We start from the raw sequence: 54,965 nt of genomic DNA, 5'->3' as shown, positions 1-54,965 counted from the left end.
GCCGAATGGGGACTACTCCAGCAGTCGACTGAACATGCACAATTGAGCGGTCGTTCGTGCGGCCACCGACGGATTCCAGCGAACTTGGTTCATCCGCTTGCAAAGCTCGTCGCTTAACCGTTCAATCGGCTGGTGCAGTCGAACGAACCCGAGTCGCTGTGCTGCTTCGGATAGCGTTTGCCAATCCCCCGAGGCCGCTTGGTTAAGTCCCGTCAACAGAATTTCGCTGAGGTGGATGTTGAGTGTCGTGAGAAATTCTTTGATTGGCGACTGCGGCGACGCCAACTCGCTGTCCTCTGAACTCGCTTCGGTCTGGAGTTCCCCGCTGCCGCCTAACCAAGTCGACACGGCTTGACGCGATTGGTCGCTCGATTCAAACACGATCGAGATCGGTTCGATTTCGAGTTGCTGGTGCACCCAGCGGACATGGCCACTGACAAAACGTGCGTCACTGCCACGCGTTGCCAGCATGTTGCTCAATTCGGTGAACCCTGCATCACCGCGATGGTGATAAGGGAAAATAATCCGGGCGGTCGCGGAATTTGCATCATGCATCGTCGCGGTCAGCTGTTGATGGACGACGTCAAAATCGGAATCGCTGATCCGAGTGACTTTCAAAACGTGTAGGTTTTCAGTGTGCCGCAGCGGTCTCAACCAATCCGGTGGCAATCGTTCGAATCGTTCCCGCGCTTGTTGGAAATGGTCGATCGCCAGCGGAGGTTGTAGTTGTTCCCACTGAAACGTTTGCGGATTGATCGTCAATTTTCCGCTGCCCCGCGGCAGAATTAATTCGTCGGTCGCGGTCCGTTTTCCCGAGCCGAGCATCATTTGCGACATCGCCGCCCCGCCCAACGACACGCCGCGGCTGAGTGAATGGGCCGCCAATTCTTCAAAGGATTTTGCCGTTGGTTGTGATTTCGGATCGGGGTCGGCAAACACCCGCTGCACCGCGACCACGGTCCCGGTATCGACGTCTTGGAAATAGGCGAGCATTTTGGTTTGGGATCGTCCGGGACGAACGCCAAGCCCGAGCCCAACGAACCGCCCGCCCTTGATGTCAGTACGGCGATCCGATTTGTTGCCTCGTACCAACGGCTGAGGCACCGATCCATTTTGTGAGCGAATCGACCGCGACCTTGCGATCAACTCGCCGACCAACCGCACCGTTTCCAGAGGACTGAATCTCGCATCCTTCTGAGTGTAACATTCGTGTTGGTGGATCAGTTGCAGCACCAGTTCAGCGGGCCATACCAAGCCGCCCCCACGCAATTGTTTTTCCAGCCGCGATAGACGCTGAGGCCACGTGGCACTGCAGCCAGACATCCCATCGCTGCAGAGTTCGGTAATCAGTTCGTCGAGTCGGGCGAGTTCCTCGTTGGGAACAGGCAACTCATTTTGCCCCAATGAGATCAGCCCGGTGTTTCGCTTGGGATCAAGTTCGCGAAACGCCCACACCGCCATCGCGGTCCACTGAGGCAGCATCGCTGCGGCACAATCCGCTCGTGCATAGCGTGCATCGCCCGGCACAGGAAAACGGACGGTGCACGATTCGTGCAAAAATCGAGCGGTCGGTTTCTCGCCACGCGTCAGTTCGACCAAGACGCCATCGTTAAACACTTTCCTCGCTCGAGTGATCGTCGCCTTGCGAAAATGTTGAATCAAGTCTTCGTCACTGATTTGACCAGGATCCCATGCGGACGATGATGCGGTGGTGTTTTGATCTTCGTGGACCGTGGTGACATCGATGTCAACTTCGTCGGTCTCGCCATTGCCGGTCTCTTCTTTGTCGGACGGGGCAGCGTTCGCGACATGACGTTGATACGCCAGGACAGACCGAATGACATGGCGACTGATTCCAATTGAACCGCTCGAACAGTTGGCTTCGTGAATCGTTTGCCCCGATACGAATTGGCACACGGTTCCGTCGGACCAAGTCACGATTAAATCATGCGCTGCGGAATTGTCCTCGGTTTCGCTGATTTCGTAACTCAACTGGCCTTCGTCCAATTCGCGTTGGGCTCGCTTCACGGTGCCACGGTTGGTCAGCGAGGCCAAGTCGTCACTAGATAGCGAGAGCAGATCGACTCGAGTCATGGTTTATGCCCGCACCTTTTCGGCGACCCAATTGGCCAATTCACCGGGAGTCATCGCCGCGACGTGCCAGCCAATTTTGACCATTTGAGCCGCGACTTGTTCGTCGTACGTCGGATCGGCTTGCCCATCCAAGGCGGCCAATCCTAAACAGGTCACACCACTTTCGACCAATTGGCGAGCGGCGGAATAGAGCCGTCCCGTGGGTCCGCCTTCGTAAAAATCGGTGATCAGTGCCACGATTGTGCGTTGCGGGTTTTCCACCAGCGTGGATGCATACGCGACCGCTTGCCCGATGTCGGTTCCGCCACCGAGTTGAACTTTCATCAATGTTTCGACAGGGTCGACGATTTGCCCCGTCAAATCGACGACCGATGTATCAAAAATGCAAAGGTGGACCTTCATCATTTGCATGCTGTAAAACACCGCCGCTGTGACGGCCGAATGGATGACGCTATCAAGCATGCTGCCTGATTCATCGACCAAAATAATGATTTGCCAACGATCAACTTGCCGCCGCACACGCGAGTAGAAGTACGGCGTTTCCACCAGCACGCGTCGCTCGACGGGATCGTAGTGTTTCAAGTTGCGTCGTAGCGTTGTTTGCACATCAAAGTTTTTGGCGACTCTCAAAAACGAACGATGGCGTCGATCGACCGATCCTTGGAACGCACTGCGAACCTGTTGGGCCATTTCTTCCATCAATTGCTCAACCGCCTTGCGAACGAGTTGTTGTGCCGCCTTTAACACCTCTTGGTTCATTAGGTGCTTGGTTCGCAGCACCGCTTTGAGCAGAGTTTGGTTGGGTTGAGCACGCGCAAGCACATCGGGGTTGGTTACCATTTCATCGAGTTGATACCGCTCGAGTGCGTCCTTTTCTAAACGTTCGATGGTCGACTTGGGGAAGAGTTCGTGGATTTGGTTGATCCACTCCGGGACGGTCAACGAGCTGGCGTCGAGGCTGCCCGACCGATTGCCGTCTTTGCCACGCACGTTTTTCCCACGTCCTTCGCGATCATAGAGAAAGCTTAAACACTCTTCTTGCAGTTGTTCCTGATGCGACAGCGCCCCACACAATTGTTCGCTGCCCGATCCCATTACTAATCGCCAACGCGACTGACGTTGGGCCAATGTTTCGGTTGCCGCGTCTTGGTTCGGCGGTGTCGATTCGGAGGTTGCGTGAGGTTGAGCGTTGGTTGAATCAGAGTCGGCCATCGATTTGCTCCAGTCCGTATTTGGCAATTGCCTCGAAAAGACGGTCCTCGATCGCCAGCGATTCTGCCGCCGTCGCCTCGTCGGCCGGCAAGTGGTTCAGTGGCTTCGGATTCTTCAGTCCGAGGGAATCGAACAGCGTGGACAACATGTGATGTTTTTCCCGCGGCGTGAATGAGGTGAACGCCAATCGCAGTGATGGCAACGCGGTTTGAAATTCATCGCCGCCAAACCGCAATAGGACTTGGTCGATCGAACGAACCAGCGACGGATGCCGCTGAGCGACCTCGCGAGCAAGCGTGAACAAGCCGTTTAGGAAATCGCCAAGATGGTCCGGATTGGCAAAGAACATCAGATCCTTCAGCACTCGATCGGGGCTGGCTTGGCCGATTGTCCACAGAATTCCTGCGGCTGCCCCTCGGACGGTGGGCGGTTTGTGAGCGTCCGTTTGGATTCGCGTCAACACGCTTGCAAATTCGTTCTCGGCCAACTCCAGCACATCGCCGACGCGTCGATACGTCTCCAACATCGCTTGCATGCCTCGCAAAATCGAGCCATCTGCTGGTGTTTGCTTTCCGATCGATTCGAGCAACCACAGCGATCGTGAAAACGATTGACGAACCAGATTCTGCAGCTGAGGCAGTCGTGTCGTCCCAAAGGCTTCGTCAAAACAAAACACGTATAACAAATGTCCGAGCGATTGAGCGACTCCGACAAAGCGAGGTTCCGATGCAATCAGACGCTCGAGGGATTCGAGCAGCGGTTTCGATAGCGACTCGACGCCACACTGAGACGCCTTGACTAACAATTCCGCTGCCTTCGCGGCATCACGATATTGGCGGTTGGATTTTTCGGTTAAGCACGCCGCAACTGCCTCGGCGATCGTGGTGCCGTAGCGAGACGCTTCGATACAGGACGATTCAAACTCGGGAGTCCATCTGCGATTCCACGTTTCCCAGAGCCTCTCTAGTTCGTCACGGGCGAGAAAGTCGGTTCCACCGTCGCGCCGAAATCCTTTGATGTCCAACACGCTCAGTTGGTGTAGCAGCCGACTTTTTCTCACATCGGCGGCATCCAAAAGATCCAGTTCGATTGATTCACTTCGCCGCGTTGGTTCGAGACCGAGCAATTCGAGTTGGTGTTGAATTTCGCGAACCAACGGGGGAATGCGAATCCCGCTCGCCAGTCGCCCACGCTGGTCACCACGTAGCACCGCATGCACGGCATCGATGAAGGGCGATTCGCAATCGTATTCCAGTTCATCTTTGATCAACGATGACGTGACCGCGTCGATCAGGTCTCGTCGCCACACATGTTGCCGCCCGCGAAGTGCCGCAAGCGCCCGAGCCGACGTTTCGACTGCGATCAGGTCCGCGGTGCTGAGCGTTTGTTTGCGGTGGCGAAGCGCAGTGACCAATTCGGTCAACAGCGGTTGGTGATCAAAGGTTTTGTCTTGATTTCGTTGCGACCATGCATGGTGGTAAAACCCCGGACTCGGCATGCCTGCGTTGTAGCCGGTCAAATTGTCGAGCCGTTCGTACGAATACGTCGTCAGTGCGACTCCACGATCGACAATCGGGGCGATCACCGCCTGCGACGCTTCGCTGGGCTGTGGATCGTCGATCCCCGCACAAGCGTAGCCTTCATTTCGAGCCAACAACGCACTGCTGTGAAATCCTCCGGTCACGACCAGCGTTTTGCCACTCGTTTGCTTTGCCGTTTTGGCAATTTGCTCCGCCATGAACGCTTCGCGTCGGCGGTCGCTAACACTGACGCTGGGTTCCCAAGTGCGGATGTTCCAGCACAACGAATGGGTGCGACGCAAATAATCGGCGAGTTCAAGCTTCGCATGCGATTCGATCAGCCGGTCCCACAGATCATCAAAATCTTCGACTTGCAGCCGCTCGCACAATGCGTTGACATAACGTCCACGACGAAGCTCCGCGTCGGCATAACGATGCGAGGCACGTTCATCCCCGGCACTCTCGGACCACGGCAGATCGATGAAACGCACCTCGGCATCGATACGATGCCCGTGTTGAATCGCGACCCATTCCGGCGAATATTCGCAAAATGGATAATAGACGCCCTGATGAATCAGCTCGGTTTCCGCTTGACGATCCCCCGCTGTCACGCCCGCTCGAAAGTAGCTGTAGATCGCGATCGGCAATTGATGCTCGAGCAAAAGTTCGCCGAGATGCTCGTTGTAGTCACTGGGGCCTTCGATCAGCACCGCAGTCGGTTTGAGCGACTCGATCAGCTGAGCGATCAACATCGCGCACGCCGGGCTGTGGTGCCGCACGGGGAAATAGACCACGTCCGCTGTGGTGTCACACAGCCGATCGATCAGCGGTTGATCGTCCGGTGCTGGATCACGTTTGGGCATCCGAGGTTATCTTCTTTTCAAGAATCCGTGTGCGAGTTGTGGAGGACTCATTCGCGCAGAGCTCAGGTCAGTTCATCACGAGCATCATAGAACTCTTTCCAGCGACCTTGTTTCCGCTTTTTGATCACGTGGTCGAAATAGTGCCTAACTTTTTTGAGGTCGTCGGGATTGTCCTTCAGTACGCTGCCCACTAAATGGCGAACCAAATGAGTCGGCTCGATTTGGCCGTCGGCGTAATAGTACGCATGCACGCCCGCGGCGTAGGCCGTTCCGACCGCTTCGGCGGTACTGAGTACGGTGGTCGGTGGATCGATGCCTTGACCGTCGATCGTTTTGCCCTGGCGAAGTTCGCGAAACGTCGTGACCAATAACTCGGTTAAGTCTTGATCGATCGTGACCGGAACTTGAGATCGGTCGAGGTTGCGGTTGGTCTCTCGCTGGACCAAATGCATTTCTTCGGCAATGTCTGCAATCGGATGCACCGTTTCAAAATTGAATCGCCGCTTTAGCGCCGCACTCATCTCGTTGACCCCGCGGTCACGCGTGTTCGCGGTGGCGATCACATTGAAACCGGACTGAGCATACAGACTGCGGTTTTGCTCGGGCAACTCGGGGATCGCCATCACGCGATCGCTGAGCACCGACAACAGCACGTCTTGTATTTCCAAGGCACAACGCGTGATCTCTTCAAAACGAACCAATTTGCCGTGAGTCATCCCCAGGTACAGCGGCGCGGGAACAAGCGAGTTCTCGCACGGTCCTTCGGCGACCAGCAACGCGTAGTTCCACGAATAGCGGATGTTGTCTTCGGTGGTCCCCGCACTGCCTTGGATCGTTAGCGTCGAATCGCCGCTGATCGCGGCCGTCAACAGTTCACTCAAGTAGCTTTTCGCGGTGCCTGGTTCTCCAATCAACATCAGACCGCGGTTGGTTGCCAGTGACACGATACATCGTTCCAGGAACGCACGCCGGCCGACAAATTTGGGCGGCTTGCCTTGTTGTGCGTCGCCCAAGACAAACGACAACACTGCCCGCGGCGACATTCGCCAACCCGGTGGTTTCGGTTCGTCGGCGGTGGCGCTCGCCAGCGCTGCAAGTTCGTCGGCAAACAGCACTTCCGCCGGAGGACGCTGCTGCGACAGTGAGGCTTGGTTTAATCCGCTGGACGCTTTTTGAGAGCCTGTTCTTTTCTTAGCCATCGCTATTTTTCTTTCGATTTCAGCAGGTGAAGATCCGCCATGACTTCGCTGAGCACAATCGGTGAAACCTCGCTAAGCTTCATCGTTTTTTCGCTACCCCAGCCGTATCCCGACGGAGCACGCATGCCTTTGCAAAAGTGAATCGATTCGGTCTTTAGCATTTCGTCGGGATCAATGTACCCCATTCCCACCACGCCATCGTAATGAATCACCGCAGTGACATCCGCCGAGGGAAACTGTTTGGAATGCTCGTCAAAACATCCCCCATCCATTGCCTCGCCCCGGATGTAGCCGAGTTTCTCGAGCGTGAACACCATTGTCGGGGCGGCCAAAGAGAGACCCGCGAACCGATCCAATTGCTTCGCTTTTTCTTCGCCTTTTTCCAGGCTGTAGACCTCGCGACCGAGCTGCGGAAAGGGAGTGATGATTTCATAATCGCTCAGCACCTCGCCCCAAGTGCTACGTTCCGCGTCGGACAGATCCAGCGGGTGCATCAGACCAATCTGAGCCGCTTTTTCCAGCGAGACCGTAGCGTCCTTGGCATCGGCATAGTCACGCTCTTCGGTGACGCGGAACAATCCCATGCGTTTCCCCTTGGCGTCAAACGATCCCCAAATCAATTTTTGCACCAAGTGAGTCATCAAAGGATGTTTGACCAGCAACGACTCGAAATCGTCGACCGACCAACGACGACCGGTGACCATCGCTTGTTCGAGTCGCCCAGCCTGCAGCGTCGCCACCTCTTTGATTTGTTTTTTGATCAGCTTCCATTCGCTCAGCGATTCGTTGGCAACTTTTTCATCGTCCTTCGCCCCCGGTTTCGGCATGTTGGGGCGTAGTTTGCCCGCCTCGTCGCGAACCATCGGCTTCAAATCACCGCCCAACGCGAATGAAAACGACCGTGGGCCGAATGAAAACTCGCGTCGCCCCATTTCGTCCAGTCCGCAATCGGGGATCACGCGATCTTCCAGTTCGGCGCGAGTCATTCCCTTCTCTTTTGCGATGTCCTCGACAAACGTGGCCGCTTTTGTTTTCAATCCTTTGAACTTCAATTTCTGAGCAACGCCGGACAGTTGCATCAGCGCCGTGTTGGTGCCGACGCCCCGTAAACACTCCAGCCCGAAGACGGCTCGGGCGTGCTGACTTTCGCCGGGCCACACGCGGATCATTGGCGTTAACTTCAGCACACAACCGTCGTCGCCGATGTGACCGATGGCTCCCATCGCCCATTTGTTTTTTGAAACGGAACCGTCTTCTTGCCAAAGTTCAAACAATCGCCATGCGAAGGTATCGCGAACGCTTTTGTCAACATTTTGTTTGATCGCGGTTAACAACGGATGGCGTTCGGTAACCGGCGTGACCGCGAGAATGTGAAGTACGGTCAGTAATTGTTCGTCGCTAAGCCGTTGATCGCCCACGGTTAGCGGCGGCAGGTGGGCGGCGTTGGCCCACGGTGGCAACTTGGGGGCTCGCGAAATATCGACCGTTGCCAATGCAGCGTTCAGCCATTTAGGCGTCGATTTTTCATCGAATGGTTCAAACGTTTTCTCTTCAAAATCGAGCACATCGCGTTGGACGCGGGCCGCTCCGTCGGATTTTTTGCCAGCCTTTTTCACGGCATCGGCAATCACGTTTTGCAACCCGCTGCGTTTGACCGATCGCAAATACTCGATCGCGGCATCAGCAAGTTTGCCTTTGGATGCCGCAGTGTCGATGAGCCCCGACACCGCATTGCCGACCTGTTCGGCCATCCAATCACGCGCCAAGGCAGGTGTTTTAGCGTTTAACCGGCACTGCAACATCGGTTCGGCGGCCTCGGGAGCACGGACCAGTCCGAGCACCTTTAACAGTGCGGTGCAATCGTCTTTGTTTGATTGATTGCAAATTTGATCGGCAAGAACGTCAAGTGCCGAAAACTCGGTACAGGCCAGGAAGCCACGCGCGATTTCCGGTGTGTTGATTCGCAGACGTAGTCGACGCCATTCGGATTCGACGAGCTCCGCACTTCCGAGCCCGAACAGCAACGCTTGAGGTCGGTTGTAATGATCGGTCCACTCGTCACCCTTGCTGTAACGGTCGTCCTCCCAGCTCGAGATGGCTTGATGAATTTCATCGTGCATCCCCAGCATCGCGGCCAAGTAATGTTCGGCGGGATAAGACGAATATGAATCCGCCGGTTCGTAATTGGGGGCGAAACTCTTTCGTATCAAAGCTTTGAGTTTGTTAATTTCAGACTGCTTCAAGTAAGGAAGCACGTGACTGCGAAAACTGTTGCACAGCGTACGCATCAATTCCGATTTATCGTAACTCTGCTTCTTCTTGTGCCCGTGGATGGCCTTCAGCAGGATCTGCAAACACTCCTCGGCACTGAACAAACTAAACAGTGCCTGCATGAATGGCTCGGGGATCCCTCGCTCGACTTGACTTACCTGGCTGATTGCTTGATCGACCGAGACTTGTCCGGTGAACTTGTTTGCCTTCACAATTTTCGCGACATATCTCTCTTGGGCTGCTTTATTTTCCAATCGACTCGGGTTGCCCATCATCAGACACAACCAGAAATGAGCCTCCTCGGGCGCCAGGATTGACGGCAGATTCAGTTTTTCATAAGGGATCGTCCATCCGTACTGGCTGGTTTTTAAGCTTATAAACCGCTTGACCGCAGCATCAATGTCGGATGGCTTGGGGGTGCCACGCTCGAGTGGTTCACGCTTGCGAAAACTGGCCAGAAACCAATCCGTCGGATCGAGGTCGATCGCGTGCGTGACCTCGGTGACCACGTGGGCGGCCGGAGCCGCGGTGGAGGCGGCTTTGGCAGCCGTTTTCGCCTTAGACGTTGCTTTGCCGCCCGCGGATTTCGAGGCGGCTTTGGTTGCCGTCGATTTTCCCGTTGATTTATTTGGCGACTTGTTTTCAGAGGCCGCGGTCACATCGGAGTCCGCGTACCCCTTTTTGACTTTCTGTTGAACCAGTTTATCGAACGACTTTTTAGCCGCTGCGGCATTGTCAAATTCTTTGGTTTGAGACTGGCCACTGGTTCCGACGCGACCGAATGTCACCGTGTGTGACTGGCCTTCCAATTCGATATTCCAGAACTTATGTGACGTTCCGTCTGAAAAAATAAGCTGGCGAATGGACATTCTCTGCGAATCCCTACTAGGCATGCTGACGCTACGAACGGCTTTGAATGCCAAGTATTATGCCAGAGCCCAAGGGGCTTCGCCATCAACAGAGAGCTTGCGATTTGCTGGTTTCGTTAATCTTTGTCGGCGCGGAGCACCGAGACGAACGCCTTTTGAGGGATGTTCACGCTGCCGAATTGTTTCATCTTGGCCTTGCCCTTTTTCTGCTTCTCGAGCAGTTTCTTTTTCCGTGAAACGTCACCGCCGTACAGTTTTGCTGTCACATCTTTGCGGTAGGGCTGAATGGTGGCTCGTGCGATGATCGTTCCACCGATTGCACCTTGAATCGGAATTTTAAACTGATGCCGTGGGATCGCTTCGGCTAATTGCTCGCAGTAATGCAAGGCTCGCGTTCGTGCTTTGTCGCGATGCACCAAATACGAGAGGGCATCGATCGGTTCCTTGTTGACTAGGATGTCGACCTTCACCACATCGGTGGGCCGGTATTCGATCGGTTCGTAATCGAAGGACCCGTAACCTCGTGTGATCATCTTTAGTTTACCGTAGAAATCGAACAGCACTTCGCCCAGCGGCATTTCGCTAACGACTTCTAAACGGCCCGCGGACAAGTAGTTCATCGTTTGACTTTCGGAACGATGTTCACGGCACAGTTCCATCACAGGGCCGACGTACTCTTCAGGAATCAAGATCGAAGCCTTGATGTAAGGTTCGGTCGACGATTGGATGTTGGTCGGATCGGGCCAATAGCTCGGATTGTCAACTTCCAAGGTGCTGCCGTCATTGAGTTGCAGACGGTATTTGACCGACGGAGCGGAAATGACAAGTCCGAGATCAAATTCACGTTGCAATCGCTCTTGGATCACATCGAGATGCAGCAGTCCGAGAAACCCACAGCGAAATCCGAACCCCAATGCGGCCGAGCTGTCTTTTTCGAACGTCAACGCAGCATCATTGATCGACAGCTTCTCCAACGCCTTGGTTAGATCGGGGTACTCGTCCGTGCTCATCGGGTAGACCGATGAAAAGACAACCTGTTTGGCAGGCTGGTAACCGGGAATCGGCTCCGCCGCGGGCCGATCCAACAGCGTGATCGTGTCGCCAATTTCAATGTCTTGGACACTCTTGACGCCTGCGACGATGTAACCGACCTCGCCGGCGCTGAGTTGGTCTTTGGGGACAAGCTTGAATTGGTTGTAACCCAGTTCGTCAACTTTATAGTCGCGACCCGCATGCATAAAGTGAATGGTGTCGCGAGGTTTTAGCGTCCCTTCCATCACGCGGCACTGTAGAATCACGCCGCGGTACTTGTCAAAATGAGCGTCAAAGACCAACGCTTTCAGAGGTGCAGCTGGATCGCCCTTGGGCGGCGGCAGGTGTTCGACAATGCCCTGTAATACATCCTCGATTCCGACACCGGTTTTTGCTGAAACGGGAATTGCAGCGAAAGGATCGAGTCCTAGATCGGCATCAATCTCTTCGCGAACGCGTTCCACATCGGCGGCTGGCAAATCGATCTTGTTGATTACCGGCAACAGTTCAAGATCGTATTCCAAGGCCAGATAGAGATTGGCCACCGTTTGAGCTTCAACGCCTTGCGACGCATCGACAACCATGAGTGCCCCCTCGCACGCCATCAACGATCGGCGAACTTCGTGCGAAAAATCGACATGCCCCGGCGTATCAATCAAATTTAATTGATAGTCGTGACCGTCCGTTGCCGTGTAGTTCAGCGTGACGGTATTGCTTTTGATCGTGATCCCGCGTTCGCGTTCGATGTCCATCGAGTCGAGCATTTGATCATGGAACTCACGCTGTGTTACCCCACCACAGGCCTGGATCAATCGATCGGCGAGCGTCGATTTACCGTGGTCAATATGGGCGATAATACAAAAGTTCCGGATGCGTTTCATGCTTTGGGCTTCACTCGGGATTGTCGGTGGCGGCGTGGGGCGCAACTGATAATCGTAGTGCATCGCGTGAAAAAACGACAGGGACCAAAAGCGACTCGTTGGCGGTCGTCCGGTGATCACAGCCTGCTGAAGGCTGTTTTATCGCTGCGATCGTTGCCGAGGATCCTGGACCGGATGATGAAACTCTAGCGGGGGGCGGCGAGAATAACGGCCCGGAAAACGGCTGTCGAACTTGTGCTGAGCGTTGAAATAGGGATCATCCAACAGATCGGGGGCACGAAAACTGCCCGTTTGATAGGGATCGTAGATGTATCCGTAGCCGTAAAACGGATAGCCATACGGATTACTAATGTCGCCGCGATAGCGGGATGACGATTGCGCTGCATGGATCCCCCATCTCGACGAAGTCGTCTGCGGTTGCCAGCGATGGCTGTGTGAATGAGTCTGGTGGTAGTTTTGAGCCTGAGCTTCGCTGCCACTGCTGACCCAAAGCGTTACCGCCAGGGCAAAAATGAGTCGAAACATGTCGGATCCATCGGAAAATGAGGATGTGTAACCCTACAACCCTACACCGCATTTTCCGCACCAACGGAACAAATTAGCAAATTTGATGGTGGTTCTCCGACTTGTGTAATCACCGCATGGGTTATAGCGGATCACTTCGCGTCGGATCCGATCATTCTGTGGATGGACTCATGTTGACCTGCTTACGAAATAGCGGATGCAAGACAGAAAAATTGACGCCAGAGGAAAATTGGATCGACCAATCGTGCAGTGCCGTATTTTCCTACCTCCATGATCCTACCCCATCTCTGCTTGTCCGAGGTCGATCGGCAAGGGACATTGCGGTCGATCGAACGTCGTTTCGGTTGCTATCACAACAACTGAATCCACCTTGGATTCCCTGCAAATATTCGCCCTGAGGTTCGCGATGTTCCAATGTGAAACGCATGCCTCCGAGTGGCAGCAACTCCGTTTCTTCGGCCGTCAATCGCAGTCGCCAAATTCCGTCTTGCTCAAACGCGCAGCGCTGGGGATCGGTGACTTCGACCACGACGGCGTTGTCAACGACTTGGCTATAAACTCGGAAGCGAGGCTGATGTCCCGCCCAATCCACCCGTATCCCGCTGACGTTGTCCGCAATTTCGAACGCCAAATCACAGGCTTGCCGCGACTCGATGCGAATCCACGACGAAGGATAAGGGACACGTTTTGTCAACTGTCTGGCGCGAATGGTCATGACGATCGAATTTGCAAGAAGGAACGACGTTGCCAACGAAATGGGGCGACCATAATGCTGTTTGATGCAGCACCTAAGGCACCCGAGTCGAGTGCGACACTGCGAAGTGCAAGGGCTGTGCCGAGGATCATGGACGCGACGAGTTGACATCGGTAACAGCATTCATCCCGGCTTTGTGGCAGATGCTAGGGAGAGAACCGTTGCCCGTCGTCAACAAACCCGTCTCACGTGACAACGATTTCATTTGTAGAAGTTGCTTCGATATCGTGCATCACTGATTCCGTGTCGTTGCGAAGTGATGCAGCCCAAAGCAAACGTACCGATGTCGCGGTAAGGCGGCTATGAAGACAGAGGTCGAAGAAGATGGCTTCATGCAACGCAAATTGGATAGAAAATCTATTTTGCGGTCAATTTTGCCAACTCGTGGCTGAGCGAGTTCAGATTACGCGCCGCTTGCTCAATTTGTCCGATCGTCTCGACATTGTTTTGCGTGACGCGATTGATATCGCGAATCCCTTCGTTCAATTGGCTGACTCCGGCAGCTTGCTGGTTGGCCGATGCGGAAATCCGCATCGCTGATTCTGCGGAAACTGCCAACAGCGTGACGAGCTGGTTGATGGTTTCGCCGGCGCTTTTGACCACCCGGCTAGCCGCTTGCACCGCGTTGTGCCCCTCTTCGGTGGAATGCACCGCATCTTTGGTCGCCTCTTGGATTTCGCTCAGAATCTTGCGGACTTGATTGGTTGCTTGTTTCGATTGCAGCGCCAATGATTTGACCTCCGATGCCACGACGGCAAAGCCGCGGCCGTGTTCGCCGGCACGCGATGCTTCGACCGCTGCATTGAGGGCGAGGACGTTGGTTTGTTCGGCGATGTCCTTGACGGTCGCGGTGATCTCGCCGATCGCTTGGGCGCGTTCGGACAACAACAAGATTCGCTCGGCAAGCGACTCCACTCGGCTTTGCACCTGCAACATGGCGGCAATCGATTCTTTGATCGCCGCCTGACCGGCATTGCCGACGTCATCGGCTTGGCGAGCGGATTCGGCCACCTCATGAGATCGCTCGGCCGCTTGTTTTGCGGTTTGTGCGATTTCGTTGACCGTGGACACCGTTTCCGAAACGCTCGCGGCTTGTTCTTGTGTCCCCGAGGCCTGCTTGGATGTGGTGGCCAAGATCTGGTCGCTTGCCACGGCCAATCGCTGAACCGCATCGCGAATCGCATGAAACAGCTTTTGCCGTTCTGCTTCGGTCTGTTTTCGCGACGTGATGTCTTGCAGCGTCGCAATAAACAGTTTTTGATCCATGTCATTCATTTCACGCACACGCAGCGCGATCGGATATTCGCGTCCTTTGCACGTGTGTGCTACGACCTCGTGTTCCTGAGTGCTCGCCAACGGGTTTTCGTCACCGGAAAGCCAATCGCCGCGATGAATTTGGGCGAGGGCGGGAACCATCGATTCAATATTAGTACCGATCGTTTCGTCACTGCGGCACTCGAGCAATCGTTCTGCTGCGGCGTTCATCGACCGTAGCGTGCCATCGGAGTCGATCGTCAGGATCCCATCGGCGGTTGAATTCAATACCGCCATGGTGCGGCGTTCTTCGTACGACAATCGGTCTAACGTTGATTGCATGTTCTCGACCATCTGGTTAAACGCCGTGGCCAGGGCGCCGAGTTCATCATGCGATTTGATCTCGATGCGCTCGTTCAGCCCGTCGATCGACGCGCCCGAAGCTACTGCTGCAATCCGCGAAGCCACATTGCGCATCGTTTCAAGCGGGCCGATAATGCTCGTCGCGGTGTAGTAGCCGAGCGCGGCAACAAGCAGTGTCAACGCAGTGATGACGACGAGATAAGTTTGCCGAGCGCTTTTGTAAGCGGATTGAGTCGCTTCAAAGACGCTGTCGGCGTTGTCTTCGATCGCTTGCATCCACAAATCCAAGTCCTGTTTGACTTCCGCATACTGCTGCTGTTCGGCTTGAATCGCATTGATAAACGCTTCTTCGCGATAGTCATCGAGCACCTTGTTGGCTGTCACGTCTTTGAGACGTTTGTATCGATCCCATTTATCACGCAAATCGTGAAAGGTTGAGATTTCCGCGGGATCGCTCGAAGACGTATTCCAGTTTTCAAAGGCAAGGTCAATCTGTTTTGTTTTTGCCTGTTGTTGCTGATTCAGTGTCAATTGCAATTCGTTGTCTGGCGCCATCACAAGGGTCAGTGACAATTGTCGAAGTTCATTTAGCGGTTCGGCAATCTCGACCGCCCCTCGGCGTAACTTCAGCGCCGTATCGCGAACTTCGTTGACCGAGTGAAAGGTCGTTCTTGCGGTTAGAATTCCGTAGACACCCATCACACAGAATGCGATCACCGAGATCGTCACCAGTAGCAGCAATTTGATCCAGACGCCGCGATTTCGCATTACTTGGACTCCTGGTCATTTGCCATGCGTGTGATTCGCACCGGGCCTTTGGACGTGTCGGGGTAGGGACCGCGGCGGACGGACCAATGTTGATCCGTGACTTGAATTTTCCACAGCGGAGCACAAGCCATTTTGTACGGACGAAACACGACTTCCTTGTTGATCGCCATCACTCGGTTTGGGGTGGGCACGAACAACATGTACGCCTCTTCATAAGCCCGCTGAATGATCTTGGCGGTAATCTCGCTAAATCTTGGATCGCTCACACTGACGCGGAACATTTCATCGATGTAATCGTTCATGATCGGATCGGGATACACCGTGCTCCAAACGTTGGTAGTGCGGTAGACGAGAAATGCGGTATAAGGATGGTTGAAAAACCAATCGTCGTTTCCCCAGACCAAGAGATCCCATTCGACTTCGTTCTTGCCGGCGTTGGTCGTTAGCAAAGGTCCAAAAATCTCAGCTTCGCTTGACGTCGTCGTGATCTCTAGCGTCACGCCTACTTTCTTTAACTGGGATTCGATCCCACGCCACAGGGGAAGAAAGCGATTTTGCGTTAGCACTTTCAGTTTCAACCCATCAAGCACCGATTTCAACCGAGTTTGATGGGCCGGTGCATAAGGATCCTTCACTTCGGAAAAAGGTTTCAATTTTTTGACAACCTCACGTACACCCGGAAAATAGGGCGACGCCATGGTTGGCGAAAGCACACCTTCATTGTCAAAGACAAAGTACAGCAGGTTCCGCTGGTTCAGTGCTTCGTTCAGTGCACGGCGGACCGACGTGTCGCGAAGTTTTGGATTGCCGTTAATCATATTGATATGAATGGCAATGTTGTTGTTTGAAGGAGACGTAATGACCTTGGCAAAGGGCGACAAAATCGTCTCGACTTTGTATGCGGGCGGAATATCCGTGATGTCGACTTCCCCCTCTTGGTGCAGCGTTTTGTTCTTTGCATCCAACGCGCCGAGTTGGGTAAACACCGTGATCGTTTCGACTTTCGGATATTCCGAATTCCAGTAGTAAGGATTCGCGGTCAAAACCGCCTTTTCAGTCTGCCGGTCGCCTTCGATATAGCCCTCACTCAAGATGTACGGCCCCAAACCGTAGGGCCCAGGACGCGACAGATTGGGACAACTTGCTTTGCCGTTCCAGCCACCACAAATGCGGAGATACTCGGAGGTGTAAAACTGCATCCAAACCAGATCGTTCATGAAGCAGCCGTACTCCTGAGTCAAATGAAACCGCACCGTGTGATCGTCGATCTTTTCGACGTAGTCAAACACTTGGTCGATCTTGCTGTACGTCGTGGGTTGCTGCTTAAAAGCATTCATGTTTTCGACGACAGCGTCCGCGTTAAAGGGGCTGCCGTCTTGAAATCGGACCCCTTTTCGCAATTGAAACTCATAGGTCGTTTCGTCGATCTGGCGATGGGAAACGGCCATGTCGTATTCCCACCCCTGAGCATTGTCCGACGGTTTGATCATCGCCCCGTTGATTGCGTGCGAAGTGTACAGATACGGCAAACTGGGAAGAAACACTTTGACGTGCGATCCCGGGACCGCTTTGGGAAGTGCACGCATGGGGGCATCGTCGGCTCGCAATTGCATCGGTTCGATTCGCGACGTCGATTCCTGTGCGTTTAACTCGGTCACGATCATGCCGATGGGAATGCCAAGGATGGCAAGAGTGACCCGAACGAGCGTGAAGTTGCGTTTCAGTGCCATAGACGCGATCTCGGGACGAGGGTCGTCAGAGGAGCCGTAATTGTTGTCGAACGCTCCTCGACAAAGGGAGGATTGCATCTCGTAGTTTAGCTGGAACCTGCGTGATCACCTAAGTTAATCGAAAACTTATCGATAACCGATTTATTAGCTTTCGATCCGCGGCGGAAATTTTCGCGGTATCCACAGCATGACGTGTTGTTTGTAGTGCCAGTAGCTTTCGCCGAACCGCCGGCTCAGATCAGCTTCTTCGACCGGACGAACGAAGCCATGCCAAACGAAGCCTCCTGCGATCGCATAAGCAACCACGGCAACGCTTCCCCAGTACCATCCCACGGCGATTCCTTGCACGATTCCCGCGACCGCCATCGGATTACGAACAAAGCGGTACGGTCCTGAAACCACCAATTTCACCGCCGTCGCCGTGGGCAGCGGTGTGCCATCGCCGTACGTCGCCATCGTCCATCCGCTCCACAGTCCCAACATCGAAGCGGCAGCGAACAACGCAATGGCTGCGGCGGTCTGCCCAGCGTGATCAAACCGGGGTGCGAGAAACGGCCAACCGGTTCGCGTTTGGAATTCGATAATTCCCATCGGCAGAATCCACAGAAACACACCCCAAAAGATCGCGGTTTGAGTGAACGTCCATACGATCGCCGATGTCTTGCTCATCGGTGTCGCTCGAATCGCGGCGGGGGATTGGTGTGGGGTGCCATGAATGGTGGCCATCGCCAACGTCAGACCTGCGATCGAGACCATCAGCGAGGCGGCGATCCAGGCTTCGTCCGTGATGATGCTGACCCCGATGCAGTAGAATGTCGGGTACCAGACGGCCGCGGCGAGCGACCAAATCGCAATCGATGCCCACGTTTTTTCGCTCACTACGGCAATCGCAGTCACGATCGATCCGGCGACCAGCAACAACGAATCAGCGAGCCAAAACCCCAGCAGCGATTGTCGTGGCCACGATTCAGGTTGAAACCAACCCACGCTGCTGGGCACAAACCATAACAACCCCCACCAAGCCGCCGTGGCGACCGCTTGGATAATCAAATAGCTCGTGACAATTTGCTTGGCATTCATCGCAACGAGCATAACCGAATTTTCTTAGACAAAATCACCGAAGATCTTTTCAAGTGAACCGCAAACGAACTGGTACGTTGATCTATTCCGCTGGCACTCAGGTGGTCGCTCAAAAGGACGTGATGACCGCAAACGACCGCGTGGCGCATCCCGCAGGTGCGGTCGGCGTGATCGTTCGCTGTCCCATCGACCGCACTCATGCGTACCGAGTGAAATTTGCGGACGGTTTCGAGGCTCCGATTCATCACGACCAAATGGTTCGATTGTCAGAGTACAAGAGTCAATCGATTCGGACCGATACGTCGCCGCTGATGAGTGCGGGACTGTACGACCGAGTGATCTATCGCTGTGTGATCGGGTCGCGAGCCTACGGACTCGACGATCACGCCTCGGACACTGATCGCCGTGGTATCTATTTGCCGCCGGCGGAATTGCAATGGTCGCTCTATGGCGTGCCCGAGCAACTGGAGAACGACGAGACACAAGAGGTTTATTGGGAGCTGCAGAAGTTCATCATCTTGGCACTCAAGGCGAACCCCAACGTGCTTGAGTGTCTCTATTCGCCCATCGTCGATTCGGTGACGCCGCTGGGACGTGAACTGCTTGAGATGCGAGACGCGTTTCTGTCGAAATTAGTTTTCCAGACGTATTCGGGCTATGTCGCGTCACAGTTCAAAAAAATGCAGACCGATATCCGCAACCAAGGACGTGTGAAATGGAAGCACGTGATGCATTTGGTGCGATTGCTGATGTCGGGAACGTTCGTGCTTCGCGAAGGGGTGGTGCGAGTCGAGGTGGGCGAGCATCGCGAGTCGCTATTGAGAATCAAACGAGGCGAAATGTCGTTTGCGGATGCGGATCGATGGCGTCAGGAATTGCAAACGGAATTTGAATCGGCGTTTAAGTCAACGAAATTGCCTGATCGGCCGGATTACGAACGCGCCAACGCGTTTCTTGTCGATGCACGTCGACGGGCCTTGGAAAATGAGTTGCCGTGATCGAGCGGTGGCAGAAAAGCTGTGTAGGAAAGATTGCGTGAATCGAAGACGGGTACCGGAGGATTGAGATGACCGATGAGAGGGAAAATAGGATTCGGGAAAACAGCCCAGGGGAAGGGACTCCGATGACAGGCAGGATGCCTATCCCACAGGATCAGATGATGAAGCATGTGCGGATGCATCCGTTTCCGTTGGTGTTTGCCACGATCAGTGGAGCGCATCTGTATGGTTTTCCGTCTCCCGATTCCGACTTCGATCTTCGTGGCGTGCACGTGCTGCCGCTGCCGACCGTGCTCGGTTTAGGCGTGGGAAGAGAGACGGTCGAGAAAGAGGGTGTGTACGATGGATTGGAAATTGACTTGGTAACGCATGATGCCGCTAAATTTTTCAAGCTGATGCTGCGCCGCAATGGCTATGTGCTGGAACAAATCTTTTCACCGCTGGTGGTGTCGACGACGCCCGAGCACGAAGAATTGAAAGCGATTGCAGCCGATTGCATTACACGGCATCATTCGCATCATTATCTCGGTTTCGCGGCAACGCAGTGGCGGTTGTTTCACAAGGATTCACCGCAGCGAGTCAAACCGCTGCTGTATGTGTTTCGAGTGCTGTTGACCGGCATCCACTTGATGCGAACCGGCAGAATCGAAGCTAATTTGGGAACGTTGAACGACGATGCGAAGCTTTCGTACCTTGACGACTTGATGCGTCAAAAGTTGCAAGGTCCTGAAAAGGCAACACTTGCATTGGCCGATTTGGAGTTCTACGAATCCGAATACCAACGACTGACCGGGGAGCTGGAAACCGAGTATGAACGCTCACGGCTACCCGAGTTGCCAACGGCACGCGATGCGCTAAGCGACTTGTTGGTGCGTTTGCGAATGAACTCGCACGTGTTTGCGCCCGAATGAGCCAATTGCATTTTGTTTGATTGATCGCGTAGTGACTTGCTTCACCCTCCCAACGGAGACTGCTGATTTGGTTAACCGTTTTGGCGCTAGCCACGGTTTCATCACTATCAAACCGGGGCTAGCGTTGGAACGCTAGAACTCTGGGCTTGTTGTCATTTTTGGATGCGCAGTTCAATCGGCCAACTGCTGTTACGTGGCCGGTCGCTCGGCGGGTTTACCTGTCTCGCTGACGGTTGGGACCTTTAGTTCCGAGGTGCATTGAGGACATCGGATCGCACGAAACGGAATCGTCGAACGACAGAAATCACACTTCTTGTCGGACGGTTCCTCCGATGGCTTGGGTTCACCAAAGCGTTCATCGAGTTCTTCGTCCACACGATTGACAGCGCGGATGATCAGAAACATCGCAAACGCAACAATCACAAGCGAAAAGCACGTGTTCAGAAACATGCCGTAGTTGATGGTGACGGCGCCAGCCTCCTGAGCTGCCTCCAATGTTTTAAAACCGGCTTCGGGAACTGTTGCCGTTTCGGGAACATGCAGGACCCAAAACAAGTCAGAAAAATCGGCGTTCCCGGTAATCCATCCAATGGGCGGCATGATGATGTCGTTGACCAACGATTTGACCACGGTGGTGAAGGCGGCACCGACGGTGAAGCCGATCGCCAGATCAATCATATTGCCACGCAATGCGAACTTTTTGAAATCAGCCAGGATGCTCATGAGATAGGTCATTGCCATCAAGAGGAGTGTGATAGAAAAGCAGGTGCGACGTGGATGCACCAGCATATCACGTTCCGAATGTGGGATAGACTTCCAGTCTGTCGTCGCGTGCAAGACGTCCCTTACCAATCAACTCGTAGCGAAACTCGCCATACGTTTTCGGCCGCATTGTGACTCAGTCTAGATCCCCACTTTTGCAACGAGCTCGTTGGGAAGGCGGATGCGACTTGGGCGACGATTTGCCCCCTCGCTATCAAACCTTTACCGCATCCTCATGACGCTAATTGTCTCGGACTAAATTTGATGGCTCTTTGGTCGATGCTGGTGAGTGCCCGTCTTTTGAGCAGCTCGTTTGCTTTCCTGACAAATGCCGCGTTTTCTTTCGTTTTACGCTAGTTGGCTAGCACTGTGGCTGGTCGCAGACTTCGCCGATTGCCAGTTTCTGCAGCAGTGGAAGAAACACTTTGAGGCACCATTACGCTTCCCAGAAATGAATGTTGTCGATGATTACCGCTTGCCGACGTTAAGGGGTCACTCACCTCCTTCGAGTAGGAGTGGCACGGCATGTGCGTACTCCCCCCAAACAATTGAAGGACTTCGCTCCTTTTGTTAGGTGTCGCTAGTCCAATGCCTCGCCACGTTTTCACTTCAACTAAATGGAGAGAGACATGATGTCGAACGTCTTACCCTCATTTGAATATGTCGGACTTTCCAAAGGGTGGCCCACGCTACCTGCATGGTTTCGTTCCATGTATTTCACGGTTTGCTGCACGGTGATTGGTCTGATTTCATGCTACGACATGTTACTCGTGTTTGTGCACTCGGAAACGATCTTCGAGATGGAGAAGAATCCGGTTTGCCTTGCCTTGCTAAAAATGGAACCGACGTTTTTCAGTTACTTTGTGATCGGGAAATCACTGGGAACGCTGACGGTGCTCGGCGTATTGGTGCAACTCTTTCGCAGTCGGTTTCATAGCTGGCACTGCGTCACATCAGGCATCACATTGTTTCAACTTGGATTGCTTGCCTATTTGACGTATGCCTAACCAAGTTCAATCGTGTCATGCGATCGATCGGTCGCCTCGCGAATGATTCTGTGAGGGTAGATCAATGGGATGCGTCAGAGTCTCGTTGCCGGAGCTGTTCATCAATGCGGCTTTGAAAGTCGGCTGACTTTCCTGTGAGTTCCGGGTGTTGATTTGCGAGGTATTGTAAGTGTTGTTTCAAGCGTTCCGCAGACGCTGCGAGCTGGTCAACATCGCAGTTGCGGTAGTCGCGAAACCGTTCGTTCAGAATCGGAATCTCGTCCTCGGCTGTCTGCAGCGAGTCCATTTCCGAAATGATTTCCGATAGCAAGAAAGCCATTTTCAGTTGCCCATGAGGATCGCCGGGGATCGGCTGCTCCGTTACGTTTCCAGACCATACTGATTCGAATTCGTCCAATTTGCCGTTGTCGTCTTCGACATGTCCCGTGGTTTCACGCTCAAATTCTTTGTCGAATTCTGCGTAACTACGTTGTTCCTCTTCCCACTCTTCGCGTGTTTCCAGCATCGAAAATGCGAATTCGTTGTCGGTTTCGAGCTGGTGTCCATCAAGACCAACAACGCCGAGACCGAAGACTCCATCGGCCATCATGCTGCAAATCGGGCAATCACAATCGGCCACGTGCGAATCCTTCTCTTCCTGTCGCGTCATACCTGCAATGGGAACTCCGACACCGCGAGGCACTCGGCGTCGGCTGCACTCAATAATAAAGCTTGGTGGCGAGCCGCCTTCAAACGGAGCGTCAAGCCATTGCTGTTTCACCTCACGCAGCCACTGAACCAATAGCAAATGGCATTCGGGATCGTATTGGATGGCGTGGATCCCTCGTTCGCTTGTGCACCAATCCCACGCTGCGTCGACGAGTTCGCGGCAAAGGTCAAAATAAACGACCATTTCTTCGTCGCCCATCGGCGCGGTTTCATAGCCGAACACATGGTCTGGTGCCGCCACGACCGGACCCCGCTCATGCAGTCGAAGCTGTTGTGCCCAAACCAGAAGACCGATCCAGCCGTGAGCCCCGTGCAGCAATTGGCGGGGTATCCGGCCGCCGAGATCGTCACGGGGTGTCATCAGCCAATCGCGATGGACCGCAATCGTAAACGGATAGCGACTTCGTGGGTTGTGAGCCGCATTGCTGGTTAACCACGCTTCGCTGCGAACCGTGTCCAGCGCCCGCGAGGCAATGTCCTCGAGAAGCGGATCGCCGTACAGCACGTCTCGGTCGACGTGGGGTTTATTGATCGGAGTTTCGCGAGTGGCGTCAATCAGGGCCGTGTCGACCTGTTCGTGCAGTTCCCACCACGGCGGCAAATGAATACTGAGCGGAAAGGATGGGGCATCGTCAGTGTCGTCCTCGACCATCGAAAACGCTTCGTCGCGACCCGTTTGGGGAACGCCGCGACCGGTGATTAACCGCTTTTGAATCAGATCCAGTACCATCCATGCGTCGGTTTGCCGAATCATTTGCATCATCGATGTTTGATCGACCGTTTCGATGGGCAAACCACTCAGGAATTCGCAAACGACTGGTGTTCGGTACCGCGGCCAGTAGTCGACCATCTCGTCCCAGCAGTACGGATCCTCCGACGCGACCGCGAACAACGTCAACGCGGTGTCGGGGTCGAGAGAGCGGATGAAATGGCAGCCGTCCGCATCAAGCACGGCGACCGCAGCAGGTTGGTTTTCTTCACTCATTGCCATTTCTCCCACACAGCTACGGATTAAATCCCAGTCACTTGTCAAAGTGCGTTCGTGCTTTGTCAACGCTAGAAAATTAGGGTTGGGCGTATCCGGACGGCTCGCGCCGCGAGTGCTACCCAAAGTAGATGCCACTCGACCAGCGCCGTCGGCTCACATAACGACGACCTCTTTCCTTGGATGTACTATGCAACCTAGCTGACTGGCACGCTGTTAACGTTGCTTCTCGCGTTCGGCTTTTCTGGCTGGAAAATCGACCACGACCAATTTCTGATTCTTTTGGTCCCACGCGTATTCTTGGTAATACGGCAGCATCGGCAAACGGATGCCATCAGGCTGATCCTTCTTGATGATCTCGGCCATGAACACTTCATGCGTCAGCGGTTTGGGATCTTGGATGCTTTGCGCATTGCGAAGTTGAATCGCGTGCTCCACACCCATGCCCCCAATCTTACCGACCGAGGTTCGGTAGGCATCCGCATTGATCATCAATGGGTTTTTGGATTCGATTTTCGTGCTTGCTAACTCCGCTCCGTCGCGAAACGCTTGTTCCAAATCCAACACGTTTTGAGTTGTCTTGCCAACGGTTTCGCGTGGAGTCGCCTCTTCGGCCGTCACGCCTGGCGTCGACGAGCCCGCCGAGTCGGACGTCGACGTCGAGGGGACACAGCCCAGCGATGCAGCTAAGACGAACAAGGTAACAGCGTAAATGACGTTGCGCATCATGGAATTCCGAGTAGAGATAAGGCTGCATGGGGTTCGAGGACAAACGTTGGCTTTGTCAATCCTCTTGGACCTACCTGTTAAGATACCGCGGAACGAGAGACGCAGCAACGAACTCGAAAACGTCGTTTTGCAACTATTTACCTGGCGACACCCCTGTGTTCAGGCAAAAGCACGTCGCAGCACCCGCAGGAAATTGCCATGAAAGATGGCGGACACATCATCGTCGCTGTAGCCGCGGTCGCTGAGAATCGAGTCGAGCGACTGCAGATCCGCAATCGTATCCAGATCGCTAGGGGATTGCTCGCGGCCAAAGGCACCGTCCAAATCGCTGCCGATTCCGCAATGCTTCGTATTTCCCGCCAACTGGCAAATGTGATCGATGTGGTCGGCGATGTGCCGCATCGTAACTCCGATGGATTCGGGGGTTGATTGACCACGAACAAATCCCGGCACGACCATCCAGACGTCAAAGGCGGCGCCGAGCACTCCATCGCGATCAATGATCGCTTTGATTTGTTCGTCACTGAATTGCCGAACATCGTCCACGATTGCGCGGCAATTTTGATGGCTTGCCCACACCGGGCCTTCATAGATCTCGATCGCCTGCCAAAAACAGGGCTCGTTTAAATGCGTCACGTCTAGGATCATGCCAAGCTGATCCATCGCGCGTATCAATTCAATTCCACTGGGTGGAAATTCACCCTGCACGTCATGCCCCATCGCGTAGCGTCCGATGCCATAGTGCGCGGGACCGAGTGCACGCAGTCCGTATTGCCAAGCACGCTGCAGATGATCGAGCGTTACGATGGAATCGGATCCTTCCAGACTCAAGACGTAGCCAATCGGTTCGTTTCGCTCGGCTGCGGCAACGGGATCCGCCCAGCGAAGTAGATGAGTTTCGAGGCCATCGCGATCGGTGATTTGTACCATTTCACCGAGTCGTTCCATCTCGCGATACCAGGCCAATTGTCCCTGCGTCATCGCCCATGCCTGCGATGGCGATTCCCAATTGGCAACATACGACCGGGGTTTCATACAGCCTCCGATCTGAGTCGCCACACACAACCCAATGCCTCCGCGACGCATCTCGGGTAACGAAACCGTGCCAGCGGCTTGGCCATTTAAACGCGCCAGAAGCGGTCGCTCGGTTTCGCGGATTTTGGAGACCGGTTGCCGCAGATCGCGGTTCCATTCCAGAGCGTTCAGGCTGAGGTCCAGATGCGCGTCGAAGATCATTTTCATGCTGAGTTTATTCCAGAGTCGTCGAGGGCGGTTGTGTCGAGGGCGGTTGTGTCGTGGGTTGGGGCGTCGTGGGTTGGCGAATCAATCGGGTTGCGTCGGTTCCAAGGATGGCGAGTCCCGCCATCATGTACATGCCTGCGCAAGTCAGGAAGACGAGTGATTGCCCGTCGCTTGAAACTCCCTCGATCGAGCGGCCCATGGTCATCAAGCGTGGCACCGCGATCGCGCTGGCGGCGGCACCAAAGTTGCCCCACATGTTTCCCCAGCCAAAGACGGCGGCCGTGTTGCGTCCGCCGACGTCTTGCATGAATGCCCACACCGTTGGGTTTCCAATGTCGGTCATCAGCGAGACCATCGCACAGCAGGCGACGATCATCCAAACCGAATCAAAGCTCGAGCATCCAACGTAGGCAAGTGCGGCTAGAAAGCAGGTCGCACTTAGCGGGGCGATGCGTCCCCAGCGATGCCCGAGTGAACGGACTGCCCGATTGCCGAGCCAGCCTCCGATCAATTGTCCCGGAATCGCGATCGCAAGCACCCCCGTCACCATCAATGACCCCAAGAACGATTCGACGCCTTTTTCTTCTTTTAAATAGGTGGGCAGCCACGTGATCAAAAATGCCCAGCCAAACACAAGACAAAATTGAGCAAGCGAATTCAGCCAAAGTGAACGGCTTTGGATGATCGCCCCTAGCATGGGCAAAATGTCGCGTGCATCGGTCTTGGGTTCGGCAGCGTCGAGTTTGCCGATCAATTCGATTTCGTTTGCGTTGACTCGCGGGTGATCCTCGGGGCGGTTGCGAACGATGATCCAATAGGCCGCTGCGGCAACAATCCCTACGATGCTGTACAGGTATAGCACATAACGCCAACTACTGAGCTGCAGAATCAACAGCGTGGTCAGGAACGGGGCGAGTGTTCCGCCCAAACGGCCGCCAATCGACACAAATGAGCTGGCCATCGCTCGATTGCGAAAATGGAACCAGCTGCGAATCACTCCACTGCTGGTCGGATACGCACCGGCTTGGACGACGCCAAAGGCGAGTCGGGCCATCAATAGCCCGCCAAGCGTGCCTGCCATTCCTGACAATCCGGTCAACAGCGACCATGCAAGTATATAGAACGTCAGCATTACCCGGCCGCCAAACCGGTCGCTGGCCCATCCCGAAGGGACTTGGAAAAGGGCGTAGGCAAAAAAGAATGCGCCGAGCACCTCGCCAATCTCTTCTTTACTCGCGTCAGGAAAATCGCCCAAGAAGGAGTTGCTTTTGACGATCTCGCCCAGGCAGACGCGGTCCAGATACAGCATAAACGCCATCAGCACGCTGACCGCGACAACTCGCATGCGAACGGTGCTGGCGGTGTGCTGCGATTCGGGATCGCCACGACGCAGCGAAGCTTGTGGAGCAGTCATAGGCGGGGTTCTCAACGTCGTTTGTTAGCGGGGCAAACGCGAACAAAGTCGATTCAGTGGCGGGGCGTTTGGGGCGGGAGTGTCCCCAGCATAACGGATCTCAAGCCGCAGTGGGGACGCAGGATCGGCACGTCGTTAAATCCAACACGGCGTAGTCCGATTCCGATGCGGCGTTTTTGAGGAGGCGCTTTGGTTGAACAACCGAACGGTAGCTAACGCCAATGCCCAACGCTGTGAAGCGTTTAGAGTCGGCAAATTCCGGCATTTGCGTTTTGTAGCTACGCTCGCCAGAGCGTGGATGGTTGCCGGCCAACAAAACGCAAAGGTGAGCCGTAAGGCACCGGGGCGTGCGTGGTACCCGGCCGCTGACGCGTCGCGGCTCAATAAGTCTTGCGAAACAACTTCATGCCTGCACGTTCGTTGTAGGTCAACAACAACGCGCCCGGTGCGGCGGCGGTGTCGACCAACGATTCATAGAACTCGTGTTCGCCTGGCCATGGAAAGGCAAAGAACAGATCGAACGCGTCGAACGCGATCCCGGTGGCGTCGTAGACGTCATCGCCGCCGGTTGCAATATGATCGACTTCGCGTGACGACGCCAATGATCCCGCCATCGCACTTGGCACGAAGGTGCCGCAGTAAAACCGAGCGGCAATCCCGAGGTCCTTCGCAAGTCGATTGGACTGGTCCACCAACGCCGCTTCGATTTCGATGCCGACGGCGGTCTTCCCTCGCAGGGCAGCCAACATCGCGGCAACGCCAAACCCGCTTCCGAGTTCGCAAAACCGTCTGCCCATTGCCAAGCGTTGCTGATCAATCCAATCCAAACATTGAGCCAGCCATTGGAAATCGCAAGGCACAAAGGTCTCGATCACGGCGGAATCGCCCAGCATGAACGCTTCGATGCGGTCGTTGACTTGGTCGATCAAATCAATCTCGCGTGGCGTTAGCGGATTCGCCTTGATCGATTTGGGGATGGCGATACGTTCGAGCGTCACAGGCGCGTTGTCGGGTTGGGGGGGCTGCGGCAGACGGACTCGAGAAAGGCTTCGAAAGAGGGCTCGGAAAACGGTGTCAAGTCGCGCGAATGCGAAGCCGATCGTCGCTCAAACTGAATCGCTGTTCTTCGCTCTCGGCGACGACTTGGTAGACCAATTCGGTCGTGATCGATTTGCCGCTGGCGTTTGCATTTTTTACTAGCTCTTCGACGCTCGCGTAGCCGTACGGATCGAGACGGATGCCGATTGCCTCGGGGTGATGCTTCAGCACGAAGCTTAGATATTTACTGATTTTGGTAAGTCGTTTATTCATCGACGAAAGTTTAACCGAAGAATCGTGTCCGTCTATGCCATCAATGTCTCATTGGGGCCATCGATGTCTCATTGGGGGAGGTACCGTTTTGCCGCTGCGGCAACGAGCACGGGGACGGCGACCGATACCCCTAACGCAAGTGGCAGCCATTGATGCCGTTCGGCAAAATCGCCAAAAACCGAGTACGCGATCGCGATGCCGAGATTGCTGAATACCACGGCCGGCAGAAAACGTCGCCACGACAGTTGGTGGATGCCGGCAATCAACACGCTCGCTTCGGCAAACACCGGCACCGCACGCGTGATGACCAAGACATAGGGGCCGTATCGATCGCTGATCATCTGCATTCGCTGTAGATCCTCACCGCTGCTGAACCACAGCGCAAAGGGCTGTCCCCATCGCCGCGCCAAGGCGAATCCAATGATGGCACCCAGATTCATGCCGATCCACGTCGCGATCGTTCCACGCCACCACCCGAGTTGCCAACCGCTCAGCGTGCTGACGACGCTTGAGGGAATCGGCAGTAGGATATCGGTGGCCAACAGCCCGATGATCAGCGTCGCTGTGGCGGACACCGACGGCGGATCCTCTGCCACGCCACGTAACCAATCTTCCAATCGACCTCCGAAAAACAGGAACGGCAGCACCGGAACGAGCAGGACGACACACATCAGCGGCAGCGTGCGAAACAGTTCACGCATCGGCTGCCGGACTCGCGTTGGTGAGAAGTTCGACCTCGTGATACTCGATCGCCCATTCACGCATGAATCGGACCTGATTGGGATCGACGCGATAGATGATCAGATCGGGATTGTCGATGCTGCCGAGATATTGCCGCAGCAGCGGATTGTCGTTCCAGATTGATTCCAAGGTCGATCGGTCATCTACGATCGTGGCAACGCCGGTGATTCGGACTTGATCATGCGTGTCGCTGAGATAGCAGAGTTCCACATTCGGATTCGCAGCAATCTCTTCTGTTTTGTGGTAGCCACGCAAATTGGCCACATAGACGGTGAAACCATCGGTGCGAACCGGCGACACCGGTCGCAGCCGCGGTTGATCGCCGTCAATGGTTGCCAGGTAGGGAAAGCGATCCTGTTTGATCACATCCAAGGCAAGTCCGCGGACTTCGCCTGCGGGAATCGGTTTCGGGTGGGGTTTACTCATTCCCAAATTTCCTTTTCATTGTTTTGAGTTTTGCGACCCTGATTTTGCATCCGGCACGCACAAGCAAGTTGCTCCGATGCGGATGTCGGCATCGCTCCACGCGACACGGAATCGTTCCTCGATCTCTTTGGCGGCCGCTTCGTCGCCTTTCGCTTTCAAGCATTGCGACAACCCGTACAGCGACCAACCATTTTCAGGCCACAGCGAAAGGTCTTTGCGGTAAACCTGTTCGGCTTCGTCCCATCGCTGGGCAGCAACCAAGACGGCGCCGAGTGAATGACGGACCGGCTGAATCCACTCGGGCGGTTCCATGTAAATAAGGTCCGTTTCAGCAGCGACACCCTTTTTTAGCTCCGATATAGCGGTATCGATATCCCCTTTTTGGAACGCAATTTCACCCGCCAATGTATGCTCGCCGACTTTTAGAATGTCGTGAGCTTTGTTGATCGCTCCTTTTGCATCGCGATCCACCTTGGCGACGGCCTCGCGGAAAAGCGTTTGTTCGTGTTCGGCCGCTGCGAAATCCTGTTTGGCCGCCAAGGCGGTTGCTCGAGCAAAACGCCACATCGCTGTCGTGATCGGCAATTGATCACTTGGCGCAGGCAGCGCGAGCAATTGGTCCCATTGGCCGAACCGGACCATCACTTGGTACTGGATCGACATAAATGGATCCGCCAACTCAGGCGACTGATTGAGGAACTCTGCGGGAACAGACGCAAGCATTTGTTGTGCTGCTTCGATCGCACGGTCTTGGCGTCCCTGCATCATGCAAACGAACGACAGGAAGTGCGGATTGTGCAGCATGTAGATCGAATAGAAATTCTGGTGCGGCGAAACTTGGCGATACACTCGGTCAACCTTCATCGACATCTCGTTTTGCTCGGCCGCTTGAGCCCATTTGCCCGTCCGTACGTCGATATGAGCGGGCATGTGAATCATGTGCCCCGAACCAGGCATCAGGGTACGCAGGCGATCGGCTGCCGCAGTGGCGCGTTCGGGGTGTGGCGATGCTTCCACCGCGTGAATGTACAAATGGTTCGCGCCGGGGTGATTCGGGACGGCGGTCATCACGTTTTCAAGCAACTGCAAAACCAGATGCGTTTCCGGTCGTGCTTCGCCCTCGTCGGACCACAAGTCCCATGGGCGTAGATTCATCAAGGATTCGGCATACAGTACCGACACATCATGTTCGTCCGGAAATTGCTGGTGGACTCGCTGCATGGCATCGGCGTAGTCCTTGTTCAGCGTTTCTCGTTCTGCGATGTTTTCATCAACATTACCGCGATAGCGTCGCGCCAATGCATCGATCAGGGCACGTTCGACCGGCGTGCCTAGTTTGCTGTTGGCTTGCGCTTTTTCCAACGCCTGCCACGCGGCGATTGAATGCGGTTTGTCCATCGGAGGATTGTTGATGTGAGGTCCATTGCAAAGTGCAATTCCCCACCACGCCATCGCACATTGGGGATCGTGACGGGCGGCCTCGCGGAAAGAGCGAATCGCCTCGTCATGGTTGAACGCATAGGTGAGATTTAATCCTTGGTCAAAGTATCGCTGGGCCTCCGCCGAATCGGTACTAATTTCGCGCGGATGGACGGTGACGCCAACCAACAACGGGGCCTGGGCCCCAGACGGTGTCTGGTCGCTGATCGAACCGGGCGATGAGGATGGATTCTCTGGATTCGCGTCGTTGGCAAGACCGATTGCGCCAGCAAAAAATACCGCCGGCAATAGGCTTAGTAAGTAAGTGCGAAACATCGTTCCGTCCTCCTCAAAAAAAAGATGCGTGATCGGGCCCTTTCTTTCATTCTAGAACTGCATCGCCCCCCATCAATGGAGGGTGGGGGTGCGGTCTGAGGTGGTGCGCAAACTCAAAGGTGGACAGGCGTTCCGGACGGTTGTCGGTGCGCGATCGCGTCGGCAAGTTGGGCGGTGCGAAAGCCGCAAAGACTCGCGATTTTAGAACAGAAAACCGCTGACAGGCTAAGCCAATTCCACACAGGTGGAAGCCTATTCGTGTTGGTTTCGCATGTGGTCGGCGGTGCGTTGAAATGTCATTTTCAAGTGATCGGCAAGCGGTTTGTTCTCGACACGTTCGTCGATCGCTTGGGTCATGCACATCATCCATTGATCGCGTTCGCTGTCGCCGATTCGAAACGGCAGGTGTCTCGCTCGCAGCATCGGATGTCCGTATTGCTGGATATACAACGATGGCCCACCCCAAAACCCCGACAGGAATTTGAACAATTTGTCACGTGACTCGGTTAGGTCGTCTGGGTGCATGTCACGTATTGGACGTGCCGCCGGCAATTCGGACATCAGATCATAGAAACGGTCGACCAGTCCGCGAACCGCCGATTCGCCGCCTAACATGCTGTAAATTGTGTCTTCATCCATCGTGTCGGTTCGTCCTCACTAGACGGCAATGTTGATTCATTTTGGTTGCTTCGTCATCGTTTTGGCTTGCATTGTTATCAACGACGGTGAATCATGACATCCACCTCCCCACTCGCCAATGGAACTGAAATCCATGCCTGCCCGCTGCCTCGAAAAACTTCCCCCGTTCTCGATTCTGCTGTTCTCGCTTCTTGCTGGATTATTGTTTTCATCGGCCGTTGCCGCAGACGATTCGGTGTTTGTCGGTAAGCCGGTCATGTTGCAAGACCATGGTGCAGGCGAAGGCCCGGTTTGGCATCCACAACTAGGATTGTTGACCAGCGGCGAAGGGAACATCAATCGCCGTGATCTCGCGGGCAAGACGTCGGTATTTCGAGCCGACGCCGGATCCAACGGTTTGCTGTTCGATCGCCAAGGCCGGTTGCTGATTTGCGACAACAAACGTCGCCGGGTCGAGCGAATCGAAGCCGATGGATCGCTGAATGTGCTGACTGATTCCTACGAGGGAAGTCGATTCAATCAGCCCAATGACTTGACGATCGACTCGAAGAACCGGATCTACTTTACCGATCCGCAATACGGGGATCGCAGTGGGATGGAGATGTTGGACGATCAGGGATGCAAAGTCGAAGGGGTGTACCGCATTGATCCCGATGGCAGTGTGACTCGTATTATCACGCACGAAGTCGATCGCCCCAATGGGCTGATTGTGACGTCCGATGATCGGTTTCTGTATGTGGCTGACAACAACAACGAACTCGGGGGGGCACGCAAGTTGTGGCGGTTCAATCTGAACGCTGACGGGACACCCGATTTGGAAACCCAAACATTGATCCATGATTGGGGGACGACGCGAGGTCCCGATGGGATGAAGTTGGACCAGCAAGGCCGGCTGTACGTGGCTGCCGGACTGAACAAATCACGCCCGCCGGCTCAAACGGCGGATGGTCCGACCGCAGGCATTTACGTCTTTTCGCCTGAGGGCAAGCAGATCGATTTTCTGGCAATTCCCCGTGACGAAACCACTAATTGCGCATTTGGAGGCGACGACGGCAAGACGTTGTTCGTGACCGCAGGAGGGACGTTGTGGAGCGTTCGCACCGCCGTCGACGGCTATCAACTGTTCAGCGGCCAGTAGTCTCGCGGCCTATGCCATCGACTTAGACGCGGGAAAACCCGCAGAACGGCGGGAACACTGCCAAGAGGGGGTTACCAGGATGATCGCCACCGGTGACACTGTGAGATAGACTTGCTGTCTTGCGTGCGCCCGTCTGCCCGTAGCGAAAGTCTGCCCGTAGCGAAAGTCGCCAAGACTTTCGGTCCCCCCCTTGATGTTGGCCGAAATGTTGCGGGATGAAATGACGCAGGCCAAAAACGGGCAGGCCAAAAACGTTGCGGCCGAATCGCTTGGCTTGTTTTCGCTACGCGGGCGGTTGCCGATGACAGGCTAGAAGCCTACCCACCCATTTTCCTTGTTAGTGACGATTCTCTCATGTCCATCCAGTGGTTTCCGGGCCATATGCACAAAGCCCGGCTCGAAATTCAATCGGTGCTCCCCAAAGTGGACGTGGTCATCGAGGTGCTCGATGCGCGGATTCCGTACTCGAGCGAGAACCCGATGCTGGCCGAACTGCGGGGCGACAAACCTTGTTTGAAGGTGCTGGCCAAGAGCGACCTTGCCGACGACGCGATGACCGAGGTCTGGATTTCGCATTTCGAGGAATCGGTGGGTGTCCGCGCCCACGCGGTCACGACCGAAGACGTGCCAACGATTCGGCGTTTGAAACACATCGTTGCTAAAATGGCGCCGCATCGCGCGGGCATGACGATCACCGCGATGATCGTTGGCATTCCCAATGTCGGTAAATCAACGATCATCAATTTTTTGGCGAACCGAAAAATCGCCAAAACGGGGAACACGCCTGCGGTCACTCAGCAGCAACAACGGGTCAACATTGGCGACAGCGTCGCACTGTTGGATACGCCCGGCGTGCTGTGGCCGAACGTGCATAATGTGAACAGCGGCTACCGGCTGGGCTTGGTCGGTTCCATCAAAGATACTGCAATGGATTACGCCGACATCGGTTTCTTTGGGGCTCGCTACTTGGCGGCGAATTATCCCGAACGGTTGATGCAGCGGTACGATTTAACTTCAGTGCCTGGCACTGATTTAGAGCTGATCGAAGCGATCGGCCGCCGACGAGGTTGTCTTGGTAAAAGCAATCTTGTCGACATTGATCGGGCCTCGCGGATTTTGGTGAACGATATTCGTGGCGGTGAACTTGGACGGTTAACCTTCGAGACGCCTGATTTAATGCGACGCGAGCAGCTGCAAACGGCAAAGGTGATTGCCGAAAAGGAAGAAGCGTCCAAAGAAAAAGATGCGAAGCGTAAAAAGCGATTTCGCGACAAGCAGCGAGCTCAACGCAAATCTCGCGAGATGAACTGACCTCTTCAATGAACTGAGTGGCTCGCTTTTTTCAACGCACCCAACATGATTCCCAATCTTTCTGACAAGACAAACGCCCTCGTTCTTTCCTATATGGGCATTCGACGCGCGATTGGCGTTAGCGGATTCTTGTTGCCAATCGTACTTGGGCCCGTCGGTTGGCTGTTGTTTGGAATCGATTTCCAGGACAACATCAGCAGCTATTATCACACCGGGCTGCGTGACATTTTCGTGGGCACGATGTGTTCGATCGGGATCTTTTTATTCTGCTATCGGGGGTATGACCGGATCGAGAGCTGGACTGCAAATCTAGGCTGCGTTTCCGCATTGGGTGTGGCGTTGTTTCCCTTGGACCCGAACAGTGATCCGCTGTATCAAAAGTCGTTGATCGGTTACCTGCACTCGATCAGCGGCGGGGTATTCTTTTTGACGCTTGCCACTTATTCGCTGTTTCATTTTCCGAGCTCCAAAGCAAACAACCGCGAAATGGAACCGCATGAAACCGAACGGAATTTTGTTTACCGGGCCAGCGGCGTGGTGATTTTGCTGAGTATGGCGGCAATGGGCGGCTATCTGTTTCTGATCTCACCCGAATGGAAGCGGACGTTAAACGAATACAACTTTTTGTTTTGGATGGAATGGATCGCGGTGTGGGCATTTGCCTCGGCGTGGTTAACCAAGGGGCGAACGATCATCGCCGACATCGCCGTGGACTTGATGGCGATCCCTCACCAATTGTTGATGAAACGCGCCAAGTAAATCGCAATCGTCAACATCCTACGTTTCGCTGGCGTAAAATGAATCGGTTGCCTTTGATCTCCCGCTGTATTCGAATCAAGAGTCCGATCCGATGAACCCGCAGACCAACCCGTCGATGAAGTCGCCGGTCAACCCCATGTTGGATCGTCGCCAATTTACGATTGGCAGCGCCGCGTTTCTAGGCGGATGTCTGATTCCGGCGGCGGCGACTTCGTTTGCCGAAGAGCCGAGTCTGCAGCAGAAACGGTTGATTTTGTTGGGGCTGAACGCGTTGGCGCGAGCGCCCGAGATGAATTATTTTGCCGACGGACATCGAGGGGCTGCGATGATCTCGGCTCACATGATGTGTGTTGACAATGATCTCGATGACGCGGCCGCCACTCGGATTGTCCAGTTGTTTGATCGGAATTGGGCGCCAACAAAGTTGTGCGAGCCGTTCCCGGAAGGCGATCCTGTGGCTGACGCGGCCGAGCAAGTAGGCAAGGCACTTGCCGAAAACAGCGGGGTGCTGCGCGAGGTGGGCCACGATGCGATTTTTGCAATGCATGCGATCAAGGCGTTTCGTATGCTGCCCGAAGCGGCGACACCTCAGCGAGTCGAAGGCGTCTGCAATCTGATTCGCGCGTTCAAACCGTGGCGAGATGTCGAACCCGACGAGGATATCGATCCACCCCCGTTCACCGATTCGGTCGCCGCCTCAAAATTTGTGTTGCAGGAAGCAAGTGACGCCATCGATCGCTTTGTCGGTTTTGGACAAGGCTTCGCCGGACACATGTTGACGTTCGGCCAATCGCTCGTCGAGATGGCTGCGATGGGCGACGCCGAGTGGGCCGAGAGCTGCCGTGTCGCGTTTCGAAAATACGTGACCGTGACTCGGCAAGGTCCCGATTCGACCAGCCGTAAAATTGCCGATCATAAACTTAGCAATCTGCGACCCAACCAGGCTCGCTATTGGCAACAGCGAGGAGACAAGTCGCTCGGTATCGGTCATGTTTTCAAATACCCCTACGCCTACTACGACCTGCTAACGAGGGCCAACGATCCGGTGCTCGCGAAAACGCTCGATGCCAAAGCCTATCAGTTGTTTTAAGCGGGGGGCCTACCTGCTGTTGTCGGCGGGGGGATTGTGGAGGCGTTCCCAAAGGCGTTTCGTCCACGCATTTGCGTGTTGTAGCGACGCTCGCCAGGGCGTGGGCAGGCGTGGATGGTTACCGTGCAATTGCGGATCACCACCTTCTGGCGAAGCTAGCTACGAGAGAATTTTCACCGCATCCGCTGTCTACTGTGGCTTAGTCGGCGGTGTCGCAAATCGTTAAAGGGTTGACGCAAATTGTCCTCGACACAAGCCGTTTTTACGCCATAATAGGTGTCCTGCCTTCTTAAAGGTCCCGCCGTATCCAGTCCCGCCCACCCATGACGCGATTCATTTGACATGAGTTTATCCATGTTGTCTGCACCCCTTTGCCGCCTTGGACCATCGCCGATGCAAATGTTGGTTTTCACCGCTCGTTTGATTCTGGTCGTCGGGTTGCTAGGTGTCACTGCGACCTCTGCTCAGGCAGCGGAACCGGCAACCGAACAATCTGAACCCTCTGCGGAACATTTAGAGTTCTTCGAGAAAGAGGTTCGCCCGTTGTTGGCCGAGCATTGTTACTCGTGTCACAGCGCGTCGGCTGAGAAGCTGCAAGCGGGATTGCGAGTTGATACGCGAGCGGGATTGATCGAAGGGGGTGACTCCGGTGCATCGGTCGAACCTGGCGATCCCGAGGCCAGTCTGTTCATGGAAGCGGTTCGTTACGAATCGTACGAGATGCCGCCCAAGGGAAAACTTAGCGACGAACAGATCGCGACGTTTGAAAAATGGATCCAACTCGGCGCTCCTTGGCCTCTCGAAGAGGCCCCCGAGTCGGCGGCGGCACCCGCTTTCGATTTGCAGCAGCGTAAAAAAGATCACTGGGTTTGGCAGCCTGTGCAATCGCCACCGCTGCCGGCGGTCCAAGACCGAGCGTGGCCCAAAGCAGAGCTCGATCATTTTATTCTGTCGCAACTTGAACAGAACGATTTGCAGCCGGCCGAGGATGCCGAACGAGCGGCGATCTTGCGACGTTTGTGCTTTGACTTGATTGGATTGCCGCCCACGCCTGAGCAGACCGCCCAATTTCTTAATGACCCTTCCCCGGACGCAGTCTCACGCTTGGTCGACGATCTTTTGGAATCGCCTGAGTTTGGCGAGCGTTGGGGGCGGCATTGGTTGGACTTGGTGCGGTACGCCGAATCACGAGGACACGAATTCGACGATGATGCGTTGAATGCGTTCCAGTATCGCGACTACGTCATTCGCGCGTTCAACGCGGATGTGCCGTACGATCAACTTGTCCGCGAACATATCGCCGGCGACCTGTTACGGCAGCCGCGGTTGAATCCCGATGACGGTTACAACGAATCGATCCTGGGGACCGGTTTCTGGTTCCTTGGCGAATGGGTGCATTCGCCGGTCGATATCCGCAAAGACGAAGCGGATCGCTTTGACAACATGGTCGACGTGATGTCAAAAACGTTTTTGGGCGTGACCGTTTCTTGTGCACGCTGCCACGATCACAAATTCGACGCGATTTCGACAGCCGACTATTACTCGTTGACGGGATTTCTGCAGAGCAGTGATTATCGGCAGGTGCGTTTTGAGTCGTTGGAACACAACCGTCGTGTGGCCGAGCGGCTTGCCAAAGTCGACGAAGCCTATCGCCAACGAGTCATCGGGTTGGTCCGTCAACATGGCGGCAAGCTGCCTGAGCCCGTCGCGTTGCCAGCGGCGATCACCGAGCTGCTTGTGATGGATTACCAGACGTTGCCTCCTGAGCAGTTTATGCAGGACGGTTTTATTTTCGGCGATTCTCCACGACGCGCCGGCGATGCTTATGTGGATGTCAGCGAAGCCGAGCCAACGATCCGAGTGGCATCCCATGGATCGGCCATTAGCGATCCGCTGTGGAATGGGCTGCAATCACTGCGAGAAACCGGAATGCAGAATCGCAGCAAGCTGAAGAATCTGCCTCGTAGCGGCCGAACGCTGCGAACCCCGACGTTTGAGTTGACTGGGGAACGAGTCGTTTGCAAGGTTCGCGGCGAAGGGCACGTCGTGGTGTGCGTCGATTCGCATCGGTTGATCGCGGGGCCACTGCATGGCGAAACGGTGCAAGCGATTCCCAAAAATGCAACGTCCGTGGAATTGAATCTGGGGCGCTACCTCGGGCATCGATTGCATCTGGAATTCACACCTAAAATCGACCAACAGCTCGAAGTACAGTGGGTTATCCAAGGATCCGCCGAGCAAATCAAACAGGCCAAACAAAACGCGGCATCCGCGTTTCGAAATGTGGATAACGCAAGCGAGTTCGAAATCGCTGGCGATGGGGCTACGGATGCCGGCTTGGGGGCGAAACAAGAGCTTGCCGAACAATTGCAACAAATTGCGATCGCATGGGCGGACGAACGCGAGCTGCTGCGGTCGCAAATCATGAAACCGTCACATACCGCAATGGCAATGATGGACGGCAGCGGTGAAAATGCCGAGATTTTCATTCGCGGCAATGCGTCCAAACCCGGCGATATCGAGCCGCGTCATTTTTTGACGGCATTGGCGGGGAATCACCCCATGGAAATCAAATCGGGCAGCGGACGACTCGAATTGGCGCAACAGATCAACGATCCGAATAACCCGCTGACCTCGCGAGTGATCGTCAATCGCATTTGGCATTACTTGATGGGGCGCGGCATTGTGCCGACCACCGACGACTTTGGTGTGCTTGGGCAAAGACCCACTCACCCTGAACTTCTTGATCATTTGGCGACTCGTTTTCATGACGCGGGCCAAAGCATCAAGCGAATGATCCGTTACATCGTGTTGTCACGGACGTATCAAATGTCCAGCCGAGTCAGTCCGGTCGCCGCCGAGGCTGATCCGAAAAACTTGTTGTGGCACCATCGCCCGCCCAAGCGGCTCGAGGGAGAAGCGATCCGTGACACGTTGTTGGCGTTGTCTGGGCGATTGGACAAGACGATGTATGGCGAACCGGTTCCCATTCAATTGACGTCGTTCATGGATGGTCGAGGACGGCCAAATGTCAACGGGCCGATCGACGGCGATGGACGGCGGTCGATCTATATCGCGGTGCGTCGAAACTTCCTTTCACCTTTCATGCTGACCTTTGACACGCCGGTTCCCTTTAGCACGATGGGACGCCGAAACGTGTCCAATGTGCCTGCGCAATCGTTGATTCTGATGAACGATCCCTTTGTCGTGCAGCAAGCCCGACAGTGGGCCGAGAGGGTGATCGGAGATTTTTCGGATTCGCGTGACCGTATCAACTGGATGTACGAATCCGCATTTGCACGACAGCCGTCTTCACAAGAGATCGCGGTGGCCCAAGCCTATTTGGCGGCCGATCACGGTGATTCCGAATTGGATGCGTGGGCCGATTTTGCTCACGCACTGATCAATATCAAGGAGTTTATTTTCCTGCGATGACACATCATTTCACCTATCCCTGCGAACGTTATCGATCGGGCCCCACTTCGCGACGCGAGATGTTGACGCGGTGCGGCAGCGGTTTTGCTGCCCTGGCTCTCGCGGCACTTGGGCAAGACAACGCGTTTGCCGTCCGCGGAACCTCACCCGATCTCGGCTTCGCTTCACACGGTCCGCATCATCAAGTTCGTGCCAAAAATGTGATCTTCTTGTACATGGACGGCGGCCCTTCGCAGATCGATACCTTCGATCCGAAGCCAATGCTAGACAAATACGATGGGCAAGATCCCGGCAAACTGTTTAGCGTCGAGCCGACTCAGTTCAATAACAACGGCAACGTGTTGGCGAGCCCGTGGAAGTTCAAGCAGTACGGCGAATCTGGTACCCCGGTCAGCGACTTGTTTCCTCACGTGGCAACGTGTGTCGACGAGTTGGCCGTGATGCGGTCGATGGTATCGGAGTTTCCTGAGCACACGTTTGCAAATTACTTTCTGCATACCGGCAGCGGGTTGCAGGGGCGACCGAGCATGGGCGCTTGGGTGAATTATGGATTGGGCAGCGAGTCCCAGAATTTGCCCGGATTTGTGGTCATTAATGGTGGGCTGATTCCGCCCGGCGGACTCGATTGTTTTGGTAGCGGATTTCTACCCGCCACCTACCAAGGGTCGGTGTTCAAACCATCGGGCTCGGGCGTGGCGAACATCCTTCGCACCGAACCGAGCGACAAACGACAGCGTGACAAATTAGACTTCGTTCGCCAATTGGACGGCTTTGCCAAGCAGAATTTTGGGCAGCATGACAGTCTCGAATCGGCGATTCAAAACTATGAACTCGCTTATGCGATGCAGATGGCCGTACCCGAGGTGATGTCGCTAAAGGACGAACCGGCTTGGATCCAGCAGATGTACGGAATGGAATCGGAATACGAGCCAACGCGAACCTATGCGGCTCAGTGTTTGATCGCTCGACGTATGATCGAAAGTGGGGTGCGATTTATCGAGTTGACTTGCCCCAAAGTCGGAGGCGATCGCTGGGACCAGCACTCGAACTTGAAGGCGGGGCACGAAAACAATGCTCGCGCCGTCGACCAACCAATCGCCGCTTTGTTAAAAGACCTTCGCCAGCGTGGGATGCTCGATGAAACGTTGGTGGTGTGGGCGGGTGAATTCGGACGAACCCCGTTTGCACAAGGTGCAAATGGTCGAGATCACAATCAATTTGGCTTCACTGTTTGGATGGCCGGAGGCGGAGTGAAACCGGGCATCGTCTACGGGGCGACGGACGAATGGGGATACAAGGCGATCGAGAACCGAGCCGAGATTCATGATCTGCATGCCACGATGTTGCATCTGATGGGAGTCGATCACACTCGCAGTACTTTCCGTTTTGGCGGTCGCGACATGCGATTGACCGATGTCAAAGGCCATGTGATCCACGACGTTATCGCTTAAAACGCTTGGGTGCACGACCGGCGTGGTTTCACATTACAATTGGGAGGCGATCCGTATCGGATCCAAAACCTGCCTCTCCCCACCTCCCAATTGTATGGCTCTATGAGAAACACCCTGGTTATTTTTGTCGTCACGTTATGTTTTGCGGCGATCGGATCATCGTCCCCTGCCGCAGACCGCCCGAATATCGTCTTGTTTTTGGCCGATGATATCTCTCAGGAAGATCTCGGCTGTTATGGGCATCCGACGATTCAAACTCCGCATATTGATGCTTTAGCGTCCAGTGGGCTGCGTTTTGACAATGCTTATCTGACAACAAGCAGCTGTAGTCCGAGCCGCTGCAGCATCATCACCGGCCGCTATCCGCATAACACCGGTGCACCCGAGTTGCATACCGAACTGCCGGCGGGATCGGTGTTGTTTCCGCAGTTGCTAAAAGACGCTGGCTATTACACGGTGTTGTCGGGCAAACACCACATGGGCAAAAATGCCAATGTCGCGTTTAGTAAGATTTCCAAAGGCAAAGGACCTGGCAAAGAAGAAGACTGGGTACAGATCCTCGAAAAACGACCTCAGGACAAACCGTTCTTCTGTTGGTATGCGTCGACTGATGCGCATCGCGATTGGGCGATCAATGATGACGCGCCAAAGTACGATCCTGCGGACGTGGTCGTGCCACCCTACTTGGTCGATGGCGAGAAGACGCGCGAGGACCTGGCCAGCTATTACCACGAAGTTAGCCGTTTTGACCACTACGTCGGTCAAGTCGTTGCCGAGCTGAAACGTCAACAGGTGTTTGATGACACGTTGGTGATCGTGATGGCCGACAACGGACGTCCCTTTCCGCGTTGCAAAACACGGTTGTACGACAGCGGCATCAAAACCCCGTTCGTCGTGCATTACCCAAACTCGGTGAAAAACGGCGTCACCGATAGCTTCGTCAGTTCAATCGACATTGCGGCAACCGTGCTGGATCTGGCCAGAGTTGAAAAGGACGAACGGATTCAAGGCGTTAGCTTCGCTCCGATTCTAAAAGATTCGTCGGCGAGGGTCCGCGACGTTGTTTTTGCGGAACACAATTGGCATGTTTACCGCAATCACGAACGACTCGTTCGTTTCGGTGACTGGTTGTACATTCGCAACAATTTCCCCGACCAGGCCAACCTTTGTGTCGAAGCTTATTTGGGGGGCGCTGGCGAGGATTTGTGGGCGGCCAAAGAAGCCAACCGATTAAGCGATCCGCAGCAGAACGTTTTCTTGAACCCGTGTCCGGCCGAAGAGCTTTACCATGTGGGCAAAGACGTCCATCAATTGAAGAATCTTGCCGCAAATCCCGAGACGCAACAAGTTCTGGAGAAAGCACGCGGGTTGTTAACGAAGTGGACCAAGCAGACCGGCGATACGATCCCCGAGAACCCCACCCCTGATCGTGATGCACCGCCAGGATCACCGAAGAAAGATCGTAAGGCGTTCCAATACGGCGAGATGCCCGGAGAATCCTCGGGGGCCACGAACATCAATCACCCCGGCCCACTCCAGCTTCCGTAACGAATCGCCGCTAGACGTGCCAAGAGATTCGGCACCGTAACACCATTGGAACGTTTCAACATTCGTAGCGAAACTCGTCAAGAGTTTCGGCCGGTGTCACGATCCAAACTCGCGATGCAAGCTTTGTAATGTGGGGCAAACTGTCGGAAGTCGGCCTCGGCCCAGACCAACGGGCTGGGGGCGAGTTTTTCTTGTCAAACGAAAACACCATCGCGACGCATTGGTGCGTGACGATGGTGTATGCAAATCAGAAACGCCAGCGCGGTGGCAGCTGGCGTTTTATCAGCACGCTTGCTTAGGCCGCTTTGCGAGTCACTTTGGGAGTGCTGTTTTTGGCGACCTTCGTTGCTTTTTCAGCAACAGGTTTTACTGCGGCAGGCTTTACTGCGGCAGGCTTCTTTGCGGCAGCAGGTTTCTTCGCAGCGGTCGTTGCTTTCGCAACCGGGCTCTTCTTGGCAACCGGGGACTTTTGGGCAACCGAAGTTTTCTTTTCGGTCGACGGAGTCACTGCAACCGCGGTGACCTGTGCAACCGAAGGAGTCTTGCCCGTGGCGGGCGTTTTTGCAACCGATGGTACCTTAGCGACAGGAGTCTTAGCAACCGAAGTCTTCTTGGCAGGAGTCTTCTTAGCGGCCGAGGTGGTTTTGGTGGCTGCGGTGTTCTTCGACATTTTTGTTTCCTACTTGAAACTTGACGAAATTCTTAGGCGAAAGTGCCTGTGTAGAGTGAAATATCAGATTCCAGATTAAGTGAGAAATAGCATTTACCCTGTTTGGGCTAGCGATTCTGGAAAATACTTTACCCCCACAGCATCGCTCCGGATCTTTGTGGCCCCCTAACGGGGATCGAGCGTCGCGGCTGGCAAGAATTCGCCCGATTGTCCCCTCGGCGACGATTTTCTACAAAGGAGGGCTAGGTTGATTTGCATTGCATTCGGCGTCGCCGACTTTGTGATGCTCTTCGAAACCACTTCGTTCAAACACAGCCTTTTCAGGGATCCAAAATCATGTCGGTCAAGCGAGTCGGAATCCTTACCGCCGGAGGATTGGCCCCGTGCCTGTCTTCGGCCATCGGTGCACTCATCGAATCCTATACAGAGAAGGCGCCTGAAGTCGAAATCCTTTGTTACCGATCTGGTTACAAGGGACTTTTGTTAGGCGACAGCTTTCTGGTCACGCCGACCGTTCGCGAAAATGCCAAGGTCTTGCATCAACACGGTGGCAGTCCGATCGGCAACAGCCGGGTGAAGCTGACCAATGTGGCTGATTGTGTCAAACGTGGCTTGGTCAAAGAGGGCCAGGATCCACTGCATGTCGCGGCCGAACAATTGAAAACCGATTGCGTCGATGTGTTGCATACGATTGGCGGCGACGACACCAATACCACCGCAGCCGACTTGGCAGCGTTCCTTGCTAAAAACGACTATGACCTGACCGTCGTTGGATTGCCCAAGACCATCGACAACGACGTCATCCCGATCAAGCAAAGTTTGGGAGCCTGGACGGCGGCCGAACAAGGCGCTCGTTTCTTCGAGAACGTCGTTGCCGAACACAACGCCAACCCTCGCATGTTGATCGTGCACGAAGTGATGGGGCGTAACTGCGGTTGGTTGACTGCGGCGACGGCGAACAAGTATCGCGAACGCCTCGACGCACTAAAGTTCTTGCCCGAAACCGGACTCAGCCGTGAACGCAAAGAGGTGCACGGCGTTTACATTCCCGAAATGCATTTTGAGCTTCAGCAGGAAGCGGATCGGTTACGCGCGATCTTGGACGAGATCGATTGCGTCAACATCTTCATTTCCGAAGGTGCCGGCGTCGATTCGATCGTGCAAGAAATGGAGTCACGTGGCGAAGAAGTACCCAAGGATGCCTTTGGTCACTTCAAACTTGATGCCGTGAACCCTGGTAAATGGTTTGGTGAACAGTTCGCCAAGATGATCGGGGCCGAAAAGGTGCTGGTGCAAAAGAGTGGTTACTACAGTCGAGCCGCGCGAGCGAACGAGCAAGACATTGAATTGATCGCGCGATGTGCCAACAAAGCCGTCGACTGTGCATTGGCCGGTAACAGCGGTGTGGTCGGGCAAGACGAAGAACGCGGCGATGAATTGCGAGCGATTGAGTTCGAGCGAATCAAGGGCGGAAAACCATTTGATATCGGTTCGACTTGGTTCGGAAACCTGCTTCGCGAGATCAAGCAGCCCAAGGGCGATGTGGTCGAAACCCAGCACGCGTAAACCCGCTGGTAGGGGAAATTTCCCAAGTGAGATCAAGGCGGTTTGTCACCGAGTTCAAGCGAGGATTCCTCGCCGACCCAAGCGAAACAAACCGCCATCGCATAGCCGCCGACCGTTGCAACGTGATGGAATGCAGAAACCTCGGGTGAGAATCCGAGGTGCATCGGGCGTTAATCCACTTTAATGGCGGCAAGCGTTTTCGAATAACGCTATCGATCACCCAGTCGGTGCGGACGATTCTTCATTGTCGAAACACCCTCGTTCGACGACTCGGGGGCATCTGGGGGTGAGCCGAATTTGAGCGTGGCCACCACCCACGAATGGTCAGACCCATTTCGGCGAATAATCATGGCATCCGTGGCGGTAAAGTGCGGGGTATGAAAAATGTAGTCAATCCGTAGCGCGAGAGGCAATGGTTGGGTGGGCCAGTGCCATGTGGGATGAGCGTCAGCGTCGTCGTGAATCGAAGCGTATGCATCAATCAAGCCAAGTTCAGCGAGGCGTTTCGGTGCATGAAATGTTGATATGCTGTTGAAGTCCCCAACAACAATCGTCGGCCGTTGAAAGTCTATTGCGTCAACGATTGCATTCATCTCGACTGCATGCTTGTCTTCGGTCGTCGAAAGCGCCGTCATCGCATCGTGAATACCTCCGCCGCGTTGAAACTGAAATGGCGTCAAATGGACATTGATCAGGCGTATGCGTGTGCCGGAGAAATTTACCGTTGCGGAATAGAATCCGAAAAGGCCAGCGGTAGGTGGTGCAAATTCGAGCTCCGCCAGTTCGACTTTGGAGGCGACCGCAAATCGTTCGGCAACATAACGTCCGTTGTGTCCGATGGAGTGAAAGTGCGGATAAGTCGTGGCAAGCCGATTGCGGAGAAACCGTTCCGACTGAACGGTGGTTTCTTGGAAGCAAATGACATCGGGCGCCGCCTTCGTGATGGCGTCGAGCACTTGGTCGCCGCGTCGGTTGCCCCAATTCAGGTTGTACGTCGCAATACGGATCGAATCAGCACATGCATTCGAAGCAAGTGCCAGCGCGAGGACCAGCGATGATACGAATGTCTTCATTTTGCGTTGACGAACGAGGGCCGTAAGCGAGTCGTCGCATGAAAGCGATGATCTGGAAAAGCGTGCAATAAGCGGTTTCGGGTGAATGGACCGAGTTTGCTATGTTTTAAGTTAAGCTTTGAGTTTCCTGTTTGCCACTGGTTTCCCCTAGCGTGATGCAACACGATTTTAACCCGGCCTGATACCGCTTCTAAACCCTCACCCGCGAATCACGTTAATTGACGCGAATGACCAAGGCACAAAAGCCATCGTAGTGGCGTCAACAATCTCGCGGCTGACGCGGTTGCGAAGCCGTCTTCACAACACCTCTCTCGCGTGCATTGAAGTGTTAATGCGCCAGTTGCTTGAATTCGCGGATTCCAGTGTGTTTGTCAAATCGGTGGTGATCCGGTTCATGTAAACGGTTTCGGATGATCGCCATTTTTCTGTCTATCGATCGTACGAGTGATGACCGAACGAGTTTTTCAAGAGACCTCGTATATCGCGTCGATCCGCGGATTCCGAGACCGTCAGGTTCCAGTGTGCTCATGTTGCGCACACCGCATGTGAGGACAGAAAGATTGGTGCGACAGGAAAATTGAAAAGCAGGACGATGGGAGATGCGATCTTGCGGGACTGCTTCAACATGGCCCCAGTCGCAACGTGACGAAATGCGACAGCCACGGACGTGAGTCCGTGGTACACGGACATCATAGGAAGAGCGATAGTCGCGAAGCGACGGCAGGTGTTGCTTTCCCCAACGCAACACCGCGTAGCAGTGGTGTAAGCGAAAGGATAAAAAATGAATGGTTAGAACATGGAGACGACGTGTGCGTTCAATGCCAACGGCGAATCGCCATGGCTGTCTCATTTTTCTGTCGCACCCATTTTTCTGTCTACCGATCGTACGAAAGATGGTCGAACGTCCATTGGCTCGATTCAAGGCATCGTAAATGGAAACTTTCTCCTCCGCACGCATCGGTCTAGGCATTTGCCCGGCCTAACAGTCGCATTGTGGCCGTAAAAGAGTCCTGACCCCTTTTCAGCCTTTGACCCCGTTTCAACCTGATCGCGTTTGCTTTCTAAGTCCATAGAAAAGCCCAGCGAGAAAACAGCCAATCGCACCGATGGCAAGAAATGACAAAGTTAAGGCTGATCGGGGAAACTTGGAAGTGCCGCTTGTTGTTGCGATCACGTTTGTGCGTCGTGCAATTGCTGCAGCAATTGCTTGTTCACGCTGAATTTCCATTAATGTGGATTGCGCTTCGATTGTATCCACTTCAGAGGTGCCCAGTCGATTTGCCTTGATACGGAGTCCATCGATCTTTGCGGCACGTTTTTTCTGTTCTTTGCTCAAGAGCTCAAGGACTCGCTGATCATTCACCGGTGAACGGTCTCTCGTCTGTTGACGATGTTGATCGTTGGCGACCCAACCGGCACAAAATGCGGCGACCGCAAGAGTGGCCGCAAACAGTGACGAAAGTCCATATCGCCACGCAGTAGAGTTCCTAGTTCGCTTTGTTTGCATTTGCGCACCGTGAATCGGAATGCTCGTGGGGAGTCAGAATTCCCGCTGGTTCGGAATCCTGGCGAACGCTCGAGGTCACCCGGCACGAACGAAAGAGTGACCATTAGAAAATTCAATTTTGAGTGCTCGGGTGCACCGGCGCTGCTCGTCACGCACGCTGAACCATGATTTGCTTCCAAGTGATCCCGGCTGGGGCGATTGTATCGCCGAGGGAAACGGAAATCAAATCGATCGTGCCGAGAAATGGGCAGCTCGACGTTGGACCGGTATGAAGTGCCGTTGATATGCCGAACGACTTGCTTGCCGGCGAACGCGGTCGACTTTCCGACGACACAGCAACCTCGCGAAGCGATGGCAGGGTCAGGACGACTGGACTGTCTAGCTTGCGGGTGTCCAGGCTAACCGTTTCAGTGTGCCCCAGTCGCAATGCGACGAGACGCGATAGCCACTGACGTAAGTCCGTGGTACGTCTTTCGCCAAGGCAACACCGTGTAGCTGTGGTGCAGCGAAAGCTTAAAAACTGAATGGCTCGAACCTAGAGACGGCGCGTGCGTTCATTGCCATTGGCGAATCGCCCTGGAAGTCTCATTTGCTGTCGCACCCATTTTTCTGTCTACCGACCGTGCGAGTGATGAACGAACGCCCATTGTCTCGATTCAAGGCATAGTACATGGCACCTTCTCCTCCGCACGTTTCGGTCAAGGCATTTCACCGGTCGAACAATCGGCTCACGGCCGAAAAAGAGTCCTGACCCCTTTTTTAACTCGCTGGGTGGGGCGAGATCGCCTTGAATTGCAGCGTGCTCACACGTTGATTGACGATCTGCATTGCTGGTTTTCTTCGGGAAACTGTCGCTTTTTCGCCCGTGAAACACGATCGGTGTGGTAGCGAAACCAATATTTTGCGTATTTCAAAGGATGACCGTCTGCGCGGAGGCATGATTTCGTCGCGAATCCTGTTTTCGCAGCCACTTTCGAAGTCTGCCAATGCCGCTTTATGGGCTGGCGGTCGTTCAAAATCCTCTATTCCTAACAGTTCCATCATGATGTTCGGCACGCGATTCGTCATCTTCAAATTGCTTGTGGCGACGATGCTGTTGATAGCATTTTCGGGCAACCCATCCGCTGCCCAAAACATCCTCTATCCGCACGCGTATCCCTCGTCGCATTCGTATCCGACTGCCAATTATCCCGCGAGCACCTATCCGGCGAGCAGTTATCCGGCGTCGAGTTATCCGGTGACGTACCCCAGCGGTAGCTATCCCGCACCGTCCCAGGACGCTGGTAGCCAAAATTCACGAATCGTGTCGCCCAACCACGCGAGTTCGCCGCAATCCCGCGTTTCTGAAAATGCCTTTGAGACGACGACTCCGCAACCACCCTCACGCGGCACCGACATCGACAACCAACGCGACGCTGTCACGCGTTTGGCTAGCATGGGATCCCAAAGTCCTGGACCTCAAACTTCAGCCCCCCAAACCTCGCGTTTCCTAACCTCTGAGGGCCAGAGTTTTGGAGCATCAGGTTCCGGAGGCTTTCGTTCCGATTCACCGCGTCTCACGGACGCCGCACGCAGTACGGGATGGCGTGAGATCGAGCCCGTCTCGATGTATGCTGCCTCGCAAATTCAAGCGGCTCGCGATACTGCGGTTCAGTTTCGCAGAATGTCGCAGTCGGCCCCCGATGTCGCTGCGAAGCTCGCCCACGAGAATGCGGACTTTGTTGATCAGTGGACACAGCTCGCCGAAGCGTACCAGTCGTTGTCCGATCGCGTCAGCAAGTTGGCCAGCAAACTGAACTCGACGAAGCGTGATTATCAGGATGTTCGTACCAAGCTTGACCACTACGGATTGACTCCGACGGTCGGTTTGCTGCTGCGGCATAAAAAAGAGCAACTCGATGCATGGCAAGTCAACGATTCGGTCACGTTGTTTGTCACCGAGGAACTTGGGCGTTCGCGTCAGCAGCAGCTTGAACTCGAGATGGTCCGTTACGACGGAACCAATGCCAACTCGCAGACCGACGAGATTCTGACTGCAGCCGGTTTGGATCCGTCCAGTGTGCATAGTGTGGTGGTCGCGTCTCAGTTGCGGAGTTTGCTACAGCAGCGACAGCAGTGGTTGACTGTGCTTGGGCAAGGCTATCAAGACTATCAACGAAAATTGGGCGAGCTCGATTCAACAACGACCGAATCGGTGACGCTGACGAACCAATACCGCAAACTCATCGATCGTCACGTCACTTGGATTCGCAGCGGCGATCCTATCGGTCTCGAGGATGTGCGGAATTTAGGCGACGGGTTAGGGGCGTTGTTCGATTTCCGTCGCAGTAGCGAATTGGGGTATTCGATCAAGCAAAAATGGCAGGCTAATCCGGTAGGCGGCATTGGTCTGTTGGTCTGGATCATCGCAATTTCGGTCGCGAGGTGGCGAACGAAGTCTTGGCTGATCGAAATCGGAAACCGAAAACGGATGCGAGACGCGACGCCAGATTCCCGTAAATTGGCGACCGGAGTGCTCACGACGCTCGTGGCTTCCGCGTTTCCAGCCCTGTTGTACGTGATCGCTCGCTGGTTAGGCAGCGGAATCGTTTCCGAGCTGACGCTACAAACATCGAGCGGGTTCTATGCCGCGAGTTTGGTGGCGTTGTTGGTCGAGTTGCCGCGGCAACTACTTCGCAGCTATGGATACATCGACAAATATGTCGCGATCGATTTGCCAGGACGTGAACGTGCAACCGCCTATTTGGTGTTGATCGGTTTTGGCTTGGTTTTGGCCGCCTACGTGGTGACGCTGATGAGTCTACTCGACCACGGGATGTGGCGAGATTCGGTGGCCCGATTCGGATTCATCGCAGCCATGCTTGTGGTCGCCTGGACCGCTCACCTCTCACTACGACCGACTGGCGGCTTTCTCGAACCTTTCATTGCCACATTCGGCGGCAGCGTCATTCATCGCGTTCGTTTCGTGATCTACATCGCGGGGGTCGGATTCCCGCTAGCGATGGTCGTGCTTTCCTCGCTGGGTTACGGATACACTGCAAACGAGTTTGTTCAACGAGCGATCGTGACGCTCGTTAGTTTGATGATTGCAGCAACATTGTGGTCCGGAGTGAAAATTGCATCGGCGCATGTTTGGCAGATGTTGACGGGAACCGCTTCGCCGCAGCAATACGACGAGTACGGCCGTGTCCCTGCAGAGACCACCGTGGGGGCGCAGGTGAGTGGAGTTTTGGGCGAACACTTTTTGGAACTGAAACATCATCTGGCATTCCTTTGTCAATGCGCATTGGTGGTCGGGGCATTTGTCTGTTTTGGTTGGCTGTGGATTGATCTGTTTCCAAACGTCCGCATGGGCAATCCCGTCGTTTGGACGGTGCAAGATACGGTGACGGTATCCTCGCTGGATGCCGCGGGTCAAACGGTGACAAACTCCGTTTTGGAAAATACGCCGATCACAGCGCTACATCTATTGCTGGCCGCGGCGACCCTGTTTGTCGCGTTTCAATTGGCCAAGCTACTGCCGGCACTCTTTGACGCGTTGGTGCTGCAGCGTGTGTCGTTCGACGAAGGGATGGAGCATTTTACGTTGGTGCTCGGACGCTGTTTGTTGTTTGGTGTCGGTGCGTTAGTCGCCTGCCAGTGGGTGGGACTTCGCTGGCACACGACTCAGTGGTTAGCTGTTGGATTGACGATTGGTTTAGGGTTCGGGCTGCAGGACATGGTGCGAAACCTGTTCGGCGGTCTGATCGTGTTGTTCGAAAAACCGGCACGACTAGGCGACTTGGTCACCGTTGGCCGGGTCACCGGACGAGTGGCAGCGCAAAAGTTTCGCACCACGGTGCTCTCGGACGACGAAGGCCGCGAGGTGATCATTCCGAACAAAAATTTTGTCAGCGAGGACGTGATCAATTGGATGGGCGCAGGCCGTTTGAACGTGATTCCAATCGAAGTCGCGGTCAATCGCGATGAACGTCCTGCGGATATTTGTCGAACGTTGCAAGAGTTGGTGATTGATCAACCCGATGTCTTGTTGACGCCAGCTCCGCAAGCGACGCTGGTCTGCGTTGGCAAAACGTCTCAGCGAATCGAAGTTCGGGCGTGGATCGAAGAAGGCCAAGATCCATCACGTTTTCGTGACTCGATGTTGAAAATCGTCAAACAGTTCTTGCGAGAGAAAAATTTGTTGGTCGCGACTCAGCCTACGCAGCCGGCGATGCGTGAGGCGAGCGAAGAAGAGATGCTCAGCGGCCATCATCGGTCACGCGTCAGCCGCACTCGCAAGCGGTCGGCTTAACCACGGTTGGACAATAACGCGGGCCAGAAACCCATGCCATCTACTTTGGTTGCGGCATGGCGCGAGCCGTCCGGTTGCAGCAAGTAAAACGCTGGATATTTACTGGGCGATCAATGACTACCACGGTGCACGCCATGGGGCGAGTTTTGCTTTGAAATGCGATGACGCATTCTGTAGTAGCTACCTTCGCCAGAAGGTGGTGACTCGCATTTAGCTGGCAACCCTCCACGACCGAACGTAAATGCATACGAAATGCTTTAAAGCATTGGGCAAAAGCGGCGAATTCAATCAGCGGGCTCACTCAACTTCGTCGATCCGACGGCGGTGGGCTTGCACTCCGCCATAGCAGAAATTTGTGCCACCATTATCGGTCACAGCAGATCGCTAGGTGGCTGACGATTGGAGCAGCTTTTGAAGTCGTTCGATCGCCTTGGACCAAACCGCGATCGATTCGTCCGTTCGTCCCGAGACATCCGATTGCAATCGCGATAATTGAACTCTTGTTTTCTTCACCAAGCCAACACTCTCTGCGTCATCCTTGGTCACTCCTGCCAGTAACCAACGACAGCGTGCGAGATGGAGATGAGCTTCGAGTAACTGTTCGGCGTGTTTGGGGGTGCCTCGGTCGGAATAGCGAATTTGATGCAATTGGCTCGTCAATTTGGCCCAGCCCCAAATCGGCGATGTCCCGGCGGCGGCATCGTTGCGAGCGGGACCTGCGATGGCGGCGCGTAGATTCGCCTCGGACGGCTGCTGAAACGCAATGGTTTCCAGTGATTTTGCGGCTTGGATCTGTAGATCGATGGCTCCCGGGGCTTCTGACAAAATCTGCGACATGATCTGTAACGAATTGGGAATCTTGCCCGCCAATCGCAACAGTTCGGCTTGTCGTATCAGCGCGGCGGTACGCGAGGCCGATGGAAAGTCTGGTTGCCCCAGAGTGCGGTCGTAGATCGATGCCGCATTTTCGTAGCACTGCCGCACCATCATTGGCGTCTGGCCCCGTGGAGCTAATTTGGCCCATGACTCAGCCAACCATAGCTGGTTCGATGCAGTCATCACATCGCTGTCTTCGTCGATCGCCGCGATCGTCTGCTCGAGTTTTTTGATGTCCGCTGGCGTGACTTTCGCGGCTTCGAGCATGCGGTTGATTGCACGCTGCACGACGGCAAGCGACATGCGGTCCAGGCGATCGGCCGCGTCCGAGTCAAGTACTTTGCCAAGTCGCTCGAGCGCCTGCTTGGCTCCGTCTAGATCATTCATACGCGTCTTGGCTTGGTACAGCAATTGAAAGACGTTTTGAGCAAACTCGTCGGTGACGGTCAGCTTCTTTTTGTTGCCTTTGCCCGTCGTGATCGAATTGATTAGCGGTGTCTTGGTTTTTTCGAGCCACGTGACCGTCGCTTCTGGGTTGCCCAGCCGTGCGGAGATCAGAGCGACCTTGTATTTCGCATCCAGTATCTGGGACGTCAGTAGCTGTTTACGTTCCTCGGCCGATCGTATTCCGTTGATCAGCAAATCGCGAGCGGATTTTAGTCGCTTGACCATCGCGTCGGGATCGGGGGCCGCTTCGCTTGCTTCATCGACAAATTGATTCCAGTACGCCAAGCCGGCGGCCATCTGCGCTTCATCGTACTGCTCTGACTTTTTCTTGATGCTTAGGTACGCATCGGCTGCATCGAGCGGTCGGCCAAACGCGTCAAAGCGTTGCCCCAGATTCATCCAGACCGCGTCGACCTGGGGATCGTCCGGCCATCTTTTCTCGAACAGTTCGGCCAGCAGTCTCATTTGATTCAGCTCACCCGGGATCTCGGCAGCACCCCACTGGGTCGCAGCCGCTTCATCAATCGCCCCCAAGGCGATCAGTGCCGCTTCGCGAGTCATGCTCTCTTCAGGATCGCCATGGCGGGCAACCGATTCGCCATACAGACTTGCTTCGATCACATGCCCGGCGGTGAACGAGAGGTAGGCCAACAAATAACACAATTCGTTGCGTTTTTGTAGATCGCCCTGATGCATCGCCAATTCGTACGCATGCTGGGTCAAATCGATGGTTTCGCCAAGCGTGTGGCGGTAATCCCGCATTTGCGGTCCCGTCGTTTTCTTGTCGTTGCCACTGAGCGCGGTGAATGCTTCGTAGCTTTCAAACGCGTCTGCATAGGCAGCATCAAGGTTTTTGCGGTGTTCTTCTACCGGCACAATCGGAATCTGCGGCCGCGGTTTTATGGCCACTGGGCGAGAGACGGTGCGTTTGACCGTGGGCCCACCGAACGGGGACTGTTGATCCAACGAACCGGCGTTGGAGTTCGCGGTTGCTTGGTTTGCCGGTGGTGTCCCGGCCGGATCCGTCGACGATTCAACCGGTTCCTCGGTTTCGGGCAGCGGTATCTTGGCCAGCTGTTGTGAAAACGTTCCCGGTTTAAAGCGAACGGTTCGCCCGGTTGCGGCCGATACGATTTTCGCCGTTTGCTTTCGCTGATTCGCAGGCTCAGACTGGCCGCGGTCGCGAAGTAGAAACGCGGTCACTGCGATGATCAACAACGCAGCGACACCGCCGAGGCCGATGATCGCTAGCCAGGGTTTTTTATGCGGCCGAGCCGCATCTCCCTCGGCTTTGTCTGTCTTCGCAGATTTGCTTGCTGATTTACCCTTGGCGGATTTGGCCTTTTCTGACTTGCTCTTGCCTGATTTCGCTTCATCAGCTGACGTCTTGACGGCAAGATCAAGGGCGGCGATTGGATCGACCGGTTGCTCGGGTGACGTTCCCGCAGCGGTATTCGTTGGCTCAGGCGGTTCGTCTTGCTGCAGCGTGGCAACAAGTCGCCCCTTGGGCGAGATGAACAACGTCGATCCGCAATCACATCGAATGACCGACGCCGCTTGGTTGTTGTCCAATGCATGGGGTTTCAAACAGACCGGGCACGCCGCTTTGCAACTCATGAACGTTCCGTGTCCTTACTTTTTCTTTAGCGGCAAGGTGATGCCCCAAATTGGTCCACGAACACTGTTCCGCGGCCGCGGATATTTCTGAGCCATCAGCGCTCCCTCGGGCATTACGCCGACATCTTGGTAGTTGCCTC

Annotated in this window: 40 protein-coding genes; 13 read left to right on the top strand and 27 right to left on the bottom strand. The window is 54.8% G+C overall.

Going from position 1 to position 54,965, the window contains the following annotated elements; all coding sequences use genetic code 11:
- Window positions 1-12: 12 nt before the first annotated feature.
- The 11 genes from ABX962_RS00655 to ABX962_RS00605 form a co-directional block, all read right to left on the bottom strand.
- On the bottom strand, window positions 13-2,094 hold the full coding sequence (locus ABX962_RS00655; protein WP_372715645.1) for a hypothetical protein: 2,082 nt from the start codon (window positions 2,092-2,094) through the stop codon (window positions 13-15).
- Window positions 2,095-2,097: 3 nt separating this feature from the next.
- The gene (locus tag ABX962_RS00650; RefSeq protein WP_372715643.1) at window positions 2,098-3,306 is read right to left on the bottom strand and encodes a VWA domain-containing protein; all 1,209 of its coding nucleotides are present in this window, start codon (window positions 3,304-3,306) and stop codon (window positions 2,098-2,100) included.
- The gene (locus ABX962_RS00645) at window positions 3,293-5,689 is read right to left on the bottom strand and encodes a DUF5682 family protein (RefSeq protein WP_372715641.1); all 2,397 of its coding nucleotides are present in this window, start codon (window positions 5,687-5,689) and stop codon (window positions 3,293-3,295) included. The genes ABX962_RS00650 and ABX962_RS00645 overlap by 14 nt, the downstream gene beginning before the upstream one ends.
- Window positions 5,690-5,751: 62 nt before the next feature.
- A complete protein-coding gene (locus tag ABX962_RS00640) occupies window positions 5,752-6,888 on the bottom strand; it encodes an AAA family ATPase (RefSeq protein ID WP_372715639.1) in 1,137 nt (378 codons plus the stop codon).
- 2 nt (window positions 6,889-6,890) lie between these two features.
- Window positions 6,891-10,028 (bottom strand): WGR and DUF4132 domain-containing protein, encoded by a 3,138-nt coding sequence (locus tag ABX962_RS00635; RefSeq protein WP_372715638.1) that lies wholly within the window; start codon window positions 10,026-10,028, stop codon window positions 6,891-6,893.
- 116 nt (window positions 10,029-10,144) lie between these two features.
- Window positions 10,145-11,941: a translation elongation factor 4 gene (gene lepA, locus ABX962_RS00630; RefSeq protein WP_372715636.1), complete on the bottom strand. Its 1,797-nt coding sequence runs from the start codon at window positions 11,939-11,941 to the stop codon at window positions 10,145-10,147.
- Window positions 11,942-12,079: 138 nt separating this feature from the next.
- The gene (locus ABX962_RS00625) at window positions 12,080-12,466 is read right to left on the bottom strand and encodes a hypothetical protein (RefSeq protein ID WP_372715634.1); all 387 of its coding nucleotides are present in this window, start codon (window positions 12,464-12,466) and stop codon (window positions 12,080-12,082) included.
- A gap of 262 nt (window positions 12,467-12,728) precedes the next feature.
- Window positions 12,729-13,181, bottom strand: coding sequence for a hypothetical protein (locus tag ABX962_RS00620; RefSeq protein ID WP_372715632.1), 453 nt, complete (start codon window positions 13,179-13,181; stop codon window positions 12,729-12,731).
- A gap of 396 nt (window positions 13,182-13,577) precedes the next feature.
- Window positions 13,578-15,605: a methyl-accepting chemotaxis protein gene (locus ABX962_RS00615; protein ID WP_372715630.1), complete on the bottom strand. Its 2,028-nt coding sequence runs from the start codon at window positions 15,603-15,605 to the stop codon at window positions 13,578-13,580.
- Window positions 15,605-17,335: an ABC transporter substrate-binding protein gene (locus ABX962_RS00610; protein WP_372715628.1), complete on the bottom strand. Its 1,731-nt coding sequence runs from the start codon at window positions 17,333-17,335 to the stop codon at window positions 15,605-15,607. Before ABX962_RS00610 ends, ABX962_RS00615 begins: the two co-directional genes overlap by 1 nt.
- Before the next feature lie 144 nt (window positions 17,336-17,479).
- Window positions 17,480-18,415, bottom strand: a complete 936-nt coding sequence (locus ABX962_RS00605; protein ID WP_372715626.1) for an isoprenylcysteine carboxylmethyltransferase family protein — start codon at window positions 18,413-18,415, stop codon at window positions 17,480-17,482.
- A gap of 53 nt (window positions 18,416-18,468) precedes the next feature.
- On the opposite strand from ABX962_RS00605, the gene ABX962_RS00600 reads away from it, so the two are divergent.
- Both ABX962_RS00600 and ABX962_RS00595 read left to right on the top strand, forming a co-directional pair.
- On the top strand, window positions 18,469-19,413 hold the full coding sequence (locus tag ABX962_RS00600; protein WP_372715624.1) for a DNA polymerase beta superfamily protein: 945 nt from the start codon (window positions 18,469-18,471) through the stop codon (window positions 19,411-19,413).
- Between the two features lie 125 nt (window positions 19,414-19,538).
- Window positions 19,539-20,324 (top strand): DNA polymerase beta superfamily protein, encoded by a 786-nt coding sequence (locus ABX962_RS00595; protein ID WP_372715622.1) that lies wholly within the window; start codon window positions 19,539-19,541, stop codon window positions 20,322-20,324.
- 189 nt (window positions 20,325-20,513) lie between these two features.
- Here ABX962_RS00595 and mscL read toward each other — a convergent pair whose 3' ends face one another.
- Complete coding sequence (mscL, locus tag ABX962_RS00590; RefSeq protein WP_372715620.1) at window positions 20,514-21,059, bottom strand: large conductance mechanosensitive channel protein MscL; 546 nt, start codon at window positions 21,057-21,059, stop codon at window positions 20,514-20,516.
- 656 nt (window positions 21,060-21,715) lie between these two features.
- Here mscL and ABX962_RS00585 point away from each other — a divergent pair.
- Window positions 21,716-22,093: a hypothetical protein gene (locus ABX962_RS00585; RefSeq protein ID WP_372715618.1), complete on the top strand. Its 378-nt coding sequence runs from the start codon at window positions 21,716-21,718 to the stop codon at window positions 22,091-22,093.
- A gap of 61 nt (window positions 22,094-22,154) precedes the next feature.
- Here the strand turns inward: ABX962_RS00585 and ABX962_RS00580 are convergent, their stop codons facing one another.
- The 10 genes from ABX962_RS00580 to ABX962_RS00535 all read right to left on the bottom strand — a co-directional run bounded on the left by ABX962_RS00580 (window position 22,155) and on the right by ABX962_RS00535 (window position 32,043).
- Window positions 22,155-23,786, bottom strand: a complete 1,632-nt coding sequence (locus tag ABX962_RS00580) for a hypothetical protein (protein WP_372715616.1) — start codon at window positions 23,784-23,786, stop codon at window positions 22,155-22,157.
- A 216-nt stretch (window positions 23,787-24,002) separates the two neighbouring features.
- Entirely contained in the window at window positions 24,003-24,515 is a 513-nt protein-coding gene (locus tag ABX962_RS00575; protein ID WP_372715614.1) for a hypothetical protein, read from the bottom strand.
- A 159-nt stretch (window positions 24,516-24,674) separates the two neighbouring features.
- Window positions 24,675-25,757 carry a dipeptidase gene (locus ABX962_RS00570; protein ID WP_372715612.1) on the bottom strand — a complete coding sequence of 361 codons (1,083 nt, stop codon included), beginning with the start codon at window positions 25,755-25,757 and terminating at the stop codon, window positions 24,675-24,677.
- A 7-nt stretch (window positions 25,758-25,764) separates the two neighbouring features.
- Window positions 25,765-27,171, bottom strand: coding sequence for an MFS transporter (locus tag ABX962_RS00565; protein WP_372715610.1), 1,407 nt, complete (start codon window positions 27,169-27,171; stop codon window positions 25,765-25,767).
- 380 nt (window positions 27,172-27,551) lie between these two features.
- Window positions 27,552-28,169 carry a hypothetical protein gene (locus ABX962_RS00560; RefSeq protein ID WP_372715608.1) on the bottom strand — a complete coding sequence of 206 codons (618 nt, stop codon included), beginning with the start codon at window positions 28,167-28,169 and terminating at the stop codon, window positions 27,552-27,554.
- A 76-nt stretch (window positions 28,170-28,245) separates the two neighbouring features.
- On the bottom strand, window positions 28,246-28,482 hold the full coding sequence (locus ABX962_RS00555) for an RNA 2'-phosphotransferase (protein WP_372715606.1): 237 nt from the start codon (window positions 28,480-28,482) through the stop codon (window positions 28,246-28,248).
- Window positions 28,483-28,550: 68 nt separating this feature from the next.
- Window positions 28,551-29,183, bottom strand: a complete 633-nt coding sequence (locus ABX962_RS00550) for a TVP38/TMEM64 family protein (RefSeq protein ID WP_372715604.1) — start codon at window positions 29,181-29,183, stop codon at window positions 28,551-28,553.
- Window positions 29,176-29,649, bottom strand: a complete 474-nt coding sequence (locus ABX962_RS00545) for a pyridoxamine 5'-phosphate oxidase family protein (protein ID WP_372715602.1) — start codon at window positions 29,647-29,649, stop codon at window positions 29,176-29,178. The genes ABX962_RS00550 and ABX962_RS00545 overlap by 8 nt, the downstream gene beginning before the upstream one ends.
- A gap of 15 nt (window positions 29,650-29,664) precedes the next feature.
- Window positions 29,665-31,404 (bottom strand): tetratricopeptide repeat protein, encoded by a 1,740-nt coding sequence (locus ABX962_RS00540; protein ID WP_372715600.1) that lies wholly within the window; start codon window positions 31,402-31,404, stop codon window positions 29,665-29,667.
- Window positions 31,405-31,656: 252 nt separating this feature from the next.
- Complete coding sequence (locus ABX962_RS00535) at window positions 31,657-32,043, bottom strand: group II truncated hemoglobin (RefSeq protein WP_372715598.1); 387 nt, start codon at window positions 32,041-32,043, stop codon at window positions 31,657-31,659.
- Window positions 32,044-32,176: 133 nt separating this feature from the next.
- Here ABX962_RS00535 and ABX962_RS00530 point away from each other — a divergent pair, with 133 nt between their 5' ends.
- The 8 genes from ABX962_RS00530 (at window position 32,177) to ABX962_RS00495 (ending at window position 42,775) form a co-directional block, all read left to right on the top strand.
- Entirely contained in the window at window positions 32,177-33,181 is a 1,005-nt protein-coding gene (locus ABX962_RS00530) for an SMP-30/gluconolactonase/LRE family protein (protein WP_372715596.1), read from the top strand.
- A 190-nt stretch (window positions 33,182-33,371) separates the two neighbouring features.
- Window positions 33,372-33,494, top strand: a complete 123-nt coding sequence (locus ABX962_RS00525; RefSeq protein ID WP_372715594.1) for a hypothetical protein — start codon at window positions 33,372-33,374, stop codon at window positions 33,492-33,494.
- A 41-nt stretch (window positions 33,495-33,535) separates the two neighbouring features.
- A complete protein-coding gene (gene ylqF, locus ABX962_RS00520) occupies window positions 33,536-34,492 on the top strand; it encodes a ribosome biogenesis GTPase YlqF (RefSeq protein WP_372715592.1) in 957 nt (318 codons plus the stop codon).
- Between the two features lie 45 nt (window positions 34,493-34,537).
- On the top strand, window positions 34,538-35,251 hold the full coding sequence (locus ABX962_RS00515) for a hypothetical protein (protein WP_372715590.1): 714 nt from the start codon (window positions 34,538-34,540) through the stop codon (window positions 35,249-35,251).
- A 91-nt stretch (window positions 35,252-35,342) separates the two neighbouring features.
- Window positions 35,343-36,341 carry a hypothetical protein gene (locus tag ABX962_RS00510; protein ID WP_372715588.1) on the top strand — a complete coding sequence of 333 codons (999 nt, stop codon included), beginning with the start codon at window positions 35,343-35,345 and terminating at the stop codon, window positions 36,339-36,341.
- Between the two features lie 354 nt (window positions 36,342-36,695).
- Window positions 36,696-39,776, top strand: coding sequence for a DUF1553 domain-containing protein (locus tag ABX962_RS00505; RefSeq protein WP_372715586.1), 3,081 nt, complete (start codon window positions 36,696-36,698; stop codon window positions 39,774-39,776).
- Window positions 39,777-39,835: 59 nt separating this feature from the next.
- Window positions 39,836-41,227 (top strand): DUF1501 domain-containing protein, encoded by a 1,392-nt coding sequence (locus tag ABX962_RS00500; RefSeq protein WP_372715647.1) that lies wholly within the window; start codon window positions 39,836-39,838, stop codon window positions 41,225-41,227.
- 102 nt (window positions 41,228-41,329) lie between these two features.
- A complete protein-coding gene (locus tag ABX962_RS00495; protein ID WP_372715584.1) occupies window positions 41,330-42,775 on the top strand; it encodes a sulfatase in 1,446 nt (481 codons plus the stop codon).
- A 295-nt stretch (window positions 42,776-43,070) separates the two neighbouring features.
- Here ABX962_RS00495 and ABX962_RS00490 read toward each other — a convergent pair whose 3' ends face one another.
- Entirely contained in the window at window positions 43,071-43,445 is a 375-nt protein-coding gene (locus ABX962_RS00490) for a hypothetical protein (protein ID WP_372715582.1), read from the bottom strand.
- A gap of 336 nt (window positions 43,446-43,781) precedes the next feature.
- Here ABX962_RS00490 and ABX962_RS00485 point away from each other — a divergent pair, with 336 nt between their 5' ends.
- The gene (locus ABX962_RS00485) at window positions 43,782-45,011 is read left to right on the top strand and encodes a pyrophosphate--fructose-6-phosphate 1-phosphotransferase (RefSeq protein WP_372715580.1); all 1,230 of its coding nucleotides are present in this window, start codon (window positions 43,782-43,784) and stop codon (window positions 45,009-45,011) included.
- Window positions 45,012-45,043: 32 nt separating this feature from the next.
- On the opposite strand, the gene ABX962_RS00480 is transcribed toward ABX962_RS00485, so the two are convergent.
- The 3 genes from ABX962_RS00480 to ABX962_RS00470 all read right to left on the bottom strand — a co-directional run bounded on the left by ABX962_RS00480 (window position 45,044) and on the right by ABX962_RS00470 (window position 47,420).
- Window positions 45,044-45,175: a hypothetical protein gene (locus ABX962_RS00480; RefSeq protein WP_372715578.1), complete on the bottom strand. Its 132-nt coding sequence runs from the start codon at window positions 45,173-45,175 to the stop codon at window positions 45,044-45,046.
- A gap of 45 nt (window positions 45,176-45,220) precedes the next feature.
- On the bottom strand, window positions 45,221-46,084 hold the full coding sequence (locus tag ABX962_RS00475; RefSeq protein ID WP_372715576.1) for an endonuclease/exonuclease/phosphatase family protein: 864 nt from the start codon (window positions 46,082-46,084) through the stop codon (window positions 45,221-45,223).
- 1,039 nt (window positions 46,085-47,123) lie between these two features.
- The gene (locus ABX962_RS00470; protein WP_372715574.1) at window positions 47,124-47,420 is read right to left on the bottom strand and encodes a hypothetical protein; all 297 of its coding nucleotides are present in this window, start codon (window positions 47,418-47,420) and stop codon (window positions 47,124-47,126) included.
- A gap of 1,213 nt (window positions 47,421-48,633) precedes the next feature.
- Between ABX962_RS00470 and ABX962_RS00465 the strand changes: the two genes are divergently transcribed.
- Window positions 48,634-51,885, top strand: coding sequence for a mechanosensitive ion channel domain-containing protein (locus ABX962_RS00465; protein ID WP_372715572.1), 3,252 nt, complete (start codon window positions 48,634-48,636; stop codon window positions 51,883-51,885).
- Window positions 51,886-52,269: 384 nt separating this feature from the next.
- Here the strand turns inward: ABX962_RS00465 and ABX962_RS00460 are convergent, their stop codons facing one another.
- Window positions 52,270-54,825, bottom strand: coding sequence for a hypothetical protein (locus ABX962_RS00460; RefSeq protein WP_372715570.1), 2,556 nt, complete (start codon window positions 54,823-54,825; stop codon window positions 52,270-52,272).
- Window positions 54,826-54,965 lie beyond the last annotated feature (140 nt).

This window comes from Novipirellula sp. (assembly GCF_041583735.1).
GTDB lineage: Bacteria > Planctomycetota > Planctomycetia > Pirellulales > Pirellulaceae > Novipirellula.
The sequence above is the reverse complement of the archived record's forward strand: the minus strand, read 5'-3'. Positions and strand labels throughout refer to the sequence as shown.

Coding starts and splice junctions, on each gene's coding strand:
- ABX962_RS00655 (WP_372715645.1), bottom strand. CDS start 2,094: ATGACTCGAGTCGATCTGCTCTCGCTATCTAGTGACGACTTGGCCTCG.
- ABX962_RS00650 (WP_372715643.1), bottom strand. CDS start 3,306: ATGGCCGACTCTGATTCAACCAACGCTCAACCTCACGCAACCTCCGAA.
- ABX962_RS00645 (WP_372715641.1), bottom strand. CDS start 5,689: ATGCCCAAACGTGATCCAGCACCGGACGATCAACCGCTGATCGATCGG.
- ABX962_RS00640 (WP_372715639.1), bottom strand. CDS start 6,888: ATGGCTAAGAAAAGAACAGGCTCTCAAAAAGCGTCCAGCGGATTAAAC.
- ABX962_RS00635 (WP_372715638.1), bottom strand. CDS start 10,028: ATGTCCATTCGCCAGCTTATTTTTTCAGACGGAACGTCACATAAGTTC.
- lepA (WP_372715636.1), bottom strand. CDS start 11,941: ATGAAACGCATCCGGAACTTTTGTATTATCGCCCATATTGACCACGGT.
- ABX962_RS00625 (WP_372715634.1), bottom strand. CDS start 12,466: ATGTTTCGACTCATTTTTGCCCTGGCGGTAACGCTTTGGGTCAGCAGT.
- ABX962_RS00620 (WP_372715632.1), bottom strand. CDS start 13,181: ATGACCATTCGCGCCAGACAGTTGACAAAACGTGTCCCTTATCCTTCG.
- ABX962_RS00615 (WP_372715630.1), bottom strand. CDS start 15,605: ATGCGAAATCGCGGCGTCTGGATCAAATTGCTGCTACTGGTGACGATC.
- ABX962_RS00610 (WP_372715628.1), bottom strand. CDS start 17,335: ATGGCACTGAAACGCAACTTCACGCTCGTTCGGGTCACTCTTGCCATC.
- ABX962_RS00605 (WP_372715626.1), bottom strand. CDS start 18,415: ATGAATGCCAAGCAAATTGTCACGAGCTATTTGATTATCCAAGCGGTC.
- ABX962_RS00595 (WP_372715622.1), top strand. CDS start 19,539: ATGACAGGCAGGATGCCTATCCCACAGGATCAGATGATGAAGCATGTG.
- mscL (WP_372715620.1), bottom strand. CDS start 21,059: ATGACCTATCTCATGAGCATCCTGGCTGATTTCAAAAAGTTCGCATTG.
- ABX962_RS00585 (WP_372715618.1), top strand. CDS start 21,716: ATGATGTCGAACGTCTTACCCTCATTTGAATATGTCGGACTTTCCAAA.
- ABX962_RS00580 (WP_372715616.1), bottom strand. CDS start 23,786: ATGAGTGAAGAAAACCAACCTGCTGCGGTCGCCGTGCTTGATGCGGAC.
- ABX962_RS00575 (WP_372715614.1), bottom strand. CDS start 24,515: ATGATGCGCAACGTCATTTACGCTGTTACCTTGTTCGTCTTAGCTGCA.
- ABX962_RS00570 (WP_372715612.1), bottom strand. CDS start 25,757: ATGAAAATGATCTTCGACGCGCATCTGGACCTCAGCCTGAACGCTCTG.
- ABX962_RS00565 (WP_372715610.1), bottom strand. CDS start 27,171: ATGACTGCTCCACAAGCTTCGCTGCGTCGTGGCGATCCCGAATCGCAG.
- ABX962_RS00555 (WP_372715606.1), bottom strand. CDS start 28,482: ATGAATAAACGACTTACCAAAATCAGTAAATATCTAAGCTTCGTGCTG.
- ABX962_RS00550 (WP_372715604.1), bottom strand. CDS start 29,183: ATGCGTGAACTGTTTCGCACGCTGCCGCTGATGTGTGTCGTCCTGCTC.
- ABX962_RS00545 (WP_372715602.1), bottom strand. CDS start 29,649: ATGAGTAAACCCCACCCGAAACCGATTCCCGCAGGCGAAGTCCGCGGA.
- ABX962_RS00540 (WP_372715600.1), bottom strand. CDS start 31,404: ATGTTTCGCACTTACTTACTAAGCCTATTGCCGGCGGTATTTTTTGCT.
- ABX962_RS00535 (WP_372715598.1), bottom strand. CDS start 32,043: ATGGATGAAGACACAATTTACAGCATGTTAGGCGGCGAATCGGCGGTT.
- ABX962_RS00530 (WP_372715596.1), top strand. CDS start 32,177: ATGCCTGCCCGCTGCCTCGAAAAACTTCCCCCGTTCTCGATTCTGCTG.
- ylqF (WP_372715592.1), top strand. CDS start 33,536: ATGTCCATCCAGTGGTTTCCGGGCCATATGCACAAAGCCCGGCTCGAA.
- ABX962_RS00515 (WP_372715590.1), top strand. CDS start 34,538: ATGATTCCCAATCTTTCTGACAAGACAAACGCCCTCGTTCTTTCCTAT.
- ABX962_RS00510 (WP_372715588.1), top strand. CDS start 35,343: ATGAACCCGCAGACCAACCCGTCGATGAAGTCGCCGGTCAACCCCATG.
- ABX962_RS00505 (WP_372715586.1), top strand. CDS start 36,696: ATGTTGTCTGCACCCCTTTGCCGCCTTGGACCATCGCCGATGCAAATG.
- ABX962_RS00500 (WP_372715647.1), top strand. CDS start 39,836: ATGTTGACGCGGTGCGGCAGCGGTTTTGCTGCCCTGGCTCTCGCGGCA.
- ABX962_RS00495 (WP_372715584.1), top strand. CDS start 41,330: ATGAGAAACACCCTGGTTATTTTTGTCGTCACGTTATGTTTTGCGGCG.
- ABX962_RS00490 (WP_372715582.1), bottom strand. CDS start 43,445: ATGTCGAAGAACACCGCAGCCACCAAAACCACCTCGGCCGCTAAGAAG.
- ABX962_RS00485 (WP_372715580.1), top strand. CDS start 43,782: ATGTCGGTCAAGCGAGTCGGAATCCTTACCGCCGGAGGATTGGCCCCG.
- ABX962_RS00480 (WP_372715578.1), bottom strand. CDS start 45,175: ATGCACCTCGGATTCTCACCCGAGGTTTCTGCATTCCATCACGTTGCA.
- ABX962_RS00475 (WP_372715576.1), bottom strand. CDS start 46,084: ATGAAGACATTCGTATCATCGCTGGTCCTCGCGCTGGCACTTGCTTCG.
- ABX962_RS00465 (WP_372715572.1), top strand. CDS start 48,634: ATGATGTTCGGCACGCGATTCGTCATCTTCAAATTGCTTGTGGCGACG.
- ABX962_RS00460 (WP_372715570.1), bottom strand. CDS start 54,825: ATGAGTTGCAAAGCGGCGTGCCCGGTCTGTTTGAAACCCCATGCATTG.